The 57671-nt window shown below is 72.8% G+C and carries 48 protein-coding genes and 1 pseudogene (1 of these 49 running past the window's edge); 14 read left to right on the top strand and 35 right to left on the bottom strand.

What is annotated here, in order from left to right:
• Positions 1–1222: the 5' portion of a YhgE/Pip family protein gene (locus ACWDN5_RS15565; RefSeq protein ID WP_449676766.1), read on the bottom strand. The gene continues 746 nt to the left of window position 1, outside the view; the window shows 1222 of its 1968 coding nt (coding positions 1–1222); it begins with the start codon at positions 1220–1222; the stop codon falls past the left edge of the window.
• Entirely contained in the window at positions 1222–3903 is a 2682-nt protein-coding gene (locus ACWDN5_RS15560) for an MMPL family transporter (RefSeq protein ID WP_449676765.1), read from the bottom strand. The genes ACWDN5_RS15565 and ACWDN5_RS15560 overlap by 1 nt, the downstream gene beginning before the upstream one ends.
• Positions 3904–4013: 110 nt before the next feature.
• On the opposite strand from ACWDN5_RS15560, the gene ACWDN5_RS15555 reads away from it, so the two are divergent.
• The 4 genes from ACWDN5_RS15555 (at position 4014) to ACWDN5_RS15540 (ending at position 9046) form a co-directional block, all read left to right on the top strand.
• A complete protein-coding gene (locus tag ACWDN5_RS15555) occupies positions 4014–4733 on the top strand; it encodes a TetR/AcrR family transcriptional regulator (RefSeq protein WP_310976806.1) in 720 nt (239 codons plus the stop codon).
• Positions 4734–4795: 62 nt separating this feature from the next.
• Positions 4796–6724 (top strand): glycoside hydrolase family 44 protein, encoded by a 1929-nt coding sequence (locus ACWDN5_RS15550; protein WP_449676764.1) that lies wholly within the window; start codon positions 4796–4798, stop codon positions 6722–6724.
• A gap of 46 nt (positions 6725–6770) precedes the next feature.
• The gene (locus ACWDN5_RS15545; RefSeq protein WP_310976808.1) at positions 6771–7169 is read left to right on the top strand and encodes an effector-associated constant component EACC1; all 399 of its coding nucleotides are present in this window, start codon (positions 6771–6773) and stop codon (positions 7167–7169) included.
• Positions 7170–7177: 8 nt separating this feature from the next.
• Positions 7178–9046 (top strand): caspase, EACC1-associated type, encoded by a 1869-nt coding sequence (locus ACWDN5_RS15540; RefSeq protein WP_449676762.1) that lies wholly within the window; start codon positions 7178–7180, stop codon positions 9044–9046.
• A gap of 28 nt (positions 9047–9074) precedes the next feature.
• On the opposite strand, the gene ACWDN5_RS15535 is transcribed toward ACWDN5_RS15540, so the two are convergent.
• The 3 genes from ACWDN5_RS15535 to ACWDN5_RS15525 all read right to left on the bottom strand — a co-directional run bounded on the left by ACWDN5_RS15535 (position 9075) and on the right by ACWDN5_RS15525 (position 14070).
• On the bottom strand, positions 9075–11327 hold the full coding sequence (locus tag ACWDN5_RS15535; RefSeq protein ID WP_449676761.1) for a hypothetical protein: 2253 nt from the start codon (positions 11325–11327) through the stop codon (positions 9075–9077).
• Between the two features lie 320 nt (positions 11328–11647).
• Complete coding sequence (locus tag ACWDN5_RS15530; protein ID WP_449676787.1) at positions 11648–12826, bottom strand: serine hydrolase domain-containing protein; 1179 nt, start codon at positions 12824–12826, stop codon at positions 11648–11650.
• A gap of 383 nt (positions 12827–13209) precedes the next feature.
• Positions 13210–14070, bottom strand: a complete 861-nt coding sequence (locus ACWDN5_RS15525) for a hypothetical protein (protein ID WP_449676760.1) — start codon at positions 14068–14070, stop codon at positions 13210–13212.
• A 181-nt stretch (positions 14071–14251) separates the two neighbouring features.
• On the opposite strand from ACWDN5_RS15525, the gene ACWDN5_RS15520 reads away from it, so the two are divergent.
• Positions 14252–14749, top strand: a complete 498-nt coding sequence (locus ACWDN5_RS15520; protein ID WP_449676786.1) for a SigE family RNA polymerase sigma factor — start codon at positions 14252–14254, stop codon at positions 14747–14749.
• Positions 14750–14779: 30 nt separating this feature from the next.
• Here ACWDN5_RS15520 and ACWDN5_RS15515 read toward each other — a convergent pair whose 3' ends face one another.
• A complete protein-coding gene (locus tag ACWDN5_RS15515) occupies positions 14780–15352 on the bottom strand; it encodes a hypothetical protein (RefSeq protein WP_449676759.1) in 573 nt (190 codons plus the stop codon).
• A gap of 157 nt (positions 15353–15509) precedes the next feature.
• Between ACWDN5_RS15515 and ACWDN5_RS15510 the strand changes: the two genes are divergently transcribed.
• The 3 genes from ACWDN5_RS15510 (at position 15510) to ACWDN5_RS15500 (ending at position 17488) form a co-directional block, all read left to right on the top strand.
• Positions 15510–16562, top strand: a complete 1053-nt coding sequence (locus ACWDN5_RS15510; protein WP_449676758.1) for a sensor histidine kinase — start codon at positions 15510–15512, stop codon at positions 16560–16562.
• Positions 16559–17185: a response regulator gene (locus ACWDN5_RS15505; RefSeq protein WP_449676757.1), complete on the top strand. Its 627-nt coding sequence runs from the start codon at positions 16559–16561 to the stop codon at positions 17183–17185. Before ACWDN5_RS15510 ends, ACWDN5_RS15505 begins: the two co-directional genes overlap by 4 nt.
• A gap of 132 nt (positions 17186–17317) precedes the next feature.
• Positions 17318–17488 carry a hypothetical protein gene (locus tag ACWDN5_RS15500; RefSeq protein WP_449676756.1) on the top strand — a complete coding sequence of 57 codons (171 nt, stop codon included), beginning with the start codon at positions 17318–17320 and terminating at the stop codon, positions 17486–17488.
• A 67-nt stretch (positions 17489–17555) separates the two neighbouring features.
• Here ACWDN5_RS15500 and ACWDN5_RS15495 read toward each other — a convergent pair whose 3' ends face one another.
• From ACWDN5_RS15495 to ACWDN5_RS15450, 10 genes are all read right to left on the bottom strand, one after another.
• Positions 17556–18353 carry an AfsR/SARP family transcriptional regulator gene (locus ACWDN5_RS15495; protein ID WP_449676755.1) on the bottom strand — a complete coding sequence of 266 codons (798 nt, stop codon included), beginning with the start codon at positions 18351–18353 and terminating at the stop codon, positions 17556–17558.
• 329 nt (positions 18354–18682) lie between these two features.
• Positions 18683–19621: a hypothetical protein gene (locus ACWDN5_RS15490; protein WP_449676754.1), complete on the bottom strand. Its 939-nt coding sequence runs from the start codon at positions 19619–19621 to the stop codon at positions 18683–18685.
• Positions 19618–20748 (bottom strand): endonuclease/exonuclease/phosphatase family protein, encoded by a 1131-nt coding sequence (locus ACWDN5_RS15485; protein ID WP_310972657.1) that lies wholly within the window; start codon positions 20746–20748, stop codon positions 19618–19620. The genes ACWDN5_RS15490 and ACWDN5_RS15485 overlap by 4 nt, the downstream gene beginning before the upstream one ends.
• A complete protein-coding gene (locus ACWDN5_RS15480) occupies positions 20745–21755 on the bottom strand; it encodes a glycosyltransferase family 2 protein (RefSeq protein ID WP_310972656.1) in 1011 nt (336 codons plus the stop codon). The genes ACWDN5_RS15485 and ACWDN5_RS15480 overlap by 4 nt, the downstream gene beginning before the upstream one ends.
• Before the next feature lie 48 nt (positions 21756–21803).
• Positions 21804–22847 (bottom strand): NAD-dependent epimerase/dehydratase family protein, encoded by a 1044-nt coding sequence (locus tag ACWDN5_RS15475; RefSeq protein ID WP_310972655.1) that lies wholly within the window; start codon positions 22845–22847, stop codon positions 21804–21806.
• Positions 22844–24265: an aspartate aminotransferase family protein gene (locus ACWDN5_RS15470; protein ID WP_449676753.1), complete on the bottom strand. Its 1422-nt coding sequence runs from the start codon at positions 24263–24265 to the stop codon at positions 22844–22846. The genes ACWDN5_RS15475 and ACWDN5_RS15470 overlap by 4 nt, the downstream gene beginning before the upstream one ends.
• 160 nt (positions 24266–24425) lie before the next feature.
• Complete coding sequence (locus ACWDN5_RS15465; RefSeq protein WP_449676752.1) at positions 24426–25133, bottom strand: response regulator transcription factor; 708 nt, start codon at positions 25131–25133, stop codon at positions 24426–24428.
• 159 nt (positions 25134–25292) lie between these two features.
• The gene (locus tag ACWDN5_RS15460; protein ID WP_310972652.1) at positions 25293–25637 is read right to left on the bottom strand and encodes a hypothetical protein; all 345 of its coding nucleotides are present in this window, start codon (positions 25635–25637) and stop codon (positions 25293–25295) included.
• Positions 25638–25754: 117 nt separating this feature from the next.
• Entirely contained in the window at positions 25755–26285 is a 531-nt protein-coding gene (locus tag ACWDN5_RS15455) for a M15 family metallopeptidase domain-containing protein (RefSeq protein ID WP_310972651.1), read from the bottom strand.
• A gap of 44 nt (positions 26286–26329) precedes the next feature.
• Positions 26330–29395, bottom strand: a complete 3066-nt coding sequence (locus ACWDN5_RS15450; RefSeq protein WP_449676751.1) for an AfsR/SARP family transcriptional regulator — start codon at positions 29393–29395, stop codon at positions 26330–26332.
• A gap of 132 nt (positions 29396–29527) precedes the next feature.
• On the opposite strand from ACWDN5_RS15450, the gene ACWDN5_RS15445 reads away from it, so the two are divergent.
• The 3 genes from ACWDN5_RS15445 (at position 29528) to ACWDN5_RS15435 (ending at position 34864) form a co-directional block, all read left to right on the top strand.
• Entirely contained in the window at positions 29528–30895 is a 1368-nt protein-coding gene (locus tag ACWDN5_RS15445) for an FG-GAP repeat domain-containing protein (RefSeq protein ID WP_310972649.1), read from the top strand.
• Positions 30896–30923: 28 nt separating this feature from the next.
• The gene (locus tag ACWDN5_RS15440) at positions 30924–32459 is read left to right on the top strand and encodes a GH25 family lysozyme (RefSeq protein ID WP_310972648.1); all 1536 of its coding nucleotides are present in this window, start codon (positions 30924–30926) and stop codon (positions 32457–32459) included.
• A 170-nt stretch (positions 32460–32629) separates the two neighbouring features.
• Positions 32630–34864, top strand: a complete 2235-nt coding sequence (locus tag ACWDN5_RS15435; protein WP_449676750.1) for an AAA family ATPase — start codon at positions 32630–32632, stop codon at positions 34862–34864.
• Between the two features lie 173 nt (positions 34865–35037).
• On the opposite strand, the gene ACWDN5_RS15430 is transcribed toward ACWDN5_RS15435, so the two are convergent.
• Entirely contained in the window at positions 35038–35934 is an 897-nt protein-coding gene (locus ACWDN5_RS15430) for a LysR family transcriptional regulator ArgP (RefSeq protein ID WP_449676749.1), read from the bottom strand.
• 78 nt (positions 35935–36012) lie between these two features.
• On the opposite strand from ACWDN5_RS15430, the gene ACWDN5_RS15425 reads away from it, so the two are divergent.
• Positions 36013–36654: a HEAT repeat domain-containing protein gene (locus tag ACWDN5_RS15425; protein WP_449676748.1), complete on the top strand. Its 642-nt coding sequence runs from the start codon at positions 36013–36015 to the stop codon at positions 36652–36654.
• Positions 36648–37619, top strand: a complete 972-nt coding sequence (locus tag ACWDN5_RS15420; RefSeq protein WP_449676747.1) for a MerR family transcriptional regulator — start codon at positions 36648–36650, stop codon at positions 37617–37619. Before ACWDN5_RS15425 ends, ACWDN5_RS15420 begins: the two co-directional genes overlap by 7 nt.
• Here the strand turns inward: ACWDN5_RS15420 and ACWDN5_RS15415 are convergent.
• The 4 genes from ACWDN5_RS15415 to ACWDN5_RS15400 form a co-directional block, all read right to left on the bottom strand.
• On the bottom strand, positions 37606–38154 hold the full coding sequence (locus tag ACWDN5_RS15415) for a phosphoribosyltransferase family protein (RefSeq protein ID WP_449676746.1): 549 nt from the start codon (positions 38152–38154) through the stop codon (positions 37606–37608). The two genes, ACWDN5_RS15420 and ACWDN5_RS15415, sit on opposite strands and share 14 nt — an antisense overlap.
• Positions 38155–38203: 49 nt before the next feature.
• The gene (locus tag ACWDN5_RS15410) at positions 38204–39190 is read right to left on the bottom strand and encodes an RNA polymerase subunit sigma-70 (protein ID WP_449676785.1); all 987 of its coding nucleotides are present in this window, start codon (positions 39188–39190) and stop codon (positions 38204–38206) included.
• A 37-nt stretch (positions 39191–39227) separates the two neighbouring features.
• Positions 39228–39593, bottom strand: a complete 366-nt coding sequence (locus ACWDN5_RS15405; RefSeq protein ID WP_310972642.1) for a DsrE family protein — start codon at positions 39591–39593, stop codon at positions 39228–39230.
• 74 nt (positions 39594–39667) lie between these two features.
• A complete protein-coding gene (locus ACWDN5_RS15400; RefSeq protein ID WP_449676745.1) occupies positions 39668–40201 on the bottom strand; it encodes a CGNR zinc finger domain-containing protein in 534 nt (177 codons plus the stop codon).
• A gap of 78 nt (positions 40202–40279) precedes the next feature.
• On the opposite strand from ACWDN5_RS15400, the gene ACWDN5_RS15395 reads away from it, so the two are divergent.
• Positions 40280–41449 (top strand): MFS transporter, encoded by a 1170-nt coding sequence (locus ACWDN5_RS15395; protein ID WP_449676744.1) that lies wholly within the window; start codon positions 40280–40282, stop codon positions 41447–41449.
• 3 nt (positions 41450–41452) lie between these two features.
• Here ACWDN5_RS15395 and ACWDN5_RS15390 read toward each other — a convergent pair whose 3' ends face one another.
• The 14 genes and pseudogenes from ACWDN5_RS15390 to mraZ form a co-directional block, all read right to left on the bottom strand.
• The gene (locus ACWDN5_RS15390) at positions 41453–41962 is read right to left on the bottom strand and encodes a hypothetical protein (protein ID WP_449676743.1); all 510 of its coding nucleotides are present in this window, start codon (positions 41960–41962) and stop codon (positions 41453–41455) included.
• A gap of 55 nt (positions 41963–42017) precedes the next feature.
• Positions 42018–42278: pseudogene (locus tag ACWDN5_RS15385) on the bottom strand (SDR family oxidoreductase); the annotation flags it as partial.
• Positions 42279–42356: 78 nt separating this feature from the next.
• Entirely contained in the window at positions 42357–43187 is an 831-nt protein-coding gene (locus ACWDN5_RS15380; protein ID WP_310972638.1) for a cell division protein FtsQ/DivIB, read from the bottom strand.
• A gap of 4 nt (positions 43188–43191) precedes the next feature.
• Complete coding sequence (gene murC, locus ACWDN5_RS15375) at positions 43192–44580, bottom strand: UDP-N-acetylmuramate--L-alanine ligase (protein WP_449676742.1); 1389 nt, start codon at positions 44578–44580, stop codon at positions 43192–43194.
• On the bottom strand, positions 44573–45697 hold the full coding sequence (gene murG, locus ACWDN5_RS15370; protein ID WP_449676741.1) for an undecaprenyldiphospho-muramoylpentapeptide beta-N-acetylglucosaminyltransferase: 1125 nt from the start codon (positions 45695–45697) through the stop codon (positions 44573–44575). Before murG ends, murC begins: the two co-directional genes overlap by 8 nt.
• Positions 45694–47196 (bottom strand): putative lipid II flippase FtsW, encoded by a 1503-nt coding sequence (gene ftsW, locus ACWDN5_RS15365; protein WP_449676740.1) that lies wholly within the window; start codon positions 47194–47196, stop codon positions 45694–45696. Before ftsW ends, murG begins: the two co-directional genes overlap by 4 nt.
• A complete protein-coding gene (gene murD / locus ACWDN5_RS15360; protein WP_449676739.1) occupies positions 47183–48589 on the bottom strand; it encodes a UDP-N-acetylmuramoyl-L-alanine--D-glutamate ligase in 1407 nt (468 codons plus the stop codon). Before murD ends, ftsW begins: the two co-directional genes overlap by 14 nt.
• A gap of 2 nt (positions 48590–48591) precedes the next feature.
• Positions 48592–49674: a phospho-N-acetylmuramoyl-pentapeptide-transferase gene (gene mraY, locus ACWDN5_RS15355; protein ID WP_043785144.1), complete on the bottom strand. Its 1083-nt coding sequence runs from the start codon at positions 49672–49674 to the stop codon at positions 48592–48594.
• Entirely contained in the window at positions 49671–51173 is a 1503-nt protein-coding gene (locus ACWDN5_RS15350) for a UDP-N-acetylmuramoyl-tripeptide--D-alanyl-D-alanine ligase (RefSeq protein WP_310972633.1), read from the bottom strand. The genes mraY and ACWDN5_RS15350 overlap by 4 nt, the downstream gene beginning before the upstream one ends.
• The gene (locus ACWDN5_RS15345) at positions 51170–52714 is read right to left on the bottom strand and encodes a UDP-N-acetylmuramoyl-L-alanyl-D-glutamate--2,6-diaminopimelate ligase (RefSeq protein ID WP_310972685.1); all 1545 of its coding nucleotides are present in this window, start codon (positions 52712–52714) and stop codon (positions 51170–51172) included. Before ACWDN5_RS15345 ends, ACWDN5_RS15350 begins: the two co-directional genes overlap by 4 nt.
• 233 nt (positions 52715–52947) lie before the next feature.
• Positions 52948–54873, bottom strand: a complete 1926-nt coding sequence (locus ACWDN5_RS15340) for a peptidoglycan D,D-transpeptidase FtsI family protein (protein ID WP_310972632.1) — start codon at positions 54871–54873, stop codon at positions 52948–52950.
• The gene (locus ACWDN5_RS15335) at positions 54873–55589 is read right to left on the bottom strand and encodes a hypothetical protein (protein ID WP_310972631.1); all 717 of its coding nucleotides are present in this window, start codon (positions 55587–55589) and stop codon (positions 54873–54875) included. Before ACWDN5_RS15335 ends, ACWDN5_RS15340 begins: the two co-directional genes overlap by 1 nt.
• Positions 55586–56533 (bottom strand): 16S rRNA (cytosine(1402)-N(4))-methyltransferase RsmH, encoded by a 948-nt coding sequence (rsmH, locus tag ACWDN5_RS15330; RefSeq protein WP_449676738.1) that lies wholly within the window; start codon positions 56531–56533, stop codon positions 55586–55588. The genes ACWDN5_RS15335 and rsmH overlap by 4 nt, the downstream gene beginning before the upstream one ends.
• 215 nt (positions 56534–56748) lie before the next feature.
• A complete protein-coding gene (mraZ, locus tag ACWDN5_RS15325) occupies positions 56749–57180 on the bottom strand; it encodes a division/cell wall cluster transcriptional repressor MraZ (protein ID WP_310972684.1) in 432 nt (143 codons plus the stop codon).
• Positions 57181–57671: the final 491 nt, after the last annotated feature.

Genomic DNA, 57671 nt, shown 5'->3' with positions numbered 1-57671 from the left:
CCTCGGTGACGCCGTCCTTCAGCTGCCCGGCACCCGAAGCGAGCTTCTGCGCACCCGAGTTCGCTTGCCGGACGCCGCTGTCGAGCTGCCTCGCGCCACCGGCGGCGGACGCGATCCCGGCGGCCAGCTCCCGGGACTTCCCGGCCAGCTGGGCGTTGCCGTCGGCGACCTTGCGGGCGCCCGTTGCCAGAGCCTGGACGGAATCGCGCGTCTTGACGGCGTTGGCGCGGATGGCGGCCTTGACCCCGTCGATCTTCCCGGCATCGGTGGTGAACCGGTCCGCGGCCTGCCGGAGCTCACCGCAGAAGGCCGCGGTGCCGGTGCACTCGCCGGCCAGCCGGCGGAACTGCTGCGCGGCGCTGCCGGCCGAGGGGACGGCGTCGATCGCGGCGATGATCCGGTTCGCCAGCGGCACGACGACGCCGGCGAGCTGCTCGTTGCCGTCGGCGACCTGGTCGGCGCCGTCGGCCAGCTGCCGGGTCAGCGCGGGCAGCTGCGCGGTGTCCCGCTCGGCCTGGATGAGCCCGGAGGCCAGCTTCCCGGAGCCGGTGGCGAGCTGCGCGGTCCCGTCCGCGAGCTGGTCGGCGCCGGCCGCCAGTTGCGCCGCGGCATCGGACAGCTGCCGGGTCCCGTCGGCGAGCTGTCCCGCACCGTCCGCGGCCTTGCCGACCTGTTGGTGGAGGGTAGTGAAGCCGAGGTAGACATTGTCCAAATAGGTCTGGACGACCTGCTGGTTCAACGTCCGTTGCGTGGCTTGGGCGATGTGGTCGGCCAGGCCGGGATCGGTGACGCCGGCGGCGTCGGACGTCCGCACCTGCAGCTGGGCCTGCCGGGCGTCCAGGGGTTTGCCGGTGGCGGCCGAGGTGGCGCGCGCGGAGAAGTCCCGCGGGATGGTCACCGTGGCGGCGTAGCTGCCGTCGGCCAGGCCGTCGGCAGCGTCGGCGGCGTCGGTGAGCACCCAGGTGTAGGCCGAGTCGCCGCTGTGGGTGAGGTCGCCGGCGAGCTGGCGGCCGAGCGGGATGGTCTGCCCGTTGACCTGCACCGGCTCGTCGTTGTTGACCACGGCGGCCTTCGCACTGCCGTGGTTGGTGTCGGGCGTCCAGAACGCCCAGGTCAGCAGGCCCATGACGAGGATCGGGACGGCGATCAGGCCGGCCCACGTCCGCCAGGTCAGCGGTCCGGAGGCGAGGGCGCGGGCGGAATCGGCGAACGGCTTGAGCATCAGGAGACCTCGGCGGGCTGGGCGGCGGTGAGGGCGTGCAGCCGGGTGTGCCGCCAGGGCAGCAGGTCCCGGATGCGCTCGGGGTCCTGGCAGGTCAGCACGAAGGTGGTGCTCCCCGGCTGGGCGAGCAGGGCGCGGACCCGGTCGCGGACGTCGGTGCGCAGCACGAGGTCGACGTCGTCGACGACCACGAGCCCGGCGTCGCGGGCGGCGGCGATCTCCCGGGCCGGGTCCTTGGTGTCGCGGCAGGACACGACAGCGACGTCCCGGCGCAGGGCGTGGGTGTGCTGGGGCAGCACCCGGCCGAGCACCTTGAGGTCGCCGGTGAACTTCGTGACGCGCCCGGCGAGCGTGTACAGCAAGGCGGTCTTGCCGCACGCGCCCGCGCCGTGCAGCACGAGGAGTTCCCCGGGCCGCAAGTGGAGGTCGACGCCGTCGTAGACCGGACGGCCGCGGTCGTCCTTCAGCCGCAACGCGCGGGCGCTGATCGGCTCGGTGCTGCCGGGAGCGGGCCAGTCGGCGAGCCGCAGTTCGTGCACCAGCGCGTCCCCTTCGGCGTCGAAGACCGGCAGGACGCGGTCGAGCTTCGGCGGCAGTCCCCAGGCGCGGCGGCCCAGCAGCGCCAGCACCGCGGGCACCAAGGTCATCCGCACGATGAAGGCGTCGACGAAGACGCCGACGGCGAGGCTGAACGCGATGGGTTTGATGGTGGCGCTGCCTTCGGGCACGAACGCGGCGAACACCGCGAACATGATCACCGCCGCCGCGACCACCACGCGCGAGGCGGACACGAACCCGGACTCGATCGCGTGGTGCGGGTCGCCCGAGTGGACGTAGTCCTCGCGGATCCGCGAGACGAGGAACACCTCGTAGTCCATCGCGAGTCCGAAGAGGACACCCATCAGGATGATCGGCAGGAAGCTGATCACGCTGCCGGTGTGGGTCACGCCGAGGGCGTCCGCGAAGTGGCCTTCCACGAAGACGAACGACGTCGCCCCGAAGGCCGCGGCGACCGAAAGCAGGTAGCCGGCGGTGGCCTTGATCGGCACCCAGATCGAGCGGAACACCATGGCCAGCAGGATCAATGAGAGCCCGACCACCAGGATCCCGAACGGCACCAGGGCGCTGCCGAGCTGGGCGGAGACGTCGATGCCGACCGCGGTGATGCCGGTGACCGCGGTCTGCGTGCCGTAGGCGTCGCGGAAGTGCTGCTCCTGCCCCCGCAGCCGGGACACCAGGTCGTCCGTCTGCACGGAGTCCGGCGCGGTCGCCGGGACGACCTGGATGATGCCGGTGTCGCCCTTGGGGTTCGGGGTGGCCAGCGGGACCGAGGCCACGCCGGGCAGCCGCCGGATCTCGTCGGCGATCCGGTTCACCAGGCCGACCGGGTCGGTGCTGGTGATGATGTCCGCGGTGACGATCAGCGGGCCGTTGTAACCGGGGCCGAAGTGTTCGCTGACGACCTCGTAGGTGTCACGCGCGGGACTGCCGTGCTCTTCGGTGCCGTTGTCCGGCAACGCCAGCCGCAGCGACGCCGCGGGGAGCGCGCAGATCGCCAGCCCGGCGACGACGACCAGCACGGTGACCAGGGGCGCCTTCGTCGCGGTGCGCACCCACCAGCGGGCGACCTGCGGCTTCCGGCGGCGCCGCTTCGGTTTCGGGACGCGCGGCCGCAACCGCTTGCCCGCGAAGGACATCAGCGCGGGAACCAGGGTGACGGCGATGCCGACGGCGAGGGCGACCGCGACCGCGGCGGCGATGCCCATGGTGGTCAGGAACGGGATCCCGGCCACGGCCAGGCCGAGCAGGGCGATGACGACGGTGAGGCCGGCGAAGATGACCGCCGAGCCCGCGGTGGCGGTGGCGCGGGCGATCGACTCCTCGACGTCGAGCCCTTCGCCGAGCTGGTCGCGATGACGGGACAGCAGGAACAGGGCGTAGTCGATGCCGACCGCGAGGCCGATCATCACCGCCAGCATCGGCGCGGTCGACGAGATCGGCGTGACCAGGGTGGCCAGGTAGATCAGCCCCGCGGCGAAGCCGACCCCGAGGACGGCGGTCACCAGCGGCATCACCGCGGCGATCAGGGACCGGAACATCAGCACCAGCACGAGCAGCGCGATGACCAGGCCGATGCCCTCGGTGGGACTGAGCTTCGGCACCCGGTCGGAGAAGGCGTCACCGCCGGTGTGCACCTGCGTGCCGGTCTGCTTCGCGAGGTCGGCGGCGATCGCGGCGAGCTGTGTCCGGGTGGCCGGCTCGACGGCGGTGAGCTGCACCTTCAGCGGCACGGCGAGGAGCGCGGCCCGGCCGTCCCCCGACACCGCGCCGTGCACGCTCGCGTCGAACGGGTTCACGACCGTGGCGACCTGGCCGACCCGCCCGATCCGGGCGACGGCTTCGGCCACCGCGGCCCGGATCGGCGGGGTGTCGGCCTTCGCCCCGTCCCCGGCGACGAGCACCAGCTGCGCGGACGTACCGCTGACCTCGGGGAAGACCCGGCCGAGGTGGTCGAGCGCGTCCTGCGACTCCGAACCGGGGATGGCGAACGTGTCGTCGGTGCCGTGGTTGAACGCCAGCGCGGCGCCGCCGGCCGCGGCCAGCACCACGACCCACAACGCGAGGACGAGCACGCGCGCCCGGGCGGCGGCCCGGCCGAGCCGGTAGAGGAACGACGACACGAGGACTCCTGACCACGGTGGATACGTCGTGTATCGTAATGCACGATGTATCCGATGCGCAGTGCATCGCGTCACTCCTCCGAGTGCACCGGGGAAAGTAAGGTGACCGCATGACGACCAGCGGGACGAGCCTCGGGAGCCCCAAGGGCATGACGCGCCGGCGCGCGGAGACCCGGCGGCGGGTCATCGAGGCGGCCTACGACGTCTTCACCGAACTGGGGATCCGGGACGCTCCGGTCGAGCTGATCTGCGACCGCGCGGGCTTCACCCGCGGTGCCTTCTACTCCAACTTCGCCAGCAAGGAGGAGCTGTTCCTGGCGGTCTACGAGGTGCAGATGCAGGAGCGCACCGAGCGGCTGCGCGCCGCGGTCGCCGAGGCCGCCGCGACCGCCGATCCGGCGGCGCCCGACGTGGTCACGCGCGTGCTGCAGGACGCGAGCGTGCTGTTCACGGAGTCGCTGACCGCGGACGAGACGTGGTACCTGCTCAACGTCGAATTCCGCGCCCAGGCCCTGCGCCGGCCCGACCTGCGGGCTCCGACCGCGGCCGCCGAGCGCCGGTTCCACGACGCGCTCGCCGAGATCCTGCTCGACCTGCTCGGCCGGCTGGGCCTGCGGCTGACCGTCGAGCCCCACAACGCCGTCGTCACCATGGTCCGGCTGTACGAGACGATGCTCGAACGGGCCATCCTCGACGAGCTGCCGAGCACGGCCGACAACCGGTACCTCACCGAGGTGCTGCCGCGCTTGCTGACCGCGTTGGTCACCCAGGCCGGCGATTCGACCTTTTCGAGTCCTGACAACGGGAATGACCACCGATCGTCGCATTGACGACGGCGGCGCGGCCGGTACCGTATGGGAGCGCTCCCACACCCGGCGGCAGGAGTTTCCCCATGGGCGTTCGACGACGACGTCACCTCGGGCCCGGAAGGGCGAGCGGCGGTGTCCTGGCCGCTTTGCTGGCCGTACCGGCCATCGCCGCACCACCGGCCTCCGCCGCCGAGCTCGGCCTGTCGGTCGACGTGTCCGCCGCCCGGCATCCGATCAGCCCCGACATCTACGGCCTCAACGGCGGCGATCCGGCGTTCAACGCCGAGATCGGCCAGACGGTCGCGCGCTGGGGCGGCAACGCCACCACCCGCTACAACTTCAAGAACCGCACCTACAACACCGGCAGCGACTGGTACTTCGAGAACATCGTCGCCGACCAGGAGCACTCCGTCGAGGGCATGGTCGGCGCCAATCTCGGCCGCGGCATCAAGCCGGTCGTCGCCGTGCCCCTGAGCGGCTGGGTGGCCAAGGACTCGCCGTCGGCCCACCCGTTCGCCTGCGGGTTCCCGGCGACCCGGTTCCCGCAGCAGGACAGCTTCGACCAGTGGGACCCCAACTGCGGCAACGGAAAGCTCGACCAGCAGAACCTGACCGGGGTGCCTGCCGACACCTCGATCCCCGTGGACGCGGCCTTCGACGGCGAAATGGTGTCGCACCTGGTGTCGCAGTTCGGCACGGCGGCCCAGGGTGGCGTCCCGATCTACGAACTCGACAACGAACCCGTGCTCTGGTCCAGCACGCACCGCGACGTGCACCCCGAGCCGGTGTCGAACGACGAGCTCGGCGGCAAGGGCACCGCGGCCGCCGCGGCGATCAAGGCCGCCGATCCGAGCGCGGCCGTCCTCGGCCCGTCCGGCTGGGGCTACTGCGAATGGGTCGCGTCCGGAGTGGACGGTTGCGGGCCGGGCGCCGACTCGGCCGCGCACGGCGGGCTCAACCTGTCCCAGTGGTACCTGAAGAACATGAAGGACTACAGCGACGCCCACGGCGGCAAGCGTTATCTCGACTACTTCGACCAGCACTTCTACCCGCAGATCAGCGGCGACAAGACGCCCGAGGCCAACGCGCTGCGGCTGCGGTCCATCCGGTCGCTGTGGGACCCGACCTACGTCGAGGAGTCCTGGATCGGCCCGAGCGGCGTCAACGCTCCCCCGCTGCAGTTCATCCGCACGATGAAACAGTGGATCGCGCAGTACAACCCCGGCACCAAGACCGCCATCACCGAGTACAACTGGGGCGCACTGGACGACATCAACGGCGCCCTGGCCGAGGCCGACATCCTCGGCGTCTTCGGCCGGGAGGGCCTCGACCTCGCCACGATGTGGGGCGAACCCAAGCCGACCGACCCGGGCGCGTACGCGTTCCGCATGTACCGCAACTACGACGGCGCGGGCAGCCGGTTCGGCGACGTCAGCGTCTCGGCGACGGCCGCCGATCAGGGTCAGCTGGCGGTGTACGCGGCACAGCGGTCCTCCGACCAGGCGCTGACCGTCATGGTCGTCAACAAGACCGGTGGCGACCTGACTTCGCCGCTGTCGGTGGCCGGGTTCGACAACGCCGGTGCGGCACAACGGTTCACCTACAGCCCGGCGAACCTCAACGCCATAGTGCGCGGCGGCGACCTCCCGGTGAGCGACGGCCACGTCGACGCGACCTACCCGGCGAACTCCATCACGCTGCTGGTCCTGCCGGCGGCCGGGTGCTCGGCGAGCCTGCAGGTCAACGGTGGCTGGAGCACCGGGCACGTCGCGACGGTGACGGTCACCAACCACCGCCGCACGCCGATCACCGGCTGGCGGGTCGGCTGGACCTGGTCCGGCGACCAGCAGGTCACCAACTCGTGGAACACCACCCTGAGGCAGACCGCCGCGAAGGTGGTCGCCGCCGACGCGGGCTGGAACGGCCGGATCGGGGCGGGCGGCAGCACCACCTTCGGGTTCCAGGCGACCGGTGCGGCACCCCCGCCGGCGTTGACCTGCGCACCGGCCTGAGGCAAACCGCTCCCGCGCGGGTGCCGGGCCTGGCACGATTACCGGTATGCCCGACGACACCGAACTGAGGTTGCGCATCACCGGCGAGGACTCCGAGACGCGGCTGCGCGCCCTGCACCGCTGGCTGGGCCGCGAGGACGACCTGCGCGGCCGGGTGGCGCTGCGGAACCGGCCGGTCGCGCCCGGGGAGATGGGCGGGGTGGCGGACGTGCTCACCGTGGCGCTGGGGTCCGGCGGGGCCGCGGCGGTGCTGGTCCACGCGATCTCCCGGTCGGTGAGCACGTGGCTGACCCAGTCGCGCTCCGACGTGACGGTCACCATGACCACCACCACCGGCACCGAGACCCGGGAGATCACGGTGGACGCCCGCCGGGCCCGTGACCCCGAGGCCGTCATCCGCGAAGCCAAGGAAGCCTTCTCCGCGGACCGGACCGATCTTCGCTGAGGGACCGCGTGGACGAGCCCTGGTTCCCAGACGCGGCCGCGTCGCGGGCGGTGCTGATCGGCGTCAGCCGGTACGAGTCGGCCGAGCTGCCGCCGATTCCCGCCGTGCCCGCCAACCTCGACGGCCTGCGCGCGGCGCTCACCGACCCGGCGCTCGGTTCGGTGGCCGCGAGCGGCTGCCGCGTGCTCGGGGACGACGCGACCAAGGCCGCCGTGGGAGCGGCCCTCACCGAGGGCAACACGCAGGCGGCCGACCTGCTGCTGGTGTACTACTCCGGCCACGGCGTGCTCGACGACGACGGGCTGCTGCACCTGGCGCTGCGCAGCACCGACGCGAACCAACCCGGCTGGACGGCCATCCCGATCACCCTGCTCCAGCGCGAAATCGGGCGGTCGCGGGCCAAGGCCCGGATCCTGGTGGTGGACTGCTGTTTTTCCGGTCAGGCGGCCGAGGCGATGGCCGCACCGGGCGGTCTGGTGGCCGGCCAGCTCACCATCACCGGCGGCTACACCCTGGCCTCATCGGCGTCGAACCAACCGTCGCACGCCCCTCGCGGAGCCAGGTACACGGCCTTCACCGGCGCGCTGCTGAACGCGCTGGCCGCCCCGGTGCCGCTGACCATGGACGGCATCTACCGCCACACGGACGAGGAGCTGGCCGGCCTCGGCCTGCCCCGTCCCCGGCGCCGGGTGACCGACTACGCGTCCGACATCGCTTTGGTCCGCGGCCCCGTGCGGCGGGGTGGATCGGTTCCGGCTTCACGGCCTGGGGTGGAGCCTGCGGTACCGCCGGCTCCCGGAGGTGCGCCTGCGCCTCGCCGGCCGGAGCCGGCCGCGGGAGTGAAGGCCGCGGCGCCGCCAAGCCCCGCGCGCCGAGCCGAACCCGCACCTCGCCCGCCCGAGCCGGAACCGACACCGGCCGCGCAGACCGAGCCCGAAACCACCGCCCGCCAACCCGAACCGACACCAGCCGCACAAGCCAAGCCCGAAACCACCGCCCACCAACCCGAACCAACACCAGCCGCACAAACCGAGCCCGAAACCACCGCCCGCCAACCCGAACCGACACCAGCCGCGCGAGCCGAGCCCGAAACCACCGCCCGCCAACCCGAACCGACACCAGCCGCGCGAGCCGAGGCCGTGGCGCCGGCAAGCCCCGCGCGCCAAGCTGAACCAGCGCCTCGCCAGCCAGCGCCTGAGCCGGCCGCGCAGGCCGAGGCCGAAACCACGTTCCACCGACCCGCGCCCGCCGCGCCTTGGCTCGAGCCGGTCCCGGCTGCCCCACGTCAGGAGCGACCCGTGGCCGCCCCGCCGTCGCCCGGCGGGGTCCCGCGGACCTTCTCCTTCGATCCGCCCGGCCCGGCCGCCTGGCCCAAAGCGCTCGTCCCCGGCGGCACCTTCGTCGTCACGGCCGTTCTCGCCTGGATTGCCTTCACCGATCCCTCCCGCAACGGCGACCCGGGGATCTTCGAGATCGTGGTCGCCACCTTCTTCGGCGGCGCGCTCTCCATCGGCGCCCTCGCGTCCGCCTTCCAAGTGCTCCGGATCCTGTACGACGGAGCGCGACGCCCGGCCTCCCCGTGGACCCGGCTGGAGATCGGCCCGGCCGGACTGGCCGTGGCCGGCGACGGCACGCGGCACGAGGTGGCGTGGCCGCAGATCGAACGCGTGACGCTCGCCCGGGAGGCGCCCGGGTCCCCGACCGTCGTGCTCGGGCTCCGCGGGAACGTCGTCCTGCCCGGGACCCCCACCCGGAAGGGGCTGACCGGCCTCGGCCAGTGCCGGCAGTGGTCGGACGTCCTCGCCGCCGCGCGGCGGTTCGCCCCCTCCTCCGTGAGCGTCGAGCGCGACGTCCGGCAGGGCCGCGCGAAACCGTAGGCCGGCTCGCCGGCTGTCCCTGCCGCACTCATCCGTCCAGCAGCGGAAGCCCCCGTGCCGTGCGGAAGTCGTCGATCACGACGATGGCGAGCTGCGGGTGTGCGCTCAGGGCCTGGCGGGCGTCGGCCAGCAATTCCAGGCGTTCGGGCTCCCCCGGGATCTCCAGGTCGGCGATGGACAGTTCGAGCAGGGTGGCGTCGTGGTAGGCGAAGGCGGCGCTCTGCCTGGCGAGAGCGGACAACTCCGCGCTCGTCGTGCCGCCGGCGATGGCTTCGAGGTCCCGGGCGGCCAGCAGCAGTCCCCTCGGGTCGACCTTCAGCGAACGGATCACCCGCAGGTAGTGGGTCGTGTCGGCGGTGTCGGGGACCCGGCCGGCCGCGATCTGGAACCCGTGCGTCATCCGGCGGAGGTCTTCCGCGACCAGGGCCGCGCACACCGCGTCGAGACCGGGCGGGTCGTTCTCGTCGCCGAGGGCGATCATCGAACGGGCGACGCGGATGACGTCACGGGCCAGGCCGCCGGACAGGCAGTGGACCAGGCCCAGGAAGGGTTCCGACACCCCGATCACCCGGCTGCGCAGCAGCGCCTTGGTGTCGGCGAGCTTGAGGTGCTCGACGCGGACGATTTCGTCGAAGGCGCTGTCGAACGCGTCGCGGACGGCGGTACCCCGGCGTTCGTAGGCGGCCAGCGCGTCATCGGAAACCGAGACGAGGAAACGGGTTCCGTCGACGCCGAACACGCCCTTGATCTCGTTGAGGAACTGCTGCGCCAGCTCCGCCGACTCGATCTTGTCGAGTTCGTCGACCGCGATGAGGACGGCCCCGTCGGCTCCGCTCGCTCGAAAGGCCGACACCACGGACGCGAGGAACTCCCGCAGTTCGGCGACGATCTCCGGGTAGGTCAGGGCGCGGTCGGCCGACTGGACCGTGCGCGTCCAGCCCGCCTCCACGTTCGCCGGCAGCGAGAGCTTGCCGGACCACCCGGTGGTCGTGGTCTGGAGGAACCGGATCCGGGCCAGACGCTCTCGGGCGGGCAGCCCGACCGCCGTCAGCAGGTGCGCGTGGCTCACGGTGCCCAGCAGTCGTTTCCGCGTCCACCTCAGCGCCGCGACGCGCACGGCGATCACGACGAGCGCGGCGATCGCGATGAACACCGCGGACGCCACGACGATCACCGAAACCTGATCGGTGCCGAAGGCCTCGACCAGCGTGCCCGGCGACGTGACGGCGCCGGGCCGTACCCACCACGCGAGCCCGGCACCCACCACCGCGACCGCGGCGAGCACGCCGGCCGAGACGACGACCCGCCGTCGCGCCGCCCGCAGCGCGGCCACCGTCGCCGCGGGACGCACCAGATCGATGACGGCACCGCACAGGCCGGCGTACAGGTGCAGGACGAAATCCCGCGGCTGGTACTGCACCGGCGCACTGACCACGAGCTTGACCGGAGCCGGGTCGTTGGCCACCTCGTGCGTGATCAACGTGCTCTTGCCGACGCCTCGCGGCCCCGCGATCCCGATGGCGCCGCCGCTCATCCGCCGGGCCACCGCCTGGAACCGGCGGACCGAGCTGGTCGGCACGGTCTTCGTCGCGTCGGCGGGCCTGGCCAGGTCCGGCGCATGGGTGACATCGAGCACGACGCGCAACGGCGGCGGCAGCAGATCGTTGACCAGCGCGCGCACCACAGGCAGGACGCCGTCGTCGAGCAGCACTTGCTCCCACACGGCCGTCAGCCGCGCGGTGTCGAGCCGGTGGTTCCGGTCCGCCGCGGCCTCGATCCCCTGCCCCAGCGCCTTCACCCCGAAGTACACGCCCACCGAAAGCGCCATGGCGAGCGTCGCGGTCGCCCCTTTGCCGTCTTCCGACCAGGTTTTCGAAACCCGATCCCAGATCACCGAGAGCACCACGAAAACCGCGACGGCACCGGCCACCGGATGCCGGGACACTTCCCGCAGAAGAGCCACCACGAGTCCACGGGCGGATTCGGCGGCCGGTCCGATGCCCGGCTCACCCGCCCCGCCGGAGTGCGCCGCCACCAGCCGGGCCAGCACCGGCTCGGCCGGACCGAGCAGTTCCTCCGGCTTCTTCAGCACCCTTTCCCGGACCGCCGCGCGATCGATTCCGCCCCGCCGGATCGACGCGCTGATCTCGGGGCGGTCCAACCCCCGGTCGACCACCCGCTCCAGGTGGCGCTCGACCAGCTTCGCCCGGAGAGCGTCCCGGCCGGTACCCAGCGGGAACAGCTCGGCGTCCGCCGGTTCGCCGTGTTCGGGAAGATCCACCGTCTCGCTCCGGGCCGGTCGGGTCCACCCGCGCGCCGGGCGTCCTCGCGGAGGATGTCGCCTGGACCCACGACTCGGTAGCGGCACCCCGCGATGTTCAGCCGAATGGCGCAGGGACGCCGGTCACGGCCGGAAGAGGTCTCCGTCCGTTCCGGATCCGTTGCCGGCGGATCGGGTGTGTCCAGTCGGGTGCGCAACGACACCGGTTTGAGCAGGACCCAAGTTGGCGCGAAGATCATCCCGGAAACCACCCGGTCACGGTGAATCTTTGACCGCCCCGACCGTCACCGGCACGAAGACCGTGCTTGAGATCGGACTCGTCAGCGCATCGCGGCCTGGAGCCGAGCGGCGCGTGCCCGGGCGTCGGGCCCGGCGGGCGTGCAGAATTCCGTTACCATCGCCAGGATCCGGCCGGCCGCCGCGTCGGGGGAAGCCGTCAGGTCCGGGCTGGAGGCCACCGTGATGCCCCGGGTGCCCGCCTCGTCGCTCATGCTCCACGTGTTGTACCCGGGCACGTCGCCGCCGTGGCCCCACACCGCGGGTGCGCCGGGACCGCAGATCGCGGCCAGCGAAATCCGCATCAGCCCGAGCCCGTAGTCGACCAGGCCGCCTTCGCCCGGCCAGGGAACCGTGGTCTTCATCTGCGCCAGCAGCTCGGCCGGCAGCAGCGAGCCGCCGAGCAACGCGTCGAAGAAGCGGTTCAGGTCCGCCGCGCTCGAAATGATGTTGCCGGCCCCGAAGTAGCGGCTGAGGTTGTAGACCGTGACGTCCGTCAGCCCGCGCGGCGCCGGGTAGAGCTGCTCGTAGCCGCGGATCGCCGGGCGGGGCACCAGCGGGAAGTCCCGGGGCAGGAACGTGTCCGTGAGGTGCAACGGCCCGGTGATCCAGTCGGCGAGCACCTGCTCGAACCGGCGGCCGGTGAGCTTCTCCACCAGCAGGGCCAGCACGTTGTAGCCGGTGTTCGAGTACGACCAGCCGGTGCCCGGCGGGAACACCAGCGGCTGCACCGTGCTGTCGTGGATCGCCTCGACCTCGCCGAAGTGCACGAACCGTTCGGTGTCCACCTCTTCGAGGGTCGTCCAGGTGTACGGCGGCGCCAGGTCCCGCGGCACGCCACCGGTGTGCTGCAGCAGCTGCCGCACGGTGATCGGCTCCGGGTAGGGCAGCAGGCCGGGCAGGTACTTCCCGATCGGCTCGTCCAGCCCCAGCCGGCCCTTCGCGGCGAGCTTCAGCACGAGCGTCGCCGTGAACGTCTTGGACACGCTCCCGATGCGGAACCGCCCGCCGGTGTCCGGCTTCGCGCCGGTGACGACGTCGGCGACCCCGGCCCGCCCGCGCCACCGCCCGGCCGGATCCGCGGCGACCGCGATCATCCCCACGTTCCCGGCGCGCACGGCCGCATCCAGCGCGGCCTGCCGCGGGTCGGCCGCCGCGGCGGCGATACCGGTGCCGGCGACCAGCAGCACGGCGCAAGCGACGGAAACAACCCATCGGCGCATGATTCCCCCCCCGGTGTCCGCGGTCCCCCGACGGTAGCGCAGACCGGCCGCCGGGTCACCGACCGGACGGCGCAGCCCGGACCCGGGTTCGCCGGGTCGGACCGTGCCGGTCCAGTACATCGGGTCGGCGCGGTCGAAGGTGACCTTGATGGTGGCGCCGGCGTCCTCCGCGCCGCCGTGGTGGCCCTCGCCCGCCGCGGCTTCGTGGCCGCCGAACGCGTCGTTCAGGCCCTGGAACAGCTCGCGGTCTTGGTGATCCATCGGAACTCCTTCCCTCGCCGTCCATGCTCGGCGAGGATGCCCACCCGCCGACACCGGTGTCCCGGCCCGAACTGCCCGCCGGTCGGCCGGCGCTCTCCAGCCGACCGGCGGGCGCGCTCGTGCTACCGCTTGAGCAGCACGGAGTTCACCAGGGCCGATGCGGCCTGCTTCTGGGCGTGCGCACTGTCGACTTCGATCGTGTACGCCCCGAGCGCCCGGAACTGCCGCTCCGGAAGCGGGTCATCGGGGAAGGGCGGGCTTTGCGCGGCTCTGCTGGTCAGCGACACGGTCAGGGAGAAGCAGCCGGGGTCGAGCGGGGCCAGCTTCTTTTCGAGGTCGGGGCAGAGCACCAGGGTGTTGGTCTCGGCCTCGCTGGTGAACGTCGCGACCTTCTGCCCCGCGGGGATCTGCAGCGACTTCAACGGGGAGTCGATCACCGGCGGCGTGGTGCGGATCTTGCCCAGCAGGGCCAGCATGTCCGCAGCCGTCACCGGCTTCGTGGTCGTCACCCGGATCCAGCGACCGGGTCCGTCCTGCCACATCACGCCCTGCGGGTGCGAAATCTGGCCGGCGTCCGACGGCTTCGCCTTCAGCGCGCTGCTCGGCGCGGTGCCCTCGCGGACCTCGATCTGGAATGCGTACCGGTGCGCCTGCCCGTAGTGCACGGTCCCGAAGTGCGGCTGGATGGCCCAGAACAACAGGCCCCAGGAGCTGTCCTCGAGGCTCACGGCCGGCGCGGTCGGCAGGACCGGTTCGGCGGGCGGGGCATTCAGGCGCGACGCCGGCGGTACCGTCGTGGCCCCCTGGCCCAGCACCGCGACGGCGCCCACGCCGAGCGCGGCCACGGCGAGCGTCACCGCGGCGACGCCGGCGATGCGGCGACGCCGGAGCCGCCTGGTGGCCCCCGCGAAGACGGCCTCCGGATCGGGCGCCAGGGATTCCTGTGCGCGCAAGGTGCGGCGCAACGCGTCGAGGTCGGTCATCGCTCTCTCCTCTGCCCCGGGACGTCGCCACGGGAAAACCCTTCGAACTGCACACCCTCAAGACGCCGCTGCTCCGGCGAACTGTTGCGGTGGCTCGCGGATCCCGGAGGCGGGCGCCCGGTCGCCGGGAATTTCCCGCGGCGGCGCAACAGCCCGCCGGGGTCCCGGCGTCTGAGTGGGTGTGCACTTCGAAGAGTTCGCGCGCGAGGAGCTGCCCGACCTGGTGCGGTTCGCGGCCGTCCTGACCGGCGACCGCGAGCTGGCGCAGGACGTGGTGCAGGACGCGCTGGTGCGCGCGCACCAGCAGTGGCGCCGGGTGGCGGCGACCGACCGGCCGAAGCTGTACCTGCGGAAAATGGTCGTCAACGGCTACCTCTCGTGGCGGCGCCGCTGGTACCAGCGCTCGGTCCGGACCACCGCGGACGTCACGGGGTACGAGGACGCGGCCACGCCCGACCACGCGGACCGCATCGCCGACGCCGACCGGCTCGCCCGGCTGCTGGCCGCCCTCTCCCGGTCGCAGCGGGCCGCGATCGTCCTGCGCTTCTACGAAGACCTCGACGACCAAGAGATCGCCGAGGTGCTCGGGTGCGCGACCGGAACCGTCCGCAGCCACATTTCCCGGGGCCTCGGCGCCCTCCGCCTCCAGATCGCGGACGGCAAGCAGATCACGTGCTGACCACCTGGCGCACGGACCGCCGACGACCTCCTAGCGCTCCCGCACCACGGCCGTCGGGACACCCGGCTCCCGGAGAGACTCGAGGCAGCTCACCGACAGCCACACCAGCGACCCGCCGGCCACGACGTGGACGACGCTGGTGAGCGGGGTGTCCGGCAGCCGCGCCGCGATCGCCAGCACGGGCAGGGCGACGACGTACCCCACCGCCGGGACGCGCGGGTGGGTCCCGGCGCGCAGCATGGCCACCCCGAACAGGACCGTGCCCGTGGCGAAGACCAGCGCACTGCCCAGCAGAGCGACCATCGTCGGGCCGTGGAGCGGTTGCTCGCCGAGGAAGAACAGCGTCAGGTTCAGCGTGAACGCCGCGCCGCCGAACAGGCCGAGGCCGACGGCGTTCACCGTGTAGGCCACCGCGCCGAACGGGCCGGCCGCGGCGGCCTGCCGCAGGTGGAGCGCGGTGAGCAGGGGGACGGCGAACGCCGGGGACAGGCCGAGCACGATGCTCGTCGGCGCGCTCTCGCCGGCGAACGCCTCGATCGCGCCGGGGACGGCGATGGCGAGGCCGGCGAGCACGCCGCACCAGGCACCCAGTCTGGTCAGCATGGGGATTCTCCTTGGGACGTAGGCGTTTTGCGTGAACGGTAGGAACCGCGCCCGGCCCGGCGGAAGTGCCGGACGACCGGTGACCGGGTGGCCACCCGGCACGTGCCGTTCGGCCGGATCGGGCCCCGGAGGCGGCGAACGGCCGTAGGCTCGGGTGATGACGCGGATCGTGCCGTGGGTTTCCGGTGCCGTGTACGGGATCGTGCTGCTGGCCGGGCTGTACTACGTCCTCGCCGGCCTCAGCGCCGCGAACGGGCTCCGGCTCGCCGGCTTCGTCGCCGGGATCGGGGCCCTGTTTGCGCTGGACGCCGTCGAGCGACGGGTGGCCCGCGGGCCCGCCGCCTTCCTCGTCGCGCGGCTGGTGCTGTTCGTCGCGGTCGCCGCGCTCGACGAGTCGGGGCTGTCGCGGGTGCTGTTCGTGCTGGTGCCGTTCGCCGCGTACCTGACGTTCGGGCGCACCGCCGGGCTCGTGCTCGGCGGGCTCTGCCTCGGGGTGCTCGCCGCCGGGTTCGCGCTGTGGGTGCCCGGCTGGTACACCGACATCGACGCCGTGTCCGACGTGCTCATGTTCTCCGTGGGCCTGGTGCTGGCCCTGGCGATGGCCGACGTCGCGGTCCGGGAGCGGCGGGCCGCGGCGCGGGTCGCCGAGCTTTCCGCCGCGGCCGAACGCAACCGGCTGGCCCGCGACATCCACGACAGCCTCGGCCACCACCTGACCGCCGTCTCCATCCAGCTGGAGAAGGCGGCCGCGTTCGCCGGCCGGGACCCGGACGTCGCCGAGCGGGCGCTGGCCGACGCGCGCCGCTCGGTGGGGCACGCGCTCGAGGACGTCCGGACCTCGGTCGGCACGCTGCGGTCCGGCGGGCGGTCCCTGGTCAGCGCGCTCACCGAGCTGGGCGTGGCACTCGACGTGCACGGCGAGGAACCCGGCCTCGACCCGGCGACCGTGACCACGCTCTTCCGGGCCGCGCAGGAGGCGGTCACCAACGCCCGGCGGCACGGGCGTACCGGCCGGATCCGGGTCTCGGTGACCTTCGGCGCCGCCACCAGCCTGGTCGTCACCGACGACGGCCGCGGCTTCGACCCCGCCGCGCCCCGGTCCGGGTTCGGGCTGCTCGGCCTGCGGGAACGCGCCGCGCTCGTGGGTGGCACCGTGACGGTGGACAGCGAGCCGGGCCGCGGCACCCGGGTCACGGTGGTCGTGCCGTGAGCGTGCGGGTGCTCGTGGTCGACGACCAGCGGCTGGTCCGCGAGGGCATCGCCTCCCTGTTGGACATCCAGCCGGGGATCTCGGTGGTCGGCACGGCGGCGACCGGCCGGGAGGCGATCGAGCGGACCCTGGCGCTCGGCCCGGACGTGGTGCTGATGGACGTGCGCATGCCGGAGATGGACGGCGTCGACGCGGTCGCCGTGCTGCGCCGCCGCGCCCCGGACTGCCGGGTGGTGATGCTGACGACGTTCGACGACGAGGCATACGTCGTACAGGCGCTGCGGGCCGGCGCGGCCGGCTACCTGCTGAAGGACCTCCCGGCCGCGGAGCTTGCCGAATCGGTCCGGCTGGCCCACGCCGGCGTCACCCAGCTCGATCGCGCGGCCGCCCGCCACGTCGCCGCGGCGCTGTCCGGGCACCCGGCGCCGCCGGAGGTCCTGACCGGCCGCGAGACGGAGGTGCTGCGCATGGTCGCGACCGGGGCGACGAACCGCGAGATCGCGGCCCGGCTGTTCCTCAGCGAGGGCACGGTGAAGAACCACATCTCCCGCATCCTCGGCCGGCTCGGCCTGCGCGACCGCACCCAGGCGGCCGTGTACGCCCGCGACCGGGGACTCATCTGATCGTGCTTTTCCGCAAAACTCAGTCTTTGGTCTGAGAAAAGCCGCCGGAAATCCCCGTTTTTCGCCTGAGGACAATGGGCGGCGCAGCCGCGTAACGTCATTTCCGGCCACGGCGAAACGGGAGGTCCGACCATGAACGACGACCGGGAATCCGCAGTACCGGCAGCACTGCGGAGCAAGGGCAGGTTCGGCGCGCTGCCGAAGATCGACGTCGTCGGGCTCACCATCGATCTCGCGGTGGCCACGGCGGTTCTCCTCCTGCTCGCCAAGACGACCGACGGCCGGCGGGACGAAGCCGCCTGACGCCGAAACCGGTCGTGAGTGGCAAAGCGGGTTCTGACCCGCTTCGCCACTCACGACCGGGTGCCGATCAGGTGAGCGCGAGCGCCACCTCGTCCGAACCGAGGATGCCCCGGCGGAGGTTCTGGACCCGCTCGGACGGCTCCAGGCCCAGTTCCCCGCGCAGCGCGTGCCGCAGGCGCTCGAAGACCTCCAGCGCTTCCACCCGGCGGTCCACGCGGTGCAGCGAGAACATCAGGTACTCGTGGAAGCGTTCGTGGTACGGGTGCTGGTGCACGAGCATCGACAGTTCACTGACCAGCTCCCGGTGCCGGCCCAGGCGCAGCTCGCTTTCGATCCGCAGTTCCCGGGCGGCCACCCGGCGTTGCTCCAGCCGGGTGATCTCCGATCTGAGCGGCAGCCCGTGGTCGATCTCCGGCAGCACCGGGCCGGTCCACAGCTTTTCCGCCCGCCGCAGCAGTTCGACGGCCCGCTCGTCGTCACCGCCGGCCGCGGCGCGCTCGCCCGCGGCGGCCAGGCCGAGGTATTCGTGGAGGTCGAAGGAGCAGTCCGCGAGCTGGAACCGGTATCCCTCGCTGCGCGTCACCAGCACCTCGGTGCGGACGTGGGCGGGCGGCAGGTGCAGCTCGCCGGCGAGCCGGCGGCGCAGGTTGAGGATGTAGGTCTGCAGCGCGGTGCGCGCCCGCCGGGGCGGCTCGGCCGGCCACAGTTCGTCGATCAGCTGGTGCACCGGGACGACGCGCCCGTAGTTGAACAGCAGAAGGGCGATCACTTCACGTTCTTTGGGTGCGCTGGGCGCGGCTTCACTGCGATGTCGCCCCCGGATGGACAAGTTGCCCAGGATCGTGATGGTGGTGCGGTCCCCCATGTTTTCTCCTTCGCAGGAAAATGTTGTTCACATCGAATGCGGAAGAGTTGCCTTCCGAATTGCCGGACCCATTCGGAGCGCATCCCCGGAGCGCCCGTCCGTCAACAACCCCCGAACCCGTATTGTACACCGTCCACCTCCCACCAAACACGATTAATCGAAATTGGCGAATCCTCCGAAGACAGGGAAAACCGGTGGATTCGACCCAATCACCGAGCGGATCTCGTGGCGGGCGCCCCGATTCAACGCGGATTCGACCGGCCGGTGCCGAGCGTCACGGGGTGGGCATACGGATGGCGGAATGCCGGGCCGGCATTCCGCCATCCGGGTCAGTCCGCCGCCGACGGTGCGACACCCGGGGAAGCGGGCGAAAGGCGCACGAACGCCGAGACCCCGGCGGCGAGCAGGTCCGCGGCGGTCACCACGAGCCGGCTCATCGCGACGACCGCCACGACGGCGGACGTCGGCGGCCCGGCGAGCGCGGCGTTCAGCGCCAGCCCGAGTACGGCCTCCCGCGCCCCGAGCCCGGCGGGCAGCACGACCACCAGCACGCCGGCGACCGACGCGAGCGCGAACCCGCCGGCGAGCACCGCCGCCCCGGGCAGCCCGCCCGCCGGCAGCCCCTGCGTGAGCACCACCAGGTGCAACCCGGCGAGCAGCCACCCGGCCGCCGTCAGCCCCAGCGCGCCGAAGACCGCGCGCGGTCCCGGGAGCGTCACGGTCTTTCCCGTGCGGCGCCGGACGATCGCGGCGGCCAGCCGGGTCAGCTGCGGGGCGCCGATGACCAGCAAGCCGCCCGCGAACACCGGCACGACCACCCACCACACCGGCTGGACCGCGGCCAGCGCGGGCACCGCCACCAAGCCGACCGCCAGGCCGGCGACCGTGGACACGAGCACGCTCGCGAGGAACGCGCTGGCCAGCAATCCGGGCGGTTCACGCAGCTTGCGCGCGAGATCGGCGTGCGCGACCGCGGGCCACAACCCCCCGGGCAGGTACCGGCCCAGCCCGGCGACGAAGTACACCTTCGCCGCGACCGGTGTCGCCAGCCGGCAGCCGAACGCCGTGAGCAGCGCCCGCCACCCCGCCATGCCCAGCCACGCGCCCGCCGCCGCGATCGCGAGCGCGGCGGCGAACCGGCCCCAGCCCAGCGACGTCACGACTCCGATGACGTCGCCGCGGTGCGTGAACAGCTGGTACCCCAGGAAACCGAGCACCGCCACGTAGAGGCCGGCCCGCACCACAGCCAAGACCTTGCGCCGGGTCACCGCCCACCGGCCAGCGAGATCCGGGTCCGCTGCAGGTCGTGGTCCGACAGCCCGGCCGGGTCGTCGAACCGGTAGTCGTGCACGCGTACGCCCGGCGTGGTCAACGTCCAGTCCAGCCGCCACAGCGGCGCCGACGCCGGCCAGGAGCCCGGGTAGAGCGACGAGCTCGCCCGGCCGGCGTCCACGAGGGTGTCCCGCAGGCCGTCGAGGTCGCCCATCGCCGGGCTGGTGTTGAAGTCGCCCGCGACGAGCAGCGGGTTCGGGTTCGCGGCGACGTCCTCGGCGAGCCCGGCCAGCTGGGCCTTGCGCAGGCCGTCGCGCGTGTGGACGTAGCTGTAGAAGCCGTGGCTCAGCGGGTTGCGGGTGACGTCGACCTGCACCGGCAGGTGCACGTTGTAGACGGTCAGGACCGACGAACCCACCTGCAGGTCGGTCCGCAGCACCTTCGCGCTCTCGAACACGTCGGGGTAGGACGCCCCGTCGGGCAGGCCGCGGTCCGGGCCCACCCGCGGCTGGGCGAGCACCGGGTAGCGCGACAACGTCAGCAGCTCGCCCCGGGCCACGATGTGGTAGCCGGGGAACTCCGCGCGCAGCCGGGCCAGGTCGTCCGCGTCCCGGGCGCCGTCGGTCCCGACCTGGTCGACGTATTCCTGCAGCAGGTAGACGTCGGCGGGGTGGGCGTGCAGGTAGGCGTAGAACCGGGCCGGGTCGTCGGTCTGGTCCCAGTACTCGGTGTTCCAGGCGACGACGGTGGGGGCGCCGGCCGGCGCCGCGTCTTCGCCGCCGCCGATCGCCGCCACGTTGACCCCGCTGCGGCCCGCGCCGGCCACCAGCGCGGCCACGGCCAGCACCAGCACCAGCCGGAACGCCGTCTTCGGCACCCGCCGCCGCAGCAGCCGCGGCACCGCGAGGGCGAGCGCGACCAGCGCCGGGCAGACCAGGAAAGCGAGCGGTGGCAGCAGGCCGGGCAGCAGCCAGACCCACCCCTCGCCGGTGAACAGCACGTAGGCCACGGTGAACAGCAGCCAGGCCACGGCGAGCCCGACCAGCACCCGGGTCGCGGCGCACCACCGGGCCGGCCGCGGCGGGAGCGGCTGTTCCGGCTCTTCCAGGGTCTCGGCCGTCATGCCGGTGCCTCGTCGTAGATCCGCCGGAACCGCGGGGACAGCACCCACTGCGCCGCGCCGGTCAGCACCCCGGCCGCGATGGCGACGTTGGAGACCAGGTTGGTGCCGACGAAGAAGAGCCCGAAGCCGAGGCCGCGGCGGCGCGCGACGAACCGGTACATCGCCCCGTCGGCGGCGATCGACCCCAGCAGCAGGCCGGCCGGCACGACCGTCCACAGTGGTCCGGCGAGCACCGGCAGCGGCAGGGTCAGGACCGCGCCCAGCGCGGCCAGGCTGCCGGCCGCGCGGGCGGGCGACTCCGGTCCCTTGCCGAGCTTCTGGCCGCCCGCGAACAGCGGCACCCGCAGCAGCGACCGGGTGAACACCTTGCTCAACAGCACCTTCAGCTTGTCGTCGTGGTCGTGCCGGCCGCGCACCGCGGAGGTGAGCCGAAGTTCGTAGTCCCGGCCCAGCCGGGCACCGTAGTCGGCGTCCTCGGTGTGCCGCAACTTCGCGTTGAACGGCCCGACCGTGGCGAACACCTCGGCCCGCATGGCCATCATCGCCGGGTAGATCCCGGAGATCGGGCCCTCGCAGGCGACCTGGACGTAGTGCAGCTGGAGGCTGCGGTAGCGCTCGACCGCGCCGTCGTCGATCAGCGGGTCGGCGTCGTAGATGCCGCACACCGCGCCGATCCGCTCGTCGGACCGCAGCAGGGTGACCGCGTTCAGGACCGCGTCCGGCGCGAGGCCGACGTCGGAGTCGAGGAAGAAGAACACCTCCCCGGTCGCGGCTTCCGCGCCGACGTTCCGGGCACCGGCGCAGCCCATGTTGACCGGCGTGTGCACCACCTTGGCGCCGAAGGACTGCGCCACCGCGACCGAGTCGTCGGTGCTGCCGTCGTCGACGACGATCACCTCCAGGCGCGGGTACGCCTGCTCGGCCAGCGCGGCCAGGCAGAGCCGCAGGGAGCGTTCGTAGTTGTAGTTGGGGATGATCACCGATACCAGCGGGGTCCGCTCGATCATGGGAGTTCTCCGTCGATCCGTCCGGGGTGGGCGTGCGTGGCGAGCACGTCAGAACAGGGCCTTCACCAGGCTCAGCGCGCCCTGGTTCCACGGGTCGCGCGAGGTGCGGCCGGTGTCGGCGGACGGCTTGCGGGACGGCCGGCGCTGGGTGCACCACCAGCGGTAGGTGTCCAGGATGGCCTGCCGGTTGGACACCCGCGGGACGAACCCGAGGTGCTCGCGGGCCTTGTCGATGCTGACGTAGGAGTCGGCCATCAGCTTGTGCAGCAACCGGCCGTAGACCGGCGACATCTTGTACCGCTGCAGCGTCCGGAGCACGGCCAGCGCCGGCCGGGCCGGCAGCGACACGACCCGCTTGCCGTGGCCGGCCGCGTCGAGCACGCACTGGAAGTCCTCGCGGATCGTGCCGAAGTCGGCGGCGCCGAGGTTGTAGGTGTCGTTGGCGACCGCCGCATCCGCGCCGAGGGTCGTGACGACCGCGTCGACGAGGTCGTCGACGCCGAACATCTGGATCCGCACGTCGCCGCGGCCGAGGACGGGGAAGTTGTGGCCTTCGGCGGCCCACTCGAAGAGCATGGCGAACAGGCCCATCCGGCCCGGCCCGAGGAACGTCTTGGGCCGCAGCATCGCCACGCACAGCCCGTCGCCGCGGAAGGATTCGCAGACCTCCTCGGCAGCCGCCTTGGCCCGGCTGTAGGAATCGACCGGGCGCCGCGGGTACGACTCGGGGGTCGGGACGACGTCCGGCAGGCCGTAGACCGCGGTCGAGGAGATGTGCACCACCCGCGGCACCGCGCGGTCCCGGCTCGCCCGCAGCACGTTGCGGGTGCCGTCGACGATGACCGAGCGGATCTCGTCGTCGCGGTAGCTGGGCAGCGCGGCCGCGCAGTGCACGACGGCGTCGACGCCGGCGACGGTCCGGTCGAGCAGCGCGGGATCGCGGATGTCGCCGCGGACCTCGGTGACCCCGGCCCGGGGTTCCCGCGGCGGGTTGAGGTCCAGGCCGACGACCTCGGCGCCGTCGGCCCGCAGCCGCCGGACGAGGTTGCCGCCCAGCATCCCGCTGCTGCCGGTGACCAGGACCCGGGTCACCACTGGGCCCTCACGCGGTCCTTGACGAACTTGCCGAGCAGCCGCGGCAGGCCCTTGGCGAGGGTCTTGCCCAGCGCGTCGAGGAACAGCTCGATCTCCTCGCGGCCGACCACCAACGACGGCGCGACCACCAGCGGCGTGTCGCCGTTGGGGCTGAAGTACGTCAGGATCCCGTGCTCGCGGTAGAGCTCGCTGATCACCGCGCTGGTCACGAGCTTCGTGCGGAACTTCGGGTCCTTGGCGAACCCGGACGGCGCGAGCCGGGCGGCCATGCTGAGGATGGCGGGCCCGTTGTCGAGGAAGACGCCGAACAGCGAGCCGGTGCCGGTCACCCGGGTGATCGTGTCGGGGAACTCCTTCTGCAGCCGTTCCAGGCCGGTGCCGAGCACCGCTTCGATCTCCCGCGCCCGGCGCGGGAAGTCCTCCTCCACCACGATGTTGACGGCCTCGATGGCGGTCGCGGTCTCTTCGCCGAAGCCGTAGTAGGTGGTGGTGTGCAGGATGACGTCGCCGAGCCGGTCGTAGGCCTGGCGGAACAGCGGCTCGCGCACGGTGTAGCCGGAGATCGACGCCTTGCCGCCGCCGAAGGACTTCGAGTAGGTGAGGATGTCGGGCACCAGGCCCTCGTGGCGCATGAAATAGAAGAGGCTGCCGGTCTTGCCCCAGCCGGTGTAGATCTCGTCGAAGATCAGCACGATGTCTTCGGCGGTGCAGAGCTCGCGCAGTTCGCGCAGGGCTTCCTCGCTCCAGTGCCGCATGGTGGACGCGCTGAACGGCTCGACGAGGAGCGCGTAGACGTCGGAGGTCCCGTCGGCCCGGCGGTGCGTGGCCACCAGTTCGCGCACGGCTTCGACGTCACCGAACGGGTAGGAGACGTTCGGGATGCCGGGGAACTCGAAACTGTTCTCCCGGGAGCCGGTCAGGCTTCCGGTGGCCAGCAGCTTGCCGTGGAAGCTGATGTCCGAGCGCAGGATCGTGTTCCGCTTGCCCTCGTGGTACTTGTACGCGAGTTTGACCGCGCCTTCGTTGGCCTCGGCCCCGGAATTGGGGAAGTAGGAGATGTTCAGATCACCCGGCAGCACCTGCGCGACATTGTGGCTGAGCGCGGCGACATACGGCGAAAAGAACGCCTTGTGCACCTCCATCCGGTGCAGGTCCTGGAACCGCTTTCTCGCCGCGAGGATGCGCGGGTGGTTGTGGCCGTGGTTGAGGACACCGACCGCGCCGGTGAAGTCGAGGATGCGCTCGCCGTCCCGGGTCGTGATCCACACCCCGTCCGCGCTTTCCACGAGCCGTTTCCCGAATCCGAACGTCGACAGCAGCGAGACCTGGGACCGGCTCACGTGGTCCCGGTAAAGGCCCTGCAATTGCTTGACGGTGAGGGATTCGCATTCTTCGACGGAGATCAGGCTGGGCATCATGCTCCTCGTGACGATTTTCCGGCCGACTCCGATGAAAACTACGGTAGAGCCGTCACGCGCCGCTTCAGCCGACAGTCTGAGATGTCCCCTGTCTCGTTCTCCGCCAAACGAATGAGATGGCCGGACACCGAGGTGCCCGGCCATCGAAAACGCTTTCTCACGCCGACGTCAGCCGGGCGTCCCCCTGGTCGGCGAACCGTTGCACGGGCAGGTGCACGATGCCCGACCGGTAGGCCAGCGCGACCGCCTGCGTGCGGTCCCGGACCCGCAGCTTCTGCAGCAGGTGGTAGATGTGCGACTTGATCGTGCTGGTCTGCACGACCATGGCGGCCGCGATCTCGGCCGTCGTCATCCCCTGCGAGATGTACTGCAGGACGTCCCGTTCCCGCTGGGTGAGCTGGTCGAACACGGCCGGCCGCGGCCGGTCGCGCACGAGCGTGTCCAGCAGCTTCCCGGCGACCGCGGGCGGCAGGCTGGCGTGCCCGGCGGCCACCTCGCGCACGGCGGCCGCCACTTCGTGCGCGCCGCTCGAGCGGCACACGAACCCCCGCACGCGCGACGAGAGCAGCCGGGCGACGCGGTCGCCGTCCGCCGAGTCGCCGATCAGCAGCACCGGCACGGCGAGGTCGGTCAGCGTGGCTTCGTCGGCTCGGCCGAGCAGGTCGACGGCGAGGACGACGGCCGACGGCGACACCGCGCGCACCACGGCTCTGAGCGAGGCGAGCGACTCGACCTCCGCCGACACGTGCAGCGCCGGGTCCTGCTCCAGCTTCCGTCTCGTTTCGGCCCGGTTCAGCGGCCACTGCTCGGCCAGCAGCACCTCGGTCACCGGTTCCGCCGGGCGGTGTTCGCGCTCGAATCCCACTTCGCTCCCCAGTCGCACAAGTCCTGCTTCCGATGGCCGCCAGCGTGTGGACCGGCGCTCAAGGAAGGATCAAGGACCACTGCACGAGGCCGCCTTCGAACCCGGGAACCACGTGCGCCGGCCCCGCGCCGGAGAGCGGCGCGGGGCCGGTGGACGGGGTCAGCAGGAAACGGCGCCGTCGTACCGGGCGAGGCCGCTCCGCCACGACGTCATCCAGCCGCCGTTCGCCTCGAGTTTCGTGCACGGGCTGTCCGAGGCGAACGCCCAGAGGATCTTGGCGTGGATGACGTAGCTGCAGTTGTTGATCACCCAGGCGTCCTGCCCGGAGTGGTCGTAGTCGGCGCAGCCGGGCAGCGTCCCGGTCACCCCGAACGCGGCCACGACCTGCCCCGAGGACGCATCACCGCCCGCGGTCGCGGCAGCTCCCGTCCCGGCCGTCGACACCATGATCCCGCCCGCCGCGGCGAGGACCCCCGCGGCCGAGGCGATCTTCTTCACCAGCATTGCTCCCCCTTTTTCTCGGTGATGGGACCGGCCCGACGCAGCCTGGCAGGGCCGGCCGTCCCGGCGAGGGAGTTTCGAACACGCTCGAAGCTGTCTTCGTCTTCCTCGCGTGACCGCTCACGGGCCGCTCGGCAACGGCCCATAACGCGCCCGGGGCGCCTGGCTCACCCAAGCCCAGAACCGATCACCGTACGACCAGTGCCACCACCGAGCCGGGTAGTTCACCAACCCCGCCGCCACCAACGCGGGCACCAGCAACTCCCCCACCCGCCCCTGCGGCGGCCCGACCGGATCCGCACAACACGCCGGCACCGGCTTCACCACTTCGTCCACTTCGGACAGTGTGAGGTCCACGGCACCACCCGTCGGGTGCGGCGCGGCGGCGGACTCGGCCGGCGGGCAGGCGCACGCCGGGCCGGGGCACGGCCGATCGGGCGGGCGGTAGCCGGCGACGATGAGCAGGCGGACATCGCGGGGCAGGAGGCTCTGGGCCGTCACCAGGCGGTCGACCAGGCCGTAACGGAGGTACGCCGTCCCCGCCACCCGCAGCGGGGCCGACGTCCGGACGTCGACGAGCTCCTCGCCGCTGTCGCGGATCGGGATGCGGGCCAGGCGGGGGTCGGACAGCAGCACTTCTTCTGGGGGCACCGGCCCACCGTCGCCCACCCGGCTGCAGAAACCCTGGAATCGGATTACAGCGCCGTGAGCTCGCCGTATTCGCGGGACCCGTAGGCGCGGAACGTCTCGATCGCCTCGGCCAGCGCGGCCTTCGCCGCGGTGTGGTCGCCCCGGGCCTCCTCCAGCTGGGCGATGTCGCGCAGGGTGCGAGCGCCGAACAGGAACGCTTCCTGTTCGCGGAACGCCTCGAGCGCGCCGGTGAGCCAGCCGCCCGCCTCGGCGAACCGGCCGGCGGCCAGGTCCAGCTCGCCGAGGGTGCGCATGACCATCGCCTCGCCCCAGCGGTCCCCTTCCGCCCGGTGGGCGTCGAGCGCCGTCTCCAGTGGTTGCCTGGCCTCGGCCAGGCGGCCCATCCGGAGGTGGGTCTTGGCCAGCCCGCGCAGGCAGAACGACACCAGCTTGGGGTCGCCGAGCCGGCGGAACAGCGCCAGCGCGCGGGTGAACGTCTCCTCGGCCTCGGTGAGCCGGCCGCGGCCGAGGTGGGTCAGGCCGATCGTGCGCAGCGTCAGCGCTTCCCCGCGTTCGCTGCCGGCCCGGCGGTAGGCCGCCAAGGCCGCCGCCAGCGCGCGATCGGCGGCCGCGAAGTCGCCGCGTTCCAGGTGCACCGAGCCGGTCAGCCGCTCGCAGTGGCCGGTCGCGCGCTCGTCGTCCAGGCTCCGGCACACCGCGGCCGCCTGGGCCAGGAAGTGCCCCGCTTCGGGGAGGTAGCCCTGGTCGCGGCAGGCCAGCCCGAGCGCGGTCAGCGCGCCTGCCTCCCCCCGCGGGTCCTGCAGGTCGCGGAACCGCTCGACGGCGTCGGTGAAGGACCGGCGGGCGTCGGCGAAGCGGTCCTGCTCGTACCGGAGCTGGCCGAGCTGGGCCAGCAGGATCGCTTCGCCGCGGGTGTTGCCGGCCGCGCGGGCGGCGGCGAGCGCGGCGCCGTGCGCGCGGTCCCACAGGTCCAGGACGCTGTTGAGGGGATAGCTCGACGAGCAGAGCACCGACGCGATCGCGACGGCCGGCTCGTCGAGGCCCGCCTCGGCCGCCCGCTCCACGGCGAGCACCAGCGACGCCTGCTCGATGTCGAGCCAGCCGCGGGGATCGGTCAGCGCGGTGCCCAGCACCTCGGGGTCGACCGGGGCGGCTTCGGCCGTCGTCAGGGGAATCGCCCCGGACGTGACGTGGTCGGCGATGTGGTTGCGCAGCCGGTCGAGGACCGCGGTCCAGCCACCGGCCACGCGGGCGGTCGAGGCCACCAGGTCGGCGTGGGGCTCGTGCCGTTCGGCCTCCTCGCGCGCGTAGATGCGGACCAGGTCGTGCAGCCGGTAGCGGACCTGGCCGGTGTCGTCGACGAAGGTGTAGTCGACCAGGTGCGTGTCGACGAGGTGCTCGACGACCTGCTCGGCCGTGCCGAGGTCGGTGTCGAGCGCGGCCGCCACCACCCAGGACCGGAAGTCGGCCAGCCCCAGGTACCCGAGCCGGCGCAACGCGGTCCGGGCGGCGGGTTCCAGGTTCCGGACGCTCAGCTCGATGCTCGCGCGGATCTGCTGGTCACCGGCGCACAGCTCGGTGAGGCGGCGCCGCTCGTCGGTCAGCCTGGTCGCGAGCAGGCGTGCCGTCCACTGCCGGCGGGTGGCCAGCCGCGCGCCCGCGACCCGGACCGCGAGCGGCAGGTTGCCGCAGCAGGCCACGATGTCCGCCGCGGCCTCGGGTGCGGCGTCGATCCGGTCGGCCCCGGCGATGCGGGACAGCAGGGCGGTCGCCTCCCCCGCGGAGAGCAGGCCGACCTCGACGAGGTGCGCGCCGGCGAGGCCGCCCAGCCGGTGGCGCGAGGTCAGCAGGACCGAGCAGGTCCCGGACCCGGGCAGCAGCGGACGCACCTGCTGCTCGTTCGCGGCGTCGTCGAGGACGATCAGCACGCGGTGGCCGGCCAGCGCGGTGCGGTAGGCGTCCATGCGCTCGTCCGGGTCGTCCGGGATCGCGGTCCGGTGGGGCTGCAGGGCCCGCAGGAAGCGGCCGAGCACCTCGGTCGGTGACGCCGGGGTGCCGGTGGTGCCCCGCAGGTCGACGTGCAGCTGCCCGTCCGGGTAGGCCGCGGACACCCGGTGCGCCACGTGCACGGCCAGCGCCGACTTGCCGACCCCGCCCGGGCCGAGCAGGGCCGCGATCGCCGGGCCGCTCCGGCCGCCGGTCAGCACCCCGGTCAGCTCGCCGACCAGGTCGTCCCGGCCGGTGAAGTCGGCCGCGTCGGGCGGCAGCTGTTTCGGCACGGCCGCGCGCGGTTCGGCGGGGGACGGCGGGACGGGCTCGGGTCGAGCGGGCGGCACGGGCCGGGCGGGCGGCTCGGCGGGCGGGCCGAGCAGGTCCGGGTCCGACCGCAGGATGGCTTCGTGCAGCCGGGTCAGCTCCACGCCCGGTTCGATGCCCAGCTCGTCGATGAGGACCTCGCGGCCCTGCCGGAAGACGGCGAGGGCGTCGGCGGCCCGGTCGGCGCGGTACAGGGCGAGCATGAGCTGGCCGCGCAGCGACGCCCGGGTCGGGTGCTGCCCGACCAGCACGGTGAGCTCGCCGACCAGTTCGTCCGTGCGGCCCAGGGCCAGGTCGGCGGCGATGCGGGCTTCGATGACCGCGAGCCGCTGCTCGTCGAGGCGGGCGGCCTCGCCCGCCAGGATGCGGCTGCGCACCCCGCCGAGCGCGGGCCCGCGCCACAACGCGTCGGCGGCTCGGAAGGCGTTCGACGCCTCGCGGTACCGCCCGTCCGCAGCGGCGGAACGTCCTTCCGCCGTGAAGGTCTCGAAGCGGTGCCGGTCGAGGCTCTCGGCGCCGAACCGCGCCAGGTAGCCCGGCGCCACGGTGCGGACGATCTCCGGGCCGGCGTCGCCGAGCGCCCGGCGCAGCGTGGACACGTAGGTCTGGATCAGCGCCCGCGCGGTGGGCGGCGGCTCGTCGTCCCAGATGATGTCGACGAGGCGGTCCGCGGCGATGACCCGCCCCGGCTCGAGCAGCAACGCGGCCAGCAACGTGCGGATCTTCGTGCCCCCCAAGGCCACCGCACCGGTCTCGCCGGCGGCCTCGACCGGTCCGAGCAGCCGGAACTCCATCCCCGCCCCTGAATGTCTCCCCCGAGATGTCCTGGCGGACCCTACGCCCGGCGGCGACGCCAGAGAACCGCTGTATGGCGGTTCCCGGCGGATTTGCAGAGAACCTGCAGCACGGGTCCCGACGCTGTGGCCATGACCAACAAGACGATCGCCCGGCTCACCGTCACCTTCGCCACCGCGGCACTGACCGCGGTCTCGATCGCCGTCCCGGGCACGGCGCACGCATCGGCCGTCAACGGCCCGATCTCGCGAGGCGAGGTCCTCGATCGGGCGCAGTACTGGGTGGACCAGGGCTACACCTACACCCAGACCGGCACCCACGTCCCCGGCCCGGACGGCGGGCAGACCTACCGCCGGGACTGCTCCGGGCTCGTTTCGATGACCTGGCACCTCAACACGAGCCTGATCACCAACGAATTCCTCAGTAGAGCCCAGAACGGCAACGGAATGCACGTCGTGGCGCGGGACGACCTGCGCCCCGGCGACGCGATGGTCCGCGACAGCGACGGCAGCGGCCCGGACGGCCACATGGAACTGTTCGCGTTCTGGAAGAACCAGGGCGACCACAGCCAGGGCGCCTACGTCTACTCGTTCAACTCCACCGGCCAGACCGTGCAGAACCCGTACAAGGTCAACAACAACGGCAACCTCGGGTTCGACTCCTGGTCCGAAGTCGCCTCCTACACGGCCATCCGCTACGACCGCATCGTCGACCAGTCCTCCGGAGCCAACGGGGTCGCCGCCGGCGACGTCACCGGGGACGGCCGGGCCGACCTCGTCGCCCGCAAGCCCGACGGGACGCTCTGGCTCTACGCCAACGGCGGCAGCAACACCGCGCCGTACAGCACCGGCAGCCTGATCGGCACCGGCTGGCAGGGCTTCGGCTGGTTCCTCGTCGGCGACGTCACCGGCGACGGCAAGGCCGACATCGTCGCCGCGAAATCCGACGGGACGCTGTGGCTGTACACCCACGGCGGCGACAACACTTCGCCGTACAGCACCGGAACCCTGATCGGCTCCGCGTGGCAGCAGTTCAGCCACGTCACCCTCGCCGACGTCACCGGAGACGGCCGAGCCGACCTGGTGGCGGCCAGGCCCGACGGCACCCTGTGGCTGTACACCAACGGCGGCAACAACACCTCGCCGTACAGCACCGGCAGCCAGATCGGCGTGGGCTGGGAGCAGTTCAGCTGGATCCTCGGCGGCGACGTCACCGGCGACCACCGGGCCGACATCGTGGCGGCCAAGCCCGACGGGACGCTGTGGCTCTACGTCAACGGCGGCAGCGACACCGCGCCCTACAGCACCGGAACCCAGATCGGCGTGGGCTGGGCCCAGTTCGACCGCATCCAGGTCGGCGACGTCACCGGTGACCACCGGGCCGACATCACCGCGTCCCGCCCCGACGGCACGCTGCTGCTCTACACCAACGGCGGCAGCGACACCGCGCCCTACAGCACCGGCAGCCAGATCGGCTCCGGCTGGCAGACCTTCGCCTGATCGGCCTCTCTCTCCACAGGAGCTCACCATGCGCAAGTACCTCTTGGCGGTGCTGGCCGGAGCAGTTCTCCTCGGGGGAACCGCGCCCGCGATCGCCGCGGAGACCACGGCCGCGGCTCTCCCGCCCGGCTACGGCATCAACGGCATCGACGTCTCCAGCCACGACCACTCCGGCGGCAAGACGGTCAACTGGGCCAACCAGAAGGCGGCCGGCGACGAGTTCGCGTTCGTCAAGGCGACCGAAGGCACCAGCTACACCAACCCGTACTTCGACCAGGACTACCACGGCGCCAAGAACGCCGGCCTCTACACCGGCGCCTACGCGTTCGCCCGCCCGGACCTCGGCAACCCGGTGGGCCAGGCGAACTACTTCGTCGACCACCTGCAGTGGGCGGCGGACGGCCGGACGCTGCCGCCCTTCCTCGACCTGGAGTGGCCGTACAGCTCGCTGAACCTGCCCGACTGCTACGGCCTCGGCCAGAGCGACATGCGGGCGTGGATCAGCTCGTTCCTCAACCAGGTCAAGGCCCGCATCGGCCGCACGCCGATGATCTACACGAACGTCAACTGGTGGAACCCGTGCACCGGCAACAGCACCGCGTTCTCCGCGTACCCGCTCGACATCGCCAGCTGCAACTCGTCGCCGCCGTCGGTGCCGGGCTGGGGTACCCGGTGGACGTTCTGGCAGTACGACATCGACGCCTGCGGCCGGGGCGCGGCCCACGACTCCAACGTCTTCAACGGCTCGCTGGCCCAGCTCGCCGCGCTCGCGGGCGGCTCGGGCGGCGGCGCGAACGGGGTCGCCGCCGGCGACGTCACGGGGGACGGCCGGTCGGATCTCGTGGCCCGCAAGCCCGACGGGACGCTCTCGCTTTACGCCAACGGCAGCAGCAACACCGCGCCATACAGCAGCGGCAGCCTGATCGGCACCGGCTGGGAGAGCTTCAGCTGGTTCCTCCCCGGCGACGTCACCGGCGACAGCCGGGCCGACATCGTCGCGGCCAAGCCCGACGGATCGCTGTGGTTGTACGCCAACGGAGGCAGCAACACCTCGCCGTACAGCACCGGAACGTTGATCGGTTCGGCGTGGCAGCAGTTCGGCCACGTCACCCTGGCCGACGTCACCGGAGACGGCCGGGCCGACCTGGTGGCGGCCAAACCGGACGGCACGCTCTGGCTGTACACCAACGGCGGCAACAATTCCTCGCCGTATAGCACCGGGAGCCAGATCGGCGTGGGCTGGGAGCAGTTCAACTGGATCCTCGGCGGCGACGTCACCGGCGACCACCGGGCCGACATCGTCGCCGCGAAACCCGACGGGACGCTCTGGCTGTACACCAACGGCGGCAGCAACACCGCGCCGTACAGCACCGGCAGCCAGATCGGCTCCGGCTGGGCCCAGTTCGACCGCATCCAGGTCGGCGACGTCACCGGCGACAGCCGGGCCGACATCACGGCGACCAAGCCCGACGGAACCCTCTGGCTCTACACCAACGGCGGCAGTGACACCGCGCCGTACAGCACCGGCAGCCAGATCGGCTCCGGCTGGCAGATCTTCGCCTGAGCCACCCCCGCTGGTGCCCCCGGCCTCCGCCGGGGGCACCGGCTACCAACGTTGGTAGTCCACAGTAGACACCAACGACACCCGGCGGATCCTGTGGTACAAGTGGATGACCGTCGCAGGCCATCGAGACTGCCGATCGGGAGGACACCGACATCCTGGGGGATCAAGGTATGCCATCGATTCACGGGCACAACGCCTCCACCGGACCAGCGCACCGAGTCCCCCGGCGGTCCGACGCACGGGGCCGCGAGGCCGAACTGGCCCGGCTCACCGGCATCGTGGACGGCGCGGAACCCGGCGTCCGGGCGGTGCGTGTCAGTGGTGACCCGTGGAGCGGGAAGTCCGAACTGCTCGCGGCGCTCGCCGGCCACGCGAAAGCCCGCGGCTGGGCGGTCGCCTGCGGCGCGGCGGGTCCCCTGCCCGGTTCGCTGCCCTTCGGCGTTTTCTCCGACGCCCTCGACGACCTGCTGGCCTCGCCGCACCCGGCGCTGCTCGACGGATTCCCCGAGTACCACGTCTGCTGGCTGGCCGGCATCTTCCCGGCGCTGGCCCAGTACGCGCCCGACGCGGCCGTGCCGACCGATCCGTCGGAGCTGCGGCACCTCTTCCACGCGGCGCGCGCCTTGCTCGAACGGCTCAGCGCCGGCGCGCCCCTGCTGCTGGTGGTCGACGACCTCCAGTGGGCCGACCCGGCGTCGGCCGACCTGTTCACCCACCTGATCCGGCGCCCGCCGAACGCGCCGGTCCTGCTGGTGACCGCGCTGCGCCCCCGGCAGACGGCCGGCGACCTGCTGGCCGCGCTCGACGGCACCGGCGTCGCGCACATCGCCCTGCCCGCGCTGCCCGAGGACTACCTCGGCACGCTGCTGCCGCCCGGCCTGCCCGCCGTCCGCCGCGATGCCCTGTTGGACGCCGCGGACGGCAACCCGGGCCTGCTGCGCGCCCTGGCCGCGGCGGAGGACACGCCGGACCGGACCGGCGGCCCGGGACTGCCGGTGTCGCCGCTGCGGGAGTTCCGCACGCTGGGCCCGTTCACCTGGACCGTCGCGCACGCGGCGGCCCTGCTGCGCGAGTCGTTCGACACCGGGCTGCTGGCGACGGTGGTGGACGGCGGCGAGGGCCCGACCGGGGCCGCCGTCGACGAGCTCGTCGCACACGACATCCTGCGCGTGGACGGCAGCAACGGCACCTTCCGGTTCCGCAACCCGCTGCTGCGCGCCACCGCGCACCAGGCCGCCGGGGCGGCGTGGCGGCTCGGCGCGCACGCCCGGGCCGCCGCGGCGCTGCGCGACCGGGACGCGCCCGCCCCCGAGGTCGCCCACCACCTGGCGCACTGCGCGCTGGTCGAGCGGAACGACGCGGCCGGGATCCTGGTCGAGGCCGCCCGCGAGGTGCGCTGGGAGCGTCCGGCCGACGCCGCCGCCTGGCTGCGCCGGGCCCTGGACGCCCGTGGCCCGGTGTGCGCCGACCACGTCCCGCTGCTGGCCATCGCGCTCGTGGTCACCGGCCGCACGGCCGACGCCCGTGTCCTGTTCGACCAGGTGGCGCCCGGCCCGGAGACGGCGCTGTGGGCCGGGCGGGCGCTGCACCTGGACGGCCACCGCGAAGCCGCGGCCGACCGGCTCCGCGGCGGGCTGCGGGTCGTCGACCCCGGCGATCACCGCACCCAGGCGCGGCTGGTCGCGGACCTGCTCGCCACCACGGTCGGCACCCGCCACCCCACCGCGGTCCCCGACCTGGCGATCCTCTCGTCCGTGAAGGGCGTGCCCGGCCTCGGCCCGCTGGCCGACCACCTGGACCCGGCGGCAGACGCGGGCCCGCGCGCCCTGCTGCTGGCCCTGGCCACGTTGACCGACCCCGCCGGCCGGGCCGCCGAGGACCAGCTGCTCAAGGCCAGGACGCTGATGGCCAACGCGTCCGACGCGGACCTGGCCCCCGACGTCACCCCGCTCTACTGGCTGGCCCGCGCCGAACACGCCCTCGCCCGCGACGACCTGGCCGGCCGGCACCTCCACCGGGCCCTCGCCATCGCCACCCGGTTCGGGCACCGCTACGTCCTCGGCAGCCTCACCACCCTGCTCGAGCACCTCGACGACAACCGGCACCCGGAGCCCGACCCGCTGCCGGACGCGGACATGCCGTCGGAGCTGGCCCAGCTGAGCGGTCGCGAGCGCGAGATCTCCCGCTTGGTCAGCGACGGCCGGACGAACCAGCAGATCGCCCGCACACTGGGCCTGAGCCACAAGACGGTGGAGACCTACCTGGCGCGCATCTTCAAGAAGCTCGCGCTGTGTTCACGGGCCCAGCTCGCCACCATCGTCGGCCGCTCGGTCTCGATGCCGGCGTTCCCCCACCCCGCCGCCCCACCGGCGGGCGTCGCCGCCGAACGCCTGATGCCGGCCTGAGTCAGGAACCGGGGCCGCGCAAGCCCGCCGCGCCAGACTGCCCCCGGCCCACCGACCCGCGTCGGCGCCGAACGACTCAGGCCCGAGGAGCCAGGAACCCGGGCCGCGCAAGCCCCCCGCGCCGGCCTGCCCCCACCCCGCGTCACCGCAAATACCCCAGGCGGCCCGAGACCTCAAGAACCGGGGCCGCGCAACGAAGACGCCGCCGCAGCCGCGACCGCTTCGGCCACTGTGGACAGCGCCGGCAGGTCCAGTTTCCACTGCTGCCAGTAGAGCGGCACGTCCACCGGCCGGTTCCGCGCCAGCGGCACCAGCGTCCCGGCCCGCAGCCCGGGTGCCGCCTGCACCTCCGGCACCATGCCCCAGCCGAGCCCCGCCTCCACCGCGGCGACCACCATTTCCGACGCCGGGACGTAGTGCCGCTGCGGGCTCGCGCCGTCGCCGCCGAGCAGGCGCACGAATGCGTCCTGCAGGTCGTCGTGGTCGTCGAACACCACGACGGGCGCCGCGGTCAGGTCGGCCCGCAGCGCGCCGGTGATCCAGCGCGCGACGAACGCCGGACTGGCCAGCGGCAGGTAGCGGAGGGCGCCCAGCGGGCGCACCGAACAGCCCTGCACCGGCGCGGCCGAGGACGTCACCGCGGCCATCACCCGGCCCTCCCGCAGCAACGTCGTGGTGTGTTCCTGGTCCTCGCGGTGCAGTTCGAAGCAGATCGGCGGGTCGGCGACCACGCCCGCCAGCGCCGGCAGGAACCACGTCGACAGCGAGTCGGCGTTGACCGCGATCGGCACGCGGACCGGCTCGCCGCTCATGCCCAGCTCCGCTCGCGCGTCCCGCTCGAGGGCCGCGAGCCGCCGCGCGAACCGGACCACCACCTGCCCCGAGCCGGTGACGCGCACCGGTTTCGTGCGGGTCACCAAGACGCTCCCGGTCCGCTGCTCGAGGGCCTTGACCCGCTGGCTCACGGCCGACGGCGTGACGTGCAGCACGGCCGCGGCGGCGTCGAACGTCCCGGCGTCGACGACCGCGAGCAACGTCCTGACCTGGTCCAACGGCAGCTCGGCGATCACGGGGCCCGATCCTAGAGGGCGGCGCCCTTGACCTTCACACTGTGACAAGGTCTTCACTGCCGGGAGGAGGTGGTTCCCATGGAACACGTACTGGACACACAGCTGGCCGCCGGAAACTCGTCGGCCCGGCTGCAGGCCGCGCTGGCGGCCGGCACCCGAGCCGACCTCGGGCTCGCCGACGCGCTCGTGGCCCGCTGCGCGGTCGAGCCGGACTTCTACGTGCGCGACATGCTCACCTGGGCGTTGACCCGCCTCCCGGCGGACCTCACCGTGCCCAAGCTCGTCGCGCAACTGCGGTCCGGACGGGCGCAGGCCCGCAGCCAGGCCCTGCACACGCTGTCCAAGATCGGCGACCGGACGGCGTGGCCCGCGATCACGCCGTCGCTGCTGCACGACCCGGACGACGAAGTCGCGCGAAGCGCCTGGCGTGCCGCTGTCGTGCTCGCGCCACCCGGCGACTGGCCGGACCTGGCCGGGGAACTGGCGCGGCAGCTCGGCCGCGGCGACCGGGCCGTGCGGCTGAGCCTGAGCCGGGCTCTCGCCGCACTCGGTGACGCGGCCGAGTCCGCCCTGACGACGGGACTCGCCAGTGCCGACCCGGACGTGCGGGCGCACGCCCGGGCCACGCAACGGCTGGTGCGGGACCCGGACGCCGGGTTCGACCTGGCCGTCGACGAGGCGAAGCGGGTCGTCGCGCTCGGGCCGGACGCCGCGTGCTGATCGGGGAGGTGGCCCGCCGGTCCGGGGTGAGCACGCGGATGCTGCGGCACTACGACACCCTCGGGCTGGTGCGGCCGACCGGCCGGACCGTGGGCGGCTACCGCGAGTACTCCGAAGCGGACATCCGCCGGATCTTCCACGTCGAAGGCCTGCGCACGCTGGGGATGTCGCTGCGGCAGATCGGCCGTGCCCTGGCCGACCCCGCCTTCACCCCGGCCACCATGGTCGGCGACCTCATCCGGCGGACCGAGGAGCGGCTGGAGCGCGAGCGCGAACTCCTCGACCGCCTCCGGGCGATCGACGCCTCGGACCCCGCGGGCTGGGACGGCGTCCTGCACGTGGTCGGGCTCCTGCACGGGCTCGGTTCCCCGAGCCCGGGTCGCCGGCAGCAAGCCGCCCTCGCCCCGGTCGAGGACGTGCCGCTGCTGGCCAGGGCGGTGCTGACGGAGACGAACCCGAACGTCGCCGGCGCCCTGCGCTGGGCGCTGGCCCGCGCGGGCGCCGACGCGGTGGCCGCGGTGGCCACCGGCCTGCGCTCGGAGGAGGTGGCCATCCGGCGGCGCGCGGTCCTGGCCATCGCCGAGCTCCCGGGCGACGAAGCGACCGCGGCGCTGGCGGGCGCCCTCGACGACCCGGACCCGCAGGTGCGCCGCCACGCGGCGCTGGCGTCCGGCGGCCGCGGCGAGATCAGGGCGGTGCCGCTGCTCGTCGCGATGGTGGTCGAAGGCACCAACGACGTCGAGGCGGCGGAAGTGCTGGGGGTGCTGGCCCGGGAGCCGGGCCAGGGTGCGCGGATCCTGGAGGCGCTGGCCGGGGAACTCGCCGGGGCTCCTGCGGTGCGGATGCGCGTGACTCAGGCTCTGGCGGAGCTGCCGGGAGATCTGGCCCAGGACGTCCTGCAGCAGTTGACCGGCGACGAGGACCGGGCGGTCGCCCTGCTGGCCACGGCCATCAGAGTTCCCTGACGTGCAGCAGCGACCGGACGTCCAGCTGCCGACGCACCTGGTTGCTGCGCAACCCGTCCACCACGGTCGCCACGCCGAGCCAGGTGGCCTCGGCGTCCTGGGTGAGGAGGCGGGCGCTGTGGGCCTGGCCCCCGGTCTCGATCCAGTCGTCGACGAACAGCACGCGATCGCCGCCGTCGAGCAGGTCCTTGGGGAAGCCGAGGCTGAGGTGGCGGTCCCGGTAGTCCGGCGGGGTGGTCCGCCGCAGCCAGGCCTCGCTGTCGGCCGACGGCCCGCGGTCCTTGCGGACTTCGACGAAGCCGACCTCCAGGTGCAGCGCGACCAGCGGCCCCAGCAGGCAGCCACGGGATTCCGGCCCCAGCACGACGGTGGGCCGCCGGTCGGCGAACAGCCCGGCCAGTGCGGGCCCCAGGCCGGCGAGCAGCTCCGGCCGGCGCCACCACCCGGTCACGTCGGCGTAGCAGCCGTCGTCCGTGCGATCCCCGCGCCAGGTGAAAGCACGCCGGAGCCCGGACTTCACCTCTTCCACCAGCACGTGGCCGATGGTCGCGCCCGCGGGCCTTCGCGGGCAATCGGATTTCGGCCTACCCCGGCAGGCGCTCCGGCAGGCCGAGCACCGGGAACCGCCCGGCGTCGAACGTGGTGATCTCGGTGATCACCCCGCCGCTGACCCGCAGGACATCGATCGTCAACGGCCGGTACACCCCCTGTTGCCGGAGGTAGAACGCGACCGCGGGCTGCCGGTTGACCGCCGCCGGGACGCCGCGCAAGCCCGTCAGCTGCTCGAACCCGTCCTCGACCCAGTTCCGCACCACCGCGTCCCGGCCGAGGTGCAGGCCCGGTGTCGGCGGCATCGAACAGCGGACGTCCTCGCGCAGCAGGGCGGCGATCCCGGCGACGTCGACGGCCACGCTGGCCTCGGTGTAGCGGCGCACCAGCTCGCGCGTGCCGGCGTCCTCCTCGCCGCCGGTCCAGTCCTGGCGCTCGGCGGGCAGGTGCTCCCGCATGCCCGCGCGGGCCCGCTGCAGCGCGCTGTTCACGGAGTTGACCGAGTCCCCGAGCAGCTCCGCGACCTCCTTCGCCGGCCGGCCGAGCACGTCGCGCAGGATCAGCACCGCCCGTGGCCGCGGCGCCAGGTGCTGGACCGCGACCAGGTACGCCAGCTCGATCGTCTCCCGCGCGAGGGCGACGGCCTCCGGCTCGTCCGCACCGGCCGCGGGCAGCTCGTCCAGCAGGCGGTCCGGGTAGGGCTGCAGCCACGGCACCTCGCCCCCGGCCGCCGGCTCCGGGCGGCAGCGGGCCAGCCGGTCCAGGCACGCGTTGGTGGCGATCCGGTACAGCCACGCCCGGAACGTCGACCGCCCCTCGAAGGTCTCCCGCCGCCGCCAGGCGCGCAGGAAGGTCTCCTGGACGGTGTCCTCGGCGTCCTCGAACGACCCCAGCATCCGGTAGCAGTGCACGTGCAGCTCCCGCCGGTGCCGCTCCGCCAGTCCCGAGAACGCCGGCTCCTCCAGCCGCGTGTCCGCACTCATCCCGTCATCCTTCCGCCTCGTCGTGGCTGTCGCAGGTATGACGGCGGCGAGCGCGGCAACTCATCACCGGGCCGGTTCAGTAGCTGAACGTCGTCGCCGCTTCGTCGCCGATCCACTTCCACAGCGGGATGGTGCCGTTCAGCTCCGCGCCGTCGATCAGGCTGCCGGCGTCGAGGTGCTTCGCGGTGAAGCAGATGGGGCACACGTAGTACCGGCCGCCCGCGGCTTCGTAGCGCTTGACCAGGTCGGCCAGCGGCGGACAGCCGTCGCACGCGGCGCCGACGGCGGTGCCCGCCAGGGCGATCCGGACCGCCTCCTTGGTCAGGAACATCAGCGTCTCGCGCCCGGTCTCGGCGGCCCCCACCGCGACCAGGAACGCGACGGTCACCTTTTCCGCGTCCTCGAGGCCCGTCGACAGGCTGATGACGGCTTTGTTCGACATATCTTGTCGCTCCCTTCGTCCGGACCAGGACGTTAGGAGCGGGCGGCGCTCGTGTCGTCGGGTGTTTGCCCGACTTATCGGACCGCCTTGGCTCGATAAGTCGACTTCTTCGCCTGGTTGCCGCAGACCCCCATGGAGCACCACCGGCGCGTCCCCGGCCGGGAGGTGTCCAGGAACAACGCCCCGCACCGGGCCCCTTCACACCGCCGGACCCGCGCGAACTCCGGCGACGTCACCAGCTCCACCGCGTCCCGGGCCAGCACCGCGAGCATCGCCGACGCGGGGTCCGCGGCCTGCCAGCGCAGTTGGCCCGACGGCGTCAGCGACGGCGCGGGCACCGGCAGCGCCGCGACGCGGTTCAGCCGCTGCCGGGTCGACGGGCGCACCGAAGCCGTCAGCAGCTCGTGGATTGCTTCGCGGACGGCACGCGCTTCCTCGGCCGACTCCGGCCGGACCGGGGTGGCGAACGGGCCGAACCGGTCGATCCACGCTCCCCACGCCGCCGCGTCCGGCAGCTCCTCCGTCTCCGACGGCGTCCCCCGGTACCGCAGGGTCCGGATGAAGTCGAGGCACAGGCGGCCCGCTCCCGCGCGGAATCTGTCCGTCATACGGGTCACAGTACGCCGGAACCGGTTTGACTGGTACCTTCGGAACCGATCAAACCGGTTCCACTATTGGGGGCACGCATGACCGAGACCGAACAGAAGGCCCCACCCGGCTGGCTCGTGCTGCTCCTGGCCGTCTCTTGTGGACTGACCGTCGCCAACCTCTACTACGCCCAGCCGCTGCTCGCCGAGCTGCGGCAGACGTTCGACGTCGGCGAGGCCGCGGCCGGCGGGGTGGTCACCGCGACCCAGATCGGGTACGCCGCCGGGATGCTGCTGCTCGTCCCGCTCGGCGACCGGCTCGAGAACCGCGGCCTGGTCGCGACGCTGCTCGCCGTCGCCTGCGCCGGCCTGGTCGTCACCGGGATCGCGCCGGGGTTCGCCGTGCTGCTCATCGCCTCGCTGGCCGTCGGGGCGGCGTCGGTCGTGGTGCAGATCCTCATCCCGTTCGCCGCCGACCTGTCGCCCGACGCCATCCGCGGCCGGATCGTCGGGCGCGTCGTCAGCGGGCTGCTGTTCGGGATCCTGCTCTCCCGGGTCGTCGCCAGCCTGCTCGCCGAGGTGACGAGCTGGCGCGTCGTGTTCCTGATCTCGGCCGGCGCGATGGCCGCGCTCGCCGTCGTGCTGCGGTTCATCCTGCCGCCCCGGGCGCCCAAGACGGACGTCCGCTACGGCGAGCTGCTCCGCTCGACCTTCGCCATGGCCCGCAAACACCCGGCGCTGCGCCACCGCGCCCTCTACCAGTCGGCGATGTTCGGTGCGTTCAGCGCGTTCTGGACGACCATCGCGTTCGTCCTCACCGCACCGCCGTTCAACTACTCCCAGCTCGGTGTGGGCCTGTTCGCCCTGGCGGGCGCGGCCGGCGCCGCGGTGGCCCCCCTGGCCGGACGCTGGTCGGACCACGGCCACGGCCGGCGGCTCACGGCGGCGGCGTTCGTGCTCTGCGCGGCCGCGTTCGCGCTCGCGGGGTTCGGCGCGCACAGCGTCATCCTGCTGGCGATCGCGGCGATCGCCATCGACATGGCGGTCCAGGCGACGCTCGTGACCGGCCAGCACGTGATCTACCAGCTCGACCCCTCGGCCCGCGCCCGCGTCAACAGCGTGTACCTGGGCACGTTCTTCATCGGCGGCGCGATCGGCTCCCAGGCGGGCTCGATCGCCTACCACCTGGGCGGCTGGACGGCGGTCGTCATCTTCGCCGGCGCGCTGCCGCTGCTCGGCCTGGCCGGGATGACCCGCACCCGCGTCTGACGCTCACCCTGCGAAGACGGCCCGGTTCGCCGCCACCCACTGCGCGTAGGTCGTTCCCCGACGGCCCAGCAGTTCCTCGACGACGCCGGTCGGCACCTGCGGGTGCCGCAGCGTTTCCGCGAAGCCTTCGAGCAGCCAGCCGACGGCGTCTTCCGGGACGCCGTAACCGATCCACTGCGCGCGCTGCTCCGCCGGCGTCAGCTCGCGGAACCGGATGTCCTTGCCCAGCACCGAAGCCAGGGTCCCGACCTGCCCGCGCAGGGTGATCGCCTCCGGTCCACTGAGGACATACGTGGCGCCGACGTGCCCGTCGGTGGTCAGCACCCGCGCGGCGACGGCCGCGATGTCGCCGAGGTCGATCGGCGTCTGCGTCGCGTCGCCGTAGGCCATCGCCACCTCGCCCGCCCGGACCATGGGCGCCCAGTCGAGCGTGTTGTTCATGAACACGCCGGGCCGCAGGAAGGTCCAGGCGAACCCGGCCTCCCGGACAGCAGCCTCGACGGCGGTGACCACTGGAGCCTTCGTGTTCGTCCCCGATGCTGCTGCCCGACAAGGCGACAACCCGTTCGATGCCGGCTTCGGAGGCCAGCTCGCAGAAGCGCCGGACGGTCCGCGCCATCGGGGCGAGGTACACCGCCGAGACACCTTCGAGCGCCACCGGCAGGGTCGAGGGCCGGGCCAGTGACCCGACGACCACCTCGGCCTCGGCCGGCAGCTGCGCACGTTCGGGGTCGACGGTCAGCGCCCGCACCGGTACCCCCGCGGCCAGCAGTTCGTCGACCACCAGCCGGCCGACGTTGCCGGTCGCGCCCGTCACCAGGATCGTCATGAGCACCCTCCTCGTTCTCGTATGGCGTACGAGAACGTACGCCATACGAGAACCCGGGTGCACGGGAAATAAGGAAATTCAGGAGGTGATGGTCGGCAGTTCCGGTGCCGCGACGTCGTAGACCTTGCCGTCCTGGGTCAGCAGGGCCGCCAGGACCTTCGCCTTGCGGTCCGTCTGCTCCGCGGTCCCCCAGCGGACGACCTTGCCGTTGGCCAGCGTGAACTCCACGCTGGCCGGCGTCTTCGCCGTCGCCGTCGTGACCTGCTTGAGCAACTGCTCCGGGATCACCCCGAGCACCGCCGTCACCGCCCTGGTCACCGGGTCGTCCGCCGAGACCTTCGGCAGCTTCAGCTCCGGCAGGCCCGGCGGCCGCGCCGCGACCGTCTTGAACACCACGCCGCCGCCGTCCACCAGGTGCACGCCGTCGCCGCCCGGGCCGCTGTCGAAGAACGCGATCGCCGTTCGCTCGGTCACCGTGATCTCGACCGTGTTCGGCCACGAACGCGATACCTCGACCGTGGCGATGCCCGGCATCGCCGCCACGCGGTCGCGGATCTCGTCCGTGCTCAGCCGCAGCATCGGCTTGTCCGCCGGGACCGCCGCCACCGTGCGGATCGAGTCGGCCGGCACCGTGCGCGACCCGCTGACCGCGACCTCCTGCACCCCGAGCATCGAGCTGAAGAACAGCAGGTAGACCAGCGCCACCACGGTGAGCACCGACAGCAGCGCGACCCACCGGCGGCGGATCTCCACCTGCCGGTTGGGCCGGTTGCGCGGCGACGGCTTGGCGCGCGCGGCGCGGGTCCGGCGGCGCTCCTCCTCGGAGCGCCGCCCCCGCCGCTGCCGGGCCAGGGCCGCACGATCCGGCGCGTCTTCTTCCGGAGGACGGCGTTCCCTGGTCGGACTCATGGCTTCAGCGCTTGTCCAGCTCGGCGAGGATTTCCGGCCCCAGCTGCGTCACGTCCCCGGCGCCCATGGTCACCACGAGGTCGCCGGGCTTGGCCAGCCCGGCCGCCAGCGGCGCGGCGACGTCGAACGCCGGCTCGTACCGCACCGACGCCGTCACCTGGTCCGCGATCAGCGCGCCGGTGACGCCCGGCTCGGGCTCCTCGCGCGCGCCGTAGACGTCCAGCACGACGACCTCGTCGGCCAGCGACAACGCCGCCGCGAACTCCGCCGAGAACGTCTTCGTCCGCGAGTACAGGTGCGGCTGGAACACCACGATCACCCGCCCGGACCCGGCCGCCGTGCGCACCGCGCGCAGCTGCGCGGCCACCTCGGTCGGGTGGTGGGCGTAGTCGTCGTAGACGCGGACGTCGCCGGCCCGGCCCTTGAACTCGAAGCGCCGCCGGACGCCGCCGAACGCCGCGAGCCCCTCGGCCAGCTCGAGCGGCGGCGCGCCCAGCTCGATCCCGGCCAGCAGGGCCGCCACGGCGTTCAACGCCATGTGCTCACCCGGCACCGCGACCCGCACCGACAGCTCGGAGCCGTCCAGCGACAGCCGCACCACACCGCCGTCCGGCGCCGGGACGTAGTCCAGGATCCGCGCGTCGGTGGCCGTGCGGCCGTAGCGCCGGACCCGGACGCCGAGCTCCTCGGCCTGCTTGCCGAGGTCGTCCGCCGCGGCGTCGTCGGCGCAGACGATCAGCAGCCCGCCCGGCACGATCCGGCTCACGAACTCGGTGAACACCTTGGTGTAGGCCTCGGCCGTGCCGTGGTGGTCCAGGTGGTCCGGCTCGACGTTCGTCACGACCGCGACCGACGGCGAATACGTCAGGAACGAGCCGTCGCTCTCGTCGGCCTCGGCGACGAAGATGCCGCCCTCGCCGTGGTGGGCGTTGGCGCCGGACTCGTTGAGGTCGCCGCCGATGGCGAACGACGGGTCGAGCCGGCAGTGCTGCAGCGCCACGGTGAGCATCGACGTCGTCGACGTCTTGCCGTGCGTGCCGGCGATGCAGGCGACCCGGTGGCCTTCCATCAGCCCGGCCAGCGCCTGCGCCCGGTGCAGCACCGGGATGCCCGCCGCGCGCGCCGCGGCCAGCTCGGGGTTGGTCTCCTTGATCGCCGTCGAGACGACCACGGCCGACGGCGGCTCGGCCAGTTCGTCCAAATTGGACGCCCGCTGGCCGACGAACAGCTCGGCGCCCTGGGCCCGCAGCGACAGCAGCGCGCGCGACTCCTTGGCGTCCGAACCCGACACGAAGGCCCCGCGGGCCAGCAGGATCCGCGCGATGCCGGACATGCCGGCCCCGCCGATCCCGATCAGGTGCGCCCGGCGCAGTTCTTCAGGCAGGTCAAGCACCGGCGGCCTCCAGAACGATCCGGGCGAGGGTCTCGTCGGCCTCGCGGTGGCCCATGCCGACCGCCGCCGCGCCCATCTTCGCGACGCGGTCGGCGTCGGTGACCAGCGGGACGACGACCTCGGCGACCTTGGCCGGGCTGAGGTCGGCGTCGTCGATCATCAGCGCGGCCCCGGCGTCGACCGCGGGACGGCCGTTGGTGGCCTGCTCGCCGTTGCCGATCGGCAGCGGCACGAACACCGCGGGCAGCCCGACCGAGGTCACCTCGGCGACGGTCATCGCGCCGGAGCGGCAGATCGCGACGTCGGCGGCGGCGTAGGCCAGGTCCATCCGCTCCAGGTACGGCACCGGCACGTACGCCGGCTTGCCCGGGAACTCCTGCACGACCAGCGTGTTCTTCGGGCCGTGCGCGTGCAGGACGCCGACCCCGGCGTCCGCGAGCTCCTTCGCCGCGCCGGACACGGCGGCGTTGATCGACTGCGCGCCCTGCGAACCGCCGAAGACCAGCAGCGTCGGCGCGTCCGGGTCGAGGTCGAAGAACGCGCGGGCCTCGGCCCGCAGCGCGGCCCGGTCGAGGGCCGTGATCGACCGCCGCAGCGGGATCCCGACGACCTCGGCGTTCGGCAGCGTGGTCCCCGGGACGGCGACCGCCACCCGGCGGGCGAACCGGGCGCCGACCTTGTTGGCCAGGCCGGCCGACTTGTTGGCCTCGTGCACGACGATCGGGACGCGCCCGCGCGCGGCCAGGTAGGCGGGCAGCGCGACGTACCCGCCGAAGCCGACGACGACGTCCGCGCCGACGCGCTCCAGCACTTCGCGGGTCTTGCGGACCGAGTCGCGGACCTTCAGCGGCAGCTTGACCAGCTCCGGGGTCGGCTTGCGGGGCAGCGGCACCGGCGGGATCAGCTCGAGGGGGTAGCCGCGGGCCGGGACGAGCTTGTTCTCCAGGCCGCGCTCGGTGCCGAGCGCGACGACCTTCGCGTCCGGTCGCAGCCGCATGACGGCGTCGGCCAGGGCGAGGGCGGGTTCGATGTGTCCTGCGGTGCCACCTCCGGCGACCACGACCACGGGCGCCTTGCCCGCGGCGGCTCGCTCGGTTCCCTTGACGGGCTTACTCACCTATGACCTCTCCGGTTCGCGGTACTCCGGGTACCACGGCTCGCTGTTGTCCGCGCGGCCCCGCCGCGAGACGTGGCCGTGCTCGTCCGTGCCGCGCTGCGGCGCACCGGTTCGCGGACCGACCTGCGTCGTTCCTGCGCCGGGGCGGGCCGGGCCGCACGGGGCGCCGGCCGGGCCGCCTTCGCCCCACTCCGCCCCGCCGCCTTGCGCGTGGCGGGCGGGCGGTACGGGTCGGGCGCGGGCAGCCGCAGCAGACGCCCGAATTTACCCGGCCCCTGTGTGCGCAGCGCGGCCACCGCCTCCGGTTCGTGCCGGGCGGCGTTCGCGAGCACGCCCATGATGAGCATGGTGATCACCAGCGAGGTGCCGCCGTAGGAGATCAGCGGCAGCGTGACGCCGGTGACCGGCAGCAGGCCGACGACGTAGCCGATGTTGATGCCGGCCTGGGCGACCAGGAACACCGTCAGCGTGCCGGAGACGATCCGGATCCACGGGTCGATGTTGCGGGTGGCGATCCGCAGGCCGACGATGGCGACCCCGCCGAAGAGGGCGAGCACGACCACGCAGCCGATCAGGCCGAGCTCCTCGCCGATCAGGGCGAAGATGAAGTCGTTCTGCACGTTCGGCAGGTAGCCCCAGTTGGACGTGCCCTGGCCGAGGCCCTTGCCGAGGAACCCGCCGTCGGCCAGGGCGAGCTTGGCCTGGTTGGCCTGGAAGCCCTCGGCGCTGACGTCGGCGTCCGGCGAGAGGAACGACATGACCCGGGCGAGCCGGTAGGGCGCGATGACGGCCAGCACGAGCACGCCGGCCAGGCCGCCCGCGAGGATGACGCCGAACAGCCGTTTCGGAGCACCGGCGAACCACAGCAGCGCCAGCAGCACCACGGCCAGGGTGACCGTGCCGCCGAGGTCGGGCTGCAGCATGACCAGGGCGAACATCAGCAGCGCGATCGGCACCACCGGCACCAGCAGGTGCCGCCACTGGTGGATCACGTTGTACTTGATCACCAGGATGTGCGCGCCCCAGAAGGCCAGTGCCACCTTCGCGGCCTCGACCGGCTGGAAGGTGAACTCGCCGATCTTGAACCAGCCCTGCGAGCCGTTGACCGTCGAGCCGAGCGGGGTCAGCACGAGCACCAGCAGGCCGAGGCAGATCACCGTCGCGGTGGCCGACATCCGCCGGATCCGCTCCAGCTTGACCCGCAGGCCCAGCCAGAACACGAACGAGCCGAGCGCGACGAACACGAGGTGCTTGACGAACAGCGAATACACGCCGCTGCCGGTCTTCGGGTTGTAGGAGGCGACCGACGACGCCGAGAGCACCATGACGATGCCGATGACGGTGAGCACGCCGGTGAGGGCGAGCACCAGGTGGAACGACGCCAGCGGCCGCGAGAGCCACGCGGTCAGCGCGGTCCGGAACGCGACGAAGCCGCTCTCCTTGCGCTCGCGGCGCGGCCGCTTCGGCGGCGGTACGGGTTTGGTCTCAGCTGTCGTCACTCGGCTCCCCCGCTGCGTCGTCGCGGAGGACACGCACGGCCGCGGCGAACGCGTCGCCGCGCGCGCCGTAGCTCGAGAACATGTCCAACGACGCCGCGGCGGGTGCCAGCAGCACCACGTCACCTGGCCGGGCCATCGCGCTGGCCGCACTCACCGCCGCAGTCATGGGTTCATCGTCACCCGGACGGAGGCTGTTCACCGGGACATCCGGCGCGTGTCGCGCAACCGCGGCGGCGATCACGGGTGAATCGACACCGAGGAGCACGACCCCGCGGAGGCGGCCGGCGATGCTGCTCACGAGTTCGTCGACCGAGGCGCCCTTGAGCTGGCCCCCGGCGATCCACACGATGCTCGCGTGGGCGCGCAAAGAACCGGCGGCCGCGTGCGGGTTGGTCGCCTTCGAGTCGTTGACGTACCGCACGCCGGCCACTTCGGCGACCTCGACGGCCCGGTGCGGGGCCGGCTGGTACTCGCGCAGGCCCTTCACCACGGCGTCGGCCGTGACGCCGTGCGCGCGGGCCAGCGCGGCCGCGGCCAGGGCGTTGGCGACGTTGTGCGGGCCCGCCGGGCGGACGTCCGCCAGCGTGGCGAGCTCCTCGGCGCTGTTCGCCGGGTCGGCGACGAAAGCGCGGTCGACCAGCAGGTCCTCGACCACGCCCAGCTCGCCGGCGCGCGGGGTGTCGAGCTGGAAGCCGACGCGGCGGGCGCTCTCGGGCGCGTGCTCGGCGGCGATCCGGGTGGACCAGTCGTCGTCGGCGTTGTGCACGGCGACCTTGGCCCGCGTGTAGACGCGACCCTTGGCGGCCGCGTACTCGGCCATCGAGCCGTGCCAGTCGATGTGGTCCTCGGCCAGGTTGAGCACGACGGCGGCGTCCGGGGCCAGTGTCGAAGACCAGTGCAGCTGGAAGCTCGACAGCTCCACGGCCAGCACGTCGTAGCCGGCGCGGACCGCGTCGAGCGCCGCGTACCCGATGTTCCCGCAGGCCACGGCGTTCGCACCGGCGGCCTTGAGGATCGACTCGAGCATGCCGGCGGTGGTCGTCTTGCCGTTGGTGCCGGTGACGACCAGCCAGCACGGCGGGTGCTCGCGCAGCTGCCCGACCCGCCAGGCCAGCTCGACGTCCCCGATGACCTCGATCCCGGCCTCGGCCGCGGCCACCAGCAGCGGCGACGTCGGCCGCCAGCCGGGGCTGGTGACGACCAGGACGACGTCGGCGGGCGGCTCGGTCAGGCCCGGCACCAGCTCGGCGCCGAGGCCGTCCAGCTCGGCCAGGCGCTCGGCGTTGCCGTCGGTGACGGTGACGCGTGCCCCCAGCTCGACCAGCACCGGCACCACGGACTTGCCCGTGACCCCGGCCCCGGCGACCAGGACGTGACGACCCGAAATGTCCACGGTCAGCCGCCGAGGCCCAGCTGCTCGCTGTAGAACAGGCCGAGCCCGAACATGCAGCAGATCGCCGACAGCAGCCAGAACCGGATGATCACCGTGGTTTCGGCCCAGCCGGCGAGCTCGAAGTGGTGGTGGAACGGCGCCATCCGGAACAGCCGGCGCCGGGTCGTCCGGAACACCGCGATCTGCGCGACCACCGAGATCATCTCGACCATGAACAGGCCGCCGATGACGATGGCGAGCAGCTCGGTGCGGGTCGTCATGGACAGGCCGGCGACCAGGCCGCCGAGGGCCAGCGAGCCGGTGTCGCCCATGAAGATCTTCGCCGGGGCCGCGTTCCACCAGAGGAAGCCGACGCAGGCGCCGGTCGCCGCGGCGGCGACCACGGCCAGGTCCAGCGGGTCGCGGACGTCGTAGCAGGCCGCGGCCGGCGCGTTGGCGCAGGACAGCCGCTCCTGCCAGAACGAGATGACCACGTAGGTGGCCAGCACCATCGCCGCCGCGCCGCCGGCCAGGCCGTCGAGGCCGTCGGTGAAGTTCACCGCGTTCGACCAGCCGGAGATGACGATGTAGCAGAAGATCACGAAGATCACCGACGGGAAGGTGATCAGCGCGAGGTCGCGGACGTAGGAGAGGCTCTCCGACGCCGGCGTGATGCCGTGCTCGTTCGGGAAGTTCAGCACCAGCACCGCGAACGCGATGGTGACCACGAGCTGCCCGACCAGCTTCGCGGTCTTGTTCAGCCCCAGGTTCCGCTGCTTGCGGATCTTGATGAAGTCGTCGAGGAAGCCGACGATCCCCAGGCCCACCGCGAGCATCAGGACGAGCAGCCCGGAGGCCGTCGGCGCGCCGCTGCGGGAGTTGAACATCCAGTTGATCAGGTGTGCGGCGAAGTACCCGACGACCATCGCGATGATGATCGCGACACCGCCCATGGTCGGGGTACCGCGCTTGGACTTGTGTCCCTGGGGGCCTTCCTCACGGATCTCCTGGCCGAAGCCCTGCCGGGAGAAGACCCGGATGAGGTAGGGCGTGAGCAGGATGGAGATCAGCAGGCCCGCCGCGGCCGCGATCAGGATGCTGATCACGCGTCACCACCGTTCGAGCGATTCTCGGAGTTGTCGGATTCCCGGGGTTCGAGCAGGGCTTCGGCGACCCGCCAGAGGCCGGCCGCCTTGGAGGCCTTGACCAGCACCACGTCCCCGGGGCGGAGCTGATCATGCAGCAGGGCGGCGGCGGCCTCGACGTCGGGTACCAGAGTGGACTCCTCGCCCCAGGAGCCTTCCTGGTGCGCACCCTGGTGCATGGCCGCCGCCTCGGGCCCGATGACCACGAGCTTGGCGATGTTGAGCCGGACGACGAGCCTGCCGATCTCGTCGTGGGCGGTGACCGAATCCGCGCCGAGCTCACCCATCACGCCGAGCACGGCCCACGAGCGGCGGCCGGTCTCCCGCGTCATCGCGGCGAGGGCCTTCAGGCCGGCCCGCATCGACTCGGGGTTGGCGTTGAAGGAGTCGTTGAGGATCGTGACGCCGTCGGGCCGGGTGACGACCTCCATGCGCCGGGCGGAGCGCCGTTCGAGGGCCGAGAGCCGCTCGGCGACCTCGGCCGGCGGCACGCCCAGCTCCAGGGCCACCGCGGCGGCCGAGAGCGCGTTGCCGACGTGGTGCTCGCCGTGCAGCGGCAGCTTGACGTCGGCCTCGCCGGCCGGGGTGATCAGCCGGAAGGAGGCGCGGGCCTCGTCGTCGAGGGTGATGTTCTCCGCGCGGACCTGGGCGGACGGGCTCTCGCCGACGAACACCACCCGGGCCTTCGTGCGGCTCGCCATGGCCGCGACCAGCGGGTCGTCGAGGTTCAGGATGGCGACGCCGTCTTCGGGCAGGGCCTCGACGAGCTCGCCCTTGGTCTTCGCGATGCCTTCGCGCGAACCGAACTCGCCGACGTGCGCGCTGCCGACGTTGAGCACGACGCCGATCTTCGGCGGGGCGATCTCGGCGAGGTGGGCGATGTGGCCGGGGCCCCGCGCGGACAGCTCCAGCACCAGGTGCCGGGTCTGCGCGTCGGCCCGCAGCGCCGTCCAGGGGTGGCCGAGCTCGTTGTTGAACGACCCGGGCGGCGCGATCGTCGGGCCGAGCGGCTCGAGCAGCTGCGCGATGACGTCCTTGGTCGAGGTCTTGCCGGAGGAGCCGGTGACGCCGACGACGGTCAGCTCGCCCTCGGCCAGGCGCTGCACGACGTGCCGGGCGAGCTTGGCCAGCGCGGCCAGCACCGCGGCGCCGGAGCCGTCCTTGTCGCCGGTCAGCGCGACCGACCGCTCGTGGGCCTCGCCCGCGGCCAGGGGCGGGACGACGATCGCGGGCGCGTCGACCTCGCGGGCGGCCAGCACGGCCACGGCGCCGGCCTCGACGGCCTGCGCGGCGAAGTCGTGGCCGTCGACCTTCTCGCCCGGCAGGGCGACGAACAGGCCGCCGGGCGTGAGCTTCCGGGTGTCGAACTCCACGGTGCCGGTCACCTGCGCGCCCGGATCGGCGCGGTGCAGCCGGCCGCCGACGACGTCGGCGATCTCGGCCAGGCTGAGCACGATCACACACTCACCTCGAGTTTGTTGCGGATGGCCGCGGCCAGCTCGTCGCGGTCGGAGAACGGGTGCACGACACCGCCGGCCTCCTGGCCGGACTCGTGCCCCTTGCCGGCGAGGAAGACGATGTCGCCCGGCTCGGCCAGCGCGACGGCGTGCGCGATGGCCTCGCGGCGGTCGCCGATTTCGATGACCTCGCCGCCTTCGGCGGGCCCGACCGCGCGGGCGCCGGCCAGCATGGCGGCCCGGATCGCCGCCGGGTCTTCGGAGCGCGGGTTGTCGTCGGTGACGATCAGGACTTCGCTGCGGCGGGCCGCGGCCTCGCCCATCATCGGGCGCTTGGCGGTGTCCCGGTCGCCGCCGCAGCCGAGCACGGTGATGATCCGGCCTTCGGTGCGGGCGCGCAGCGCGTCCAGGCCCTGGGCGACCGCGGCCGGCTTGTGGGCGTAGTCGACGACGGCGGTGAACTCCTGGCCGACGTAGACGCGCTCCATCCGGCCCGGCACCTGCACCTGGGCGAGCCCGGTGACGATGTGCTCCAGGCTCACCCCGGCGGTGCTCAGGATCGCGGCGGCGAGCACGGCGTTGGCGACGTTGAACTCCCCGGGCAGCGGGATGCGGGCCGCGGCGCGGACGCCGTCCGGGCCGTGCAGGGTGAACGTCTGCTCGCCCTGCGGGGTGGCCTCCAGGTCGGTGGCCTTCCACGCGGCGTCGGTGCCCGGATCGGTGGTGACGGTGATCGTCTGCGGCGTCAGCAGGGCCTGCCCCCACGCGCTGTCGACCACGACGACCTCGTGCGTCGAGCGGCCGTCGAACAGCAGCGACTTCGCGGCGAAGTACTCCTGCATGTCCTTGTGGAAGTCCAGGTGGTCCTGGGAGAGGTTGGTGAACGCGCCGACCGAGAACCGGGTGCCGTTGACCCGGCCCAGCGCGAGCGCGTGGCTGGAGACCTCCATCGGCACGTGCGTGACGCCGCGCTCGAGCATCACCGCGAGCAGCGCCTGCAGGTCCGGGGCCTCGGGTGTGGTGAAGCCGCTGACCAGGCGTTCGCCGGCGATCCGGGTCTCCACCGTCCCGATCAGCCCGGTGGTCAGGCCGGCCGCCTGCAGGCCGGCGTCGACCAGGTAGGACGTCGTGGTCTTGCCGGAGGTGCCGGTGACGCCGAGGACGGACAGCCGCAGCGAGGGCTCGCCGTAGATCCAGGCGGCGATCTCGCCGAGGGCGGCGCGCGGGTCGGCGTGGACCAGGATCGGGACGCCGGCGTCGCGCAGGGCGGGCCGCTCGGCGCCGGCGGCGTCGGTGAGCACCGCGACGGCCCCGGCGGCGACCGCCTGGTCGCTGAAGTCGGCACCGTGCGCGCGGGCGCCCGGGAGGGCGGCGAAGAGGTCACCGGGCAGCACGTGCTGCGCGCGCAGCGTGGTGCCGGTGACGGTGAGCTCGGCCGCGTCGGGCGAGCCGGCGATGAGGCGGGCGTCCGCCCTGGCGAGCAGCGTCGCCAGCGGGACCGGGACGATGCGCGCCGGGCGCGGCGGTGCGGGGACCGCTTTCACCGGGCTTTCCGGCACCGGGGAACTGGACGAGGACACGGACACGGCCAAGAGGCTACCGGCGGCCGTTCCGGGCCCCCGCACGCGGTACGGCGATTGCGCACGGCTGAGGCACATGTGCTAGGCGCCGTTCCCGACCTCGTTGCCCCGCAACGGTTTCCCCCGCGCCGGCCGATGTGGACGCTCAACCGCCGAAGGCCCCCTCGGGTGAGGGGGCCTTGACGGACCGTGCCTGGCTACGGGGCGATGATGAGCGGGACCTCCGGCGAGGGGCCGTCGGACAACGGAATCTGGTACCGCTGCGTCACGTACGAGGCGATGGTGTGGAACAGCGGCGCGGCGGAGTGCCCGACCGGCAGCGTCGTGTCCGGCGCGTCCAGCCGGATCCCGACGACGAACCGCGGGTGGTCGGCGGGCAGGATGCCGGCGAAGGTGATGTTGTACAGGTGGTCGCTGTAGGCCCTCGTCCGCGGGTCGACCTGCTGGCCGGTGCCGGTTTTCCCGGAGATCTGGTAGCCCTCGACCGCCGCCGTCGGCGCGGTGCCCTTCTGCAGGCCCTTGCCGTTCTGGGCGACCGCGCGCATCATGTCGCGCACCGTCTTGGCGGTCTGGGGATCGACCACCCGGACCGACTTCGGGGCCGGCTCGGGCACGGTCGTGCCGTCCGGGTTCACCTTCGCCTTGACGATCCGGGGTTCGACGCGCACGCCGTCGTTGGCGATCGCCTGGTACATCCCGGCCATCTGCAGGATGGTCATCGACAGGCCCTGCCCGATCGGCAGGTTGCCGAAGGTGGTCGCCGACCACTGGCTGCGCGCCGGCACGGAACCCGCGCTCTCGCCGGGCAGGCCGACGCCGGTGCGCTGGCCCAGGCCGAACGACTTGAGCAGGTTCGCGTAGCGCTCCTCGCCGATCTTCTGCGCCAGCAGCAGGGTGCCGATGTTGGACGACTTGGCGAAGATGCCGGTGGTGGTGAAGGTCTGGGTGCCATGCGTCCAGGCGTCGTGCACCGTCTTGTCGGCCACCTGCAGCGCGCCGGGCACCTGAACCGTCGACTCCGGCGTCGCGATGCCGTACTCGATCGCCCCGGTCGCGGTGACGAGCTTGTTGACCGACCCGGGTTCGAACGGCGTGGTGACCGCCGGGTTGGCCAGGTCGTCGGCGTTCCACGTGCTCGGGTCGTTGGGGTCGAACGTCTTGTCGTTGGCCAGCGCGTAGACCTCGCCGGTCTTGGCGTCCATGACGACCGCCTGGCCGCCCTTGGCGTGCGACTGCTGGACGTAGTCGCTCAGCTGCCGCTGCACCTCGTACTGCAGGTCGGAGTCGATGGTCAGCTCGAGGTCCGAGCCGGGGACGGCGGCCTGCAGGTCGTGCTCGGTGCCCGGGATGACGACGTTGTCGCTGCCGTTCTTGGTGTTGACCATCATCCGGCCCGGCGTCCCCGCCAGGTCGTTGTCGCGCAGCAGCTCCAGCCCGACGAGGCCGTGGAGGTTGTGCTTGGACACGTCCTTGTCTTCGGAGCGCCAGTTCGCGGCGCCGACGATGTTGGCCGCCAGGCTGCCGCCCGGGTACTCCCGCAGCGCGCGCTTCTCGACGCCGATCCACGCGAAGTGCTTGACGATGTCGGCGGCGACGGACGGCTCGACGTTGTTCACCAGGTAGGTGAAGGACGCCTGCTTGTGGAACAGGTCCAGCAGCTGCTGCTCGGTCAGCTGGTTCGGCACCTTCGCCGCGATGTACTTCGCGGCGGCGGCGGTTTCGGCGTCGAACGTCTTCTGCGTGCCGGGGTTCTTCGCGGCGAAGTCGTCCATGTTCTTGTGCAGCGCCTTGAGGTTCACCGACAGCGTGCGCACCTCGACGCTGAACGCCAGCTTGGCGCCGTTGCGGTCCATAATGGACCCGCGCTGGGCCGGGATGTCGATGGTCTGGGTGCGCTGCCGCTCGGCCGCGGCCGACAGCGCGGCGGCGTCGAACCACTGCACCTGCACCAGTTTCACGCCCGCGACGAGCAGCACGGCGACCAGCAGCAGGCGCACCGCGGAGAACCGGCTGCGGTGCCCGCCGTTGCCGCGGCGCGCGGCCGCGCTGCGGGTCCCGGCGGCGTACGTCCGCCGGGCGCTGCCCGCGGCGCGGGCGCGGACCTGGCTGCGGCCCGAAGCCATCACTGGCCGCCTCCCGGCTGGGCCGGCGGCTGCTCCTCGGCGGGCACGGCGGGCTGGTCGCCCTCGATCGGCGCGCCCTGCTGCGACTGCGTGCCCGCGGCGGGCGCGGCGGGCGGCGCGGCCGGCACCACGGGGGCGTCCGCCTTGGCCTTCTTGGGCTCGCCGACGAGCGAGGTCTTCCCGTCCGGGCCGACGACGATCCGCGCCGGGTCACCGCCGGGCACCATGCCCAGCTGCTGGGCCGCGGGCGCCAGGAAAGCGGGCGACTCCGCCTTGGCGACGTCGCGCTGCAACTGTTCCTTCTGCTCGGCCAGGTTCGCGTTGCTGGTCCGCAGCTGCTCGAGCCGGTAGGAGTCGGCGATCGCCTGCGTGGTCAGCCACAGCGTGGTCGCCACGCCGGCGGCCAGCAGCGCCATCATCATCAGCACGAACGACGCCCGCGACTTCGGCAGCAGCAGCTTCAGCCGGAGCTTCGGCTTCTCCGGCGTTTCGGCAGGCCTGGCCTTCGGCTCGAGGCGCGGCTCACGTTCCTTGAGCAGGTCGGCGCGCTGGGCGCGGCGGGCGTAGGCCCGCTCGGCCGCGGACGTGCGGCCCCGCGACGCGCGCCGGGGCGCGGTCTGCGTCGTCTGCCGGTCCGGCTCGACGGCGTCCGTCGAGGTGCGACCCCCCGTCGCCGGCGCGGCCCGGCGGCGGGAGGACTTCGCGGGAGCGGTCATCGCGGCTCTCCGATCCTCTCTGCGGCCCGCAGCCGCACCGAAGCGGCGCGCGGGTTCCGTTCGATCTCCTCTTCGCCGGCCTTCTCGGCGCCGCGCGTGAGGAGCTTCAGCTCCGGCCCGTGCCCCGGCAGCTCCACCGGGAGCCCTTCCGGGGTGCGGGACTTCGCGAGCTCGGCCAGCGCCTGCTTGACCAGCCGGTCCTCCAGGGACTGGTACGACTCGACGACGATCCGGCCGCCGACCTTCAGGGCGCCGAGCGCCGCCGGCATGGCGCGGCGCAGCACCTCCAGTTCGCCGTTGACCTCGATCCGCAGCGCCTGGAACGTCCGCTTGGCCGGGTGCCCGCCGGTGCGGCGGGTGGCGGCCGGGACGGCGTCGTAGAGCAGCTCGACCAGGCGGCCGCTGTTCGTGAACGGCTCCTTCGCCCGCTCGGCCACGACCGCCTTGACGATCCGCTGCGCGAAGCGCTCTTCGCCGTAGTCCCGCAGGATCCGGACGAGCTCGCCGGGCGCGTAGGAGTTGAGGACGTCGGCGGCGGTGAACCCGGTGGTCGGGTCCATCCGCATGTCCAGCGGCGAGTCCTTGGCGTAGGCGAACCCGCGCTCGGCGCGGTCCAGCTGCATGGACGAGACGCCGAGGTCGAACAGGATGCCGTCGGCCTTCGCGATGCCCAGCCCGTCGAGGGCCTCGGGGAGCCCGTCGTAGACGGTGTGGACGAAGTCGACGCGGTCGCCGTGGCGGGCCAGGCGTTCGGCGGACTTCTCGAGCGCGGCGGGGTCGCGGTCCAAGGCGACCAGGCGCAGCCGCGGGAAAGCCTCCAGGAGGGCGTCGGAATGCCCGCCGAGGCCGACCGTCGCGTCCACGAGGACGCCGTCGCGGTCGGTGAACACGGGAGTGAACAGCTCGACGATCCGGTCGAGTAGCACCGGGACGTGCTCGGTCATCGTTCCCTCCCCCTCTCTTGCCCAGTCGGCCCGGGGGAAATATGGCGGATGCCGTCAGGTCCCTGTCCGCCCGCTGCGGACCTGGTACCGGGGAAGGTGCACCAGGGCTGTTGAGCGGACAGAGGCCTCACGGCATCCGGGTGGGCTTCCCCTCCTCGCACGGAGCGGCGAACCTCTTCGTCCCCCGACGACGAAGGTGCACCGCGACCACACGCCTAGAAGACGCCCGGCAGTACTTCCTCTCGAGCCTTCGCGTAGCTGTCTTCGTGCTCCTCCAGGTAGCCCTGCCACGCTTGGGCGTCCCAGATCTCCAGCCTGGTGATCGCCCCGATCACCACGCACTCCTTGGTGAGCCCCGCGTAGCGGCGGAGCTCGGGCGCGATGGTGATGCGCCCCTGGCCGTCCGGACGTTGCTCGTCCGTGCCCGCGAACAGGTAGCGCTGGTAGGCCCGAACCGCCTCGTTCGTGAACGGGGCCTCGGCGACCTTGCGCGCCATCTGCTCGAACTCGGCGCGGGGGAAGACGAAGAGGCAGTGGTCCTGCCCCTTGGTAAGCATCAGCCCACCCGCCAAGGCGTCACGGAACTTCGCGGGCAGCGCGAGCCGCCCTTTGTCGTCCAGCTTCGGGGTGTGGGTGCCGAGGAACACGGCCTCCACCTCCCTACCGTCCACGGTGGCGAACCACCCCGGACGGCCACGGGGCTTCCCTTCCGCCCCACTGGCCACCACCGTACCCCACTTTTCACCACAGTCAACGCGACAAACGGGCAGACCACTCCGTCGAGTGTTCCGTTTGCGCAGGTCAGCCGGGTGGGGCCCGGTGGGGGCTGTGGTGGGGGACGGTGGCCAAGATCCCCCTCACCGGGGGCCGGAGCAACCTCAGCTGTTCCTGAAACGTCCGCATAACGGCCGCGAAAGAACCCCACCCCCTCCAGTGGGGCCCAGTGGGGACACAGGTGGGGCCCCGTGGGGAACCCGGGTGGGGCCTGGTGGGGACGCAGGTGGGTCCTCGTGGGGACATGCCCGGCCGACACGTCGCGAATGCGGTTCGTGAGCACCGGGGACCCGGGCTGGCCGCGGTACACGACGGCGGACCGCGTGACGCGGCTCTTCGACGACGTCTCGACGACGGTCAGCGA

The sequence above is a fragment of the Amycolatopsis sp. NPDC003731 genome (genome assembly GCF_053586895.1).
This window is presented reverse-complemented; position numbering and strand designations above follow the sequence as displayed.

Bases quoted from the DNA above. Each gene is read 5' to 3' on its own strand.
- ACWDN5_RS15555 (WP_310976806.1), top strand. From the start codon at position 4,014: ATGACGACCAGCGGGACGAGCCTCGGGAGCCCCAAGGGCATGACGCGC.
- ACWDN5_RS15550 (WP_449676764.1), top strand. From the start codon at position 4,796: ATGGGCGTTCGACGACGACGTCACCTCGGGCCCGGAAGGGCGAGCGGC.
- ACWDN5_RS15545 (WP_310976808.1), top strand. From the start codon at position 6,771: ATGCCCGACGACACCGAACTGAGGTTGCGCATCACCGGCGAGGACTCC.
- ACWDN5_RS15530 (WP_449676787.1), bottom strand. From the start codon at position 12,826: ATGCGCCGATGGGTTGTTTCCGTCGCTTGCGCCGTGCTGCTGGTCGCC.
- ACWDN5_RS15525 (WP_449676760.1), bottom strand. From the start codon at position 14,070: ATGACCGACCTCGACGCGTTGCGCCGCACCTTGCGCGCACAGGAATCC.
- ACWDN5_RS15515 (WP_449676759.1), bottom strand. From the start codon at position 15,352: ATGCTGACCAGACTGGGTGCCTGGTGCGGCGTGCTCGCCGGCCTCGCC.
- ACWDN5_RS15510 (WP_449676758.1), top strand. From the start codon at position 15,510: ATGACGCGGATCGTGCCGTGGGTTTCCGGTGCCGTGTACGGGATCGTG.
- ACWDN5_RS15500 (WP_449676756.1), top strand. From the start codon at position 17,318: ATGAACGACGACCGGGAATCCGCAGTACCGGCAGCACTGCGGAGCAAG.
- ACWDN5_RS15495 (WP_449676755.1), bottom strand. From the start codon at position 18,353: ATGGGGGACCGCACCACCATCACGATCCTGGGCAACTTGTCCATCCGG.
- ACWDN5_RS15485 (WP_310972657.1), bottom strand. From the start codon at position 20,748: ATGACGGCCGAGACCCTGGAAGAGCCGGAACAGCCGCTCCCGCCGCGG.
- ACWDN5_RS15480 (WP_310972656.1), bottom strand. From the start codon at position 21,755: ATGATCGAGCGGACCCCGCTGGTATCGGTGATCATCCCCAACTACAAC.
- ACWDN5_RS15470 (WP_449676753.1), bottom strand. From the start codon at position 24,265: ATGCCCAGCCTGATCTCCGTCGAAGAATGCGAATCCCTCACCGTCAAG.
- ACWDN5_RS15460 (WP_310972652.1), bottom strand. From the start codon at position 25,637: ATGCTGGTGAAGAAGATCGCCTCGGCCGCGGGGGTCCTCGCCGCGGCG.
- ACWDN5_RS15450 (WP_449676751.1), bottom strand. From the start codon at position 29,395: ATGGAGTTCCGGCTGCTCGGACCGGTCGAGGCCGCCGGCGAGACCGGT.
- ACWDN5_RS15445 (WP_310972649.1), top strand. From the start codon at position 29,528: ATGACCAACAAGACGATCGCCCGGCTCACCGTCACCTTCGCCACCGCG.
- ACWDN5_RS15440 (WP_310972648.1), top strand. From the start codon at position 30,924: ATGCGCAAGTACCTCTTGGCGGTGCTGGCCGGAGCAGTTCTCCTCGGG.
- ACWDN5_RS15435 (WP_449676750.1), top strand. From the start codon at position 32,630: ATGCCATCGATTCACGGGCACAACGCCTCCACCGGACCAGCGCACCGA.
- ACWDN5_RS15425 (WP_449676748.1), top strand. From the start codon at position 36,013: ATGGAACACGTACTGGACACACAGCTGGCCGCCGGAAACTCGTCGGCC.
- ACWDN5_RS15405 (WP_310972642.1), bottom strand. From the start codon at position 39,593: ATGTCGAACAAAGCCGTCATCAGCCTGTCGACGGGCCTCGAGGACGCG.
- ACWDN5_RS15400 (WP_449676745.1), bottom strand. From the start codon at position 40,201: ATGACGGACAGATTCCGCGCGGGAGCGGGCCGCCTGTGCCTCGACTTC.
- ACWDN5_RS15395 (WP_449676744.1), top strand. From the start codon at position 40,280: ATGACCGAGACCGAACAGAAGGCCCCACCCGGCTGGCTCGTGCTGCTC.
- ACWDN5_RS15380 (WP_310972638.1), bottom strand. From the start codon at position 43,187: ATGAGTCCGACCAGGGAACGCCGTCCTCCGGAAGAAGACGCGCCGGAT.
- ACWDN5_RS15340 (WP_310972632.1), bottom strand. From the start codon at position 54,873: ATGGCTTCGGGCCGCAGCCAGGTCCGCGCCCGCGCCGCGGGCAGCGCC.
- ACWDN5_RS15335 (WP_310972631.1), bottom strand. From the start codon at position 55,589: ATGACCGCTCCCGCGAAGTCCTCCCGCCGCCGGGCCGCGCCGGCGACG.
- rsmH (WP_449676738.1), bottom strand. From the start codon at position 56,533: ATGACCGAGCACGTCCCGGTGCTACTCGACCGGATCGTCGAGCTGTTC.